The organism is Saccharibacillus kuerlensis DSM 22868 (assembly GCF_000378145.1).
In the GTDB taxonomy this organism is placed as follows: Bacteria; Bacillota; Bacilli; order Paenibacillales; family Paenibacillaceae; genus Saccharibacillus; species Saccharibacillus kuerlensis.
Genome location: NZ_KB899304.1, coordinates 1 through 49,015 on the forward strand (window position 1 = coordinate 1; position 49,015 = coordinate 49,015).

Annotated in this window: 42 protein-coding genes and 1 pseudogene; 30 read left to right on the forward strand and 13 right to left on the reverse strand. The window is 50.4% G+C overall.

Annotated elements, in window-relative coordinates; genetic code table 11:
• Positions 1–234: 234 nt before the first annotated feature.
• Both F456_RS0118555 and F456_RS0118560 read right to left on the reverse strand, forming a co-directional pair.
• Complete coding sequence (locus F456_RS0118555) at positions 235–1,299, reverse strand: hemolysin family protein (protein ID WP_018978554.1); 1,065 nt, start codon at positions 1,297–1,299, stop codon at positions 235–237.
• Between the two features lie 103 nt (positions 1,300–1,402).
• Complete coding sequence (locus F456_RS0118560) at positions 1,403–2,704, reverse strand: hemolysin family protein (protein ID WP_026293979.1); 1,302 nt, start codon at positions 2,702–2,704, stop codon at positions 1,403–1,405.
• Positions 2,705–3,070: 366 nt separating this feature from the next.
• Between F456_RS0118560 and F456_RS0118565 the strand changes: the two genes are divergently transcribed.
• The 11 genes and pseudogenes from F456_RS0118565 to F456_RS0118615 all read left to right on the forward strand — a co-directional run bounded on the left by F456_RS0118565 (position 3,071) and on the right by F456_RS0118615 (position 12,811).
• On the forward strand, positions 3,071–4,021 hold the full coding sequence (locus F456_RS0118565; RefSeq protein WP_018978556.1) for a sulfurtransferase: 951 nt from the start codon (positions 3,071–3,073) through the stop codon (positions 4,019–4,021).
• Positions 4,022–4,408: 387 nt separating this feature from the next.
• Positions 4,409–4,861 carry a zinc metalloprotease gene (locus F456_RS24430; RefSeq protein WP_157060137.1) on the forward strand — a complete coding sequence of 151 codons (453 nt, stop codon included), beginning with the start codon at positions 4,409–4,411 and terminating at the stop codon, positions 4,859–4,861.
• 3 nt (positions 4,862–4,864) lie between these two features.
• Entirely contained in the window at positions 4,865–5,539 is a 675-nt protein-coding gene (locus tag F456_RS0118575; protein ID WP_018978558.1) for a hypothetical protein, read from the forward strand.
• 58 nt (positions 5,540–5,597) lie between these two features.
• Positions 5,598–5,705: pseudogene (locus F456_RS24930) on the forward strand (sulfurtransferase); the annotation flags it as partial.
• A gap of 706 nt (positions 5,706–6,411) precedes the next feature.
• Positions 6,412–7,413: a LacI family DNA-binding transcriptional regulator gene (locus tag F456_RS0118585; RefSeq protein ID WP_018978560.1), complete on the forward strand. Its 1,002-nt coding sequence runs from the start codon at positions 6,412–6,414 to the stop codon at positions 7,411–7,413.
• A 93-nt stretch (positions 7,414–7,506) separates the two neighbouring features.
• A complete protein-coding gene (gene rbsK / locus F456_RS0118590) occupies positions 7,507–8,409 on the forward strand; it encodes a ribokinase (protein WP_018978561.1) in 903 nt (300 codons plus the stop codon).
• Positions 8,406–8,813 carry a D-ribose pyranase gene (rbsD, locus tag F456_RS0118595; RefSeq protein WP_018978562.1) on the forward strand — a complete coding sequence of 136 codons (408 nt, stop codon included), beginning with the start codon at positions 8,406–8,408 and terminating at the stop codon, positions 8,811–8,813. The genes rbsK and rbsD overlap by 4 nt, the downstream gene beginning before the upstream one ends.
• A gap of 11 nt (positions 8,814–8,824) precedes the next feature.
• A complete protein-coding gene (locus F456_RS0118600) occupies positions 8,825–10,306 on the forward strand; it encodes a sugar ABC transporter ATP-binding protein (RefSeq protein WP_018978563.1) in 1,482 nt (493 codons plus the stop codon).
• 1 nt (position 10,307) lies between these two features.
• Entirely contained in the window at positions 10,308–11,279 is a 972-nt protein-coding gene (gene rbsC / locus F456_RS0118605) for a ribose ABC transporter permease RbsC (RefSeq protein WP_018978564.1), read from the forward strand.
• Positions 11,280–11,299: 20 nt separating this feature from the next.
• Complete coding sequence (gene rbsB / locus F456_RS0118610; protein WP_018978565.1) at positions 11,300–12,232, forward strand: ribose ABC transporter substrate-binding protein RbsB; 933 nt, start codon at positions 11,300–11,302, stop codon at positions 12,230–12,232.
• 216 nt (positions 12,233–12,448) lie between these two features.
• Entirely contained in the window at positions 12,449–12,811 is a 363-nt protein-coding gene (locus F456_RS0118615) for a hypothetical protein (protein ID WP_018978566.1), read from the forward strand.
• 571 nt (positions 12,812–13,382) lie between these two features.
• On the opposite strand, the gene F456_RS0118620 is transcribed toward F456_RS0118615, so the two are convergent.
• On the reverse strand, positions 13,383–13,895 hold the full coding sequence (locus F456_RS0118620; protein ID WP_040925385.1) for an HPP family protein: 513 nt from the start codon (positions 13,893–13,895) through the stop codon (positions 13,383–13,385).
• A gap of 216 nt (positions 13,896–14,111) precedes the next feature.
• On the opposite strand from F456_RS0118620, the gene F456_RS0118625 reads away from it, so the two are divergent.
• The 3 genes from F456_RS0118625 to F456_RS0118635 all read left to right on the forward strand — a co-directional run bounded on the left by F456_RS0118625 (position 14,112) and on the right by F456_RS0118635 (position 16,615).
• Positions 14,112–15,068, forward strand: a complete 957-nt coding sequence (locus F456_RS0118625; RefSeq protein ID WP_018978568.1) for a GntR family transcriptional regulator — start codon at positions 14,112–14,114, stop codon at positions 15,066–15,068.
• Positions 15,069–15,154: 86 nt separating this feature from the next.
• Positions 15,155–16,078 carry a glycoside hydrolase family 43 protein gene (locus tag F456_RS0118630; protein WP_018978569.1) on the forward strand — a complete coding sequence of 308 codons (924 nt, stop codon included), beginning with the start codon at positions 15,155–15,157 and terminating at the stop codon, positions 16,076–16,078.
• A 99-nt stretch (positions 16,079–16,177) separates the two neighbouring features.
• Positions 16,178–16,615, forward strand: coding sequence for a DUF488 domain-containing protein (locus tag F456_RS0118635; protein ID WP_018978570.1), 438 nt, complete (start codon positions 16,178–16,180; stop codon positions 16,613–16,615).
• 20 nt (positions 16,616–16,635) lie between these two features.
• Here the strand turns inward: F456_RS0118635 and F456_RS0118640 are convergent, their stop codons facing one another.
• On the reverse strand, positions 16,636–17,271 hold the full coding sequence (locus F456_RS0118640) for a hypothetical protein (protein WP_018978571.1): 636 nt from the start codon (positions 17,269–17,271) through the stop codon (positions 16,636–16,638).
• Between the two features lie 346 nt (positions 17,272–17,617).
• Between F456_RS0118640 and F456_RS0118645 the strand changes: the two genes are divergently transcribed.
• Positions 17,618–18,160, forward strand: a complete 543-nt coding sequence (locus F456_RS0118645) for a DUF1697 domain-containing protein (protein WP_018978572.1) — start codon at positions 17,618–17,620, stop codon at positions 18,158–18,160.
• A 101-nt stretch (positions 18,161–18,261) separates the two neighbouring features.
• On the opposite strand, the gene F456_RS0118650 is transcribed toward F456_RS0118645, so the two are convergent.
• Positions 18,262–20,316 carry an iron ABC transporter permease gene (locus tag F456_RS0118650; RefSeq protein ID WP_018978573.1) on the reverse strand — a complete coding sequence of 685 codons (2,055 nt, stop codon included), beginning with the start codon at positions 20,314–20,316 and terminating at the stop codon, positions 18,262–18,264.
• Positions 20,313–21,320 carry an ABC transporter substrate-binding protein gene (locus tag F456_RS0118655; protein ID WP_026293981.1) on the reverse strand — a complete coding sequence of 336 codons (1,008 nt, stop codon included), beginning with the start codon at positions 21,318–21,320 and terminating at the stop codon, positions 20,313–20,315. Before F456_RS0118655 ends, F456_RS0118650 begins: the two co-directional genes overlap by 4 nt.
• A 299-nt stretch (positions 21,321–21,619) precedes the next feature.
• Between F456_RS0118655 and F456_RS0118660 the strand changes: the two genes are divergently transcribed.
• On the forward strand, positions 21,620–22,354 hold the full coding sequence (locus F456_RS0118660) for an MORN repeat-containing protein (protein ID WP_018978575.1): 735 nt from the start codon (positions 21,620–21,622) through the stop codon (positions 22,352–22,354).
• 151 nt (positions 22,355–22,505) lie between these two features.
• On the opposite strand, the gene F456_RS0118665 is transcribed toward F456_RS0118660, so the two are convergent.
• Positions 22,506–23,378: a carbonic anhydrase gene (locus tag F456_RS0118665; RefSeq protein ID WP_040925384.1), complete on the reverse strand. Its 873-nt coding sequence runs from the start codon at positions 23,376–23,378 to the stop codon at positions 22,506–22,508.
• A gap of 460 nt (positions 23,379–23,838) precedes the next feature.
• Between F456_RS0118665 and F456_RS0118670 the strand changes: the two genes are divergently transcribed.
• Positions 23,839–24,090 carry a hypothetical protein gene (locus tag F456_RS0118670; protein WP_018978577.1) on the forward strand — a complete coding sequence of 84 codons (252 nt, stop codon included), beginning with the start codon at positions 23,839–23,841 and terminating at the stop codon, positions 24,088–24,090.
• Positions 24,091–24,358: 268 nt separating this feature from the next.
• Here the strand turns inward: F456_RS0118670 and F456_RS0118685 are convergent, their stop codons facing one another.
• Both F456_RS0118685 and F456_RS0118690 read right to left on the reverse strand, forming a co-directional pair.
• Positions 24,359–25,381 (reverse strand): sensor domain-containing diguanylate cyclase, encoded by a 1,023-nt coding sequence (locus tag F456_RS0118685; RefSeq protein WP_018978580.1) that lies wholly within the window; start codon positions 25,379–25,381, stop codon positions 24,359–24,361.
• A gap of 26 nt (positions 25,382–25,407) precedes the next feature.
• Positions 25,408–26,214, reverse strand: coding sequence for an alpha/beta fold hydrolase (locus tag F456_RS0118690; RefSeq protein ID WP_026293982.1), 807 nt, complete (start codon positions 26,212–26,214; stop codon positions 25,408–25,410).
• 382 nt (positions 26,215–26,596) lie between these two features.
• Here F456_RS0118690 and F456_RS0118695 point away from each other — a divergent pair, with 382 nt between their 5' ends.
• The 3 genes from F456_RS0118695 (at position 26,597) to F456_RS0118705 (ending at position 30,143) form a co-directional block, all read left to right on the forward strand.
• Entirely contained in the window at positions 26,597–27,604 is a 1,008-nt protein-coding gene (locus tag F456_RS0118695) for a BMP family lipoprotein (protein ID WP_018978582.1), read from the forward strand.
• 21 nt (positions 27,605–27,625) lie between these two features.
• Complete coding sequence (locus tag F456_RS0118700) at positions 27,626–29,293, forward strand: methyl-accepting chemotaxis protein (RefSeq protein ID WP_018978583.1); 1,668 nt, start codon at positions 27,626–27,628, stop codon at positions 29,291–29,293.
• A gap of 289 nt (positions 29,294–29,582) precedes the next feature.
• The gene (locus F456_RS0118705; RefSeq protein WP_018978584.1) at positions 29,583–30,143 is read left to right on the forward strand and encodes an NADPH-dependent FMN reductase; all 561 of its coding nucleotides are present in this window, start codon (positions 29,583–29,585) and stop codon (positions 30,141–30,143) included.
• Between the two features lie 151 nt (positions 30,144–30,294).
• On the opposite strand, the gene F456_RS0118710 is transcribed toward F456_RS0118705, so the two are convergent.
• Positions 30,295–31,050 (reverse strand): TerC family protein, encoded by a 756-nt coding sequence (locus F456_RS0118710; protein WP_018978585.1) that lies wholly within the window; start codon positions 31,048–31,050, stop codon positions 30,295–30,297.
• A 261-nt stretch (positions 31,051–31,311) separates the two neighbouring features.
• Here F456_RS0118710 and F456_RS23775 point away from each other — a divergent pair, with 261 nt between their 5' ends.
• Together F456_RS23775 and F456_RS0118720 are read left to right on the forward strand one after the other, a co-directional pair.
• Complete coding sequence (locus F456_RS23775) at positions 31,312–32,121, forward strand: alpha/beta fold hydrolase (protein WP_018978586.1); 810 nt, start codon at positions 31,312–31,314, stop codon at positions 32,119–32,121.
• Positions 32,122–32,301: 180 nt separating this feature from the next.
• Positions 32,302–33,042: an MORN repeat-containing protein gene (locus tag F456_RS0118720; protein WP_018978587.1), complete on the forward strand. Its 741-nt coding sequence runs from the start codon at positions 32,302–32,304 to the stop codon at positions 33,040–33,042.
• Positions 33,043–33,295: 253 nt separating this feature from the next.
• Here F456_RS0118720 and F456_RS0118725 read toward each other — a convergent pair whose 3' ends face one another.
• Both F456_RS0118725 and F456_RS0118735 read right to left on the reverse strand, forming a co-directional pair.
• Positions 33,296–33,925 (reverse strand): YfbR-like 5'-deoxynucleotidase, encoded by a 630-nt coding sequence (locus tag F456_RS0118725; protein WP_018978588.1) that lies wholly within the window; start codon positions 33,923–33,925, stop codon positions 33,296–33,298.
• A gap of 367 nt (positions 33,926–34,292) precedes the next feature.
• The gene (locus F456_RS0118735; protein ID WP_018978590.1) at positions 34,293–35,624 is read right to left on the reverse strand and encodes an APC family permease; all 1,332 of its coding nucleotides are present in this window, start codon (positions 35,622–35,624) and stop codon (positions 34,293–34,295) included.
• Between the two features lie 352 nt (positions 35,625–35,976).
• Here F456_RS0118735 and F456_RS0118740 point away from each other — a divergent pair, with 352 nt between their 5' ends.
• The 6 genes from F456_RS0118740 to F456_RS0118765 all read left to right on the forward strand — a co-directional run bounded on the left by F456_RS0118740 (position 35,977) and on the right by F456_RS0118765 (position 45,502).
• Positions 35,977–37,335: an extracellular solute-binding protein gene (locus F456_RS0118740; protein WP_018978591.1), complete on the forward strand. Its 1,359-nt coding sequence runs from the start codon at positions 35,977–35,979 to the stop codon at positions 37,333–37,335.
• 81 nt (positions 37,336–37,416) lie between these two features.
• Positions 37,417–38,310 carry a carbohydrate ABC transporter permease gene (locus F456_RS0118745; RefSeq protein ID WP_018978592.1) on the forward strand — a complete coding sequence of 298 codons (894 nt, stop codon included), beginning with the start codon at positions 37,417–37,419 and terminating at the stop codon, positions 38,308–38,310.
• 101 nt (positions 38,311–38,411) lie between these two features.
• Complete coding sequence (locus F456_RS0118750) at positions 38,412–39,293, forward strand: carbohydrate ABC transporter permease (RefSeq protein ID WP_018978593.1); 882 nt, start codon at positions 38,412–38,414, stop codon at positions 39,291–39,293.
• 9 nt (positions 39,294–39,302) lie between these two features.
• Positions 39,303–41,099, forward strand: coding sequence for a cache domain-containing sensor histidine kinase (locus tag F456_RS0118755; RefSeq protein ID WP_018978594.1), 1,797 nt, complete (start codon positions 39,303–39,305; stop codon positions 41,097–41,099).
• A 121-nt stretch (positions 41,100–41,220) separates the two neighbouring features.
• Positions 41,221–42,393 (forward strand): response regulator, encoded by a 1,173-nt coding sequence (locus tag F456_RS0118760; RefSeq protein ID WP_018978595.1) that lies wholly within the window; start codon positions 41,221–41,223, stop codon positions 42,391–42,393.
• A 133-nt stretch (positions 42,394–42,526) separates the two neighbouring features.
• A complete protein-coding gene (locus tag F456_RS0118765; protein WP_018978596.1) occupies positions 42,527–45,502 on the forward strand; it encodes an S-layer homology domain-containing protein in 2,976 nt (991 codons plus the stop codon).
• Positions 45,503–45,628: 126 nt separating this feature from the next.
• Here F456_RS0118765 and F456_RS0118770 read toward each other — a convergent pair whose 3' ends face one another.
• Positions 45,629–46,366, reverse strand: a complete 738-nt coding sequence (locus tag F456_RS0118770) for a cyclase family protein (protein WP_018978597.1) — start codon at positions 46,364–46,366, stop codon at positions 45,629–45,631.
• A 281-nt stretch (positions 46,367–46,647) separates the two neighbouring features.
• Here F456_RS0118770 and F456_RS0118775 point away from each other — a divergent pair, with 281 nt between their 5' ends.
• Together F456_RS0118775 and F456_RS0118780 are read left to right on the forward strand one after the other, a co-directional pair.
• Positions 46,648–47,097: a hypothetical protein gene (locus F456_RS0118775; RefSeq protein WP_018978598.1), complete on the forward strand. Its 450-nt coding sequence runs from the start codon at positions 46,648–46,650 to the stop codon at positions 47,095–47,097.
• A 126-nt stretch (positions 47,098–47,223) separates the two neighbouring features.
• Positions 47,224–48,492: a M20/M25/M40 family metallo-hydrolase gene (locus F456_RS0118780; protein ID WP_018978599.1), complete on the forward strand. Its 1,269-nt coding sequence runs from the start codon at positions 47,224–47,226 to the stop codon at positions 48,490–48,492.
• The last annotated feature ends 523 nt before the right edge of the window (positions 48,493–49,015 follow it).

The following is a 49,015-nucleotide window of genomic DNA, read 5'->3' on the forward strand; positions in this document are numbered from 1 at the left end:
ACGACTTTCGCTCATTAAATCTAATCCTTTCTGCAATTACTTCTCCGGCTTGGTTTTCTTTTCGATCTGCATATGAAAAAGACTCCGGTTCCCGCCAGTTCAGCGAAAACCGAAGTCTCTATCCAACATAATTTTAACGATTGTTGCGATTGTTGCGATTGTTGCGATTGTTGCGATTGTTGCGATTGTTGCGATTGTTGCGATTGTTGCGATTGTTGCAAGAACGGTTGGCCGTTACATAACGACGGAAGGCAGTCTTACGCCGTCTGCCTCGTCACGGATATCGCCGACGATTTCTTCCAAGATGTCTTCCATCGTCACAAGCCCGATTGTGCGGCCGGACGTATCGGCTACAGAAGCAATATGAACACGATTCTGCTGCATACTGAGCATCACTTCGCGCAGCGTTGCGGTCTCCACGAACTGTGGCAACTTATGCAGGAACCTTTCGATTCGGCCGTCCCGACCCGCCGCTATGGCGGTCAGTACTTCTTTGCTGTGGACAAAGCCGATAAAGGCATCCGGGTTACCGTTCGTTACCGGATAACGGGTATACTCGTGTTCGCTCAGCTTCTCGACGAGTTCGTCCTGCGGGACTTCTTTTGCAATTTTGACGATTTTGTCTGCTGGGATCATGATCTCACGCAGAAGTCGGTCATCAAAAGCAAAAATGTTATTCAGATAAGCCTGTTCGGTCTTGTTGATCTCGCCGCTTTCGTAACTTTGTTCGACAAGCCATTTCAGCTCTTCCTCCGAATGCACCGATTCGTGACCGGCCGGCTTAATGCCGAACAGACGCAGCAGCGCCGCCGCGGAACCGTTAAGCAGACGGATAAATGGAGCGGTCATTCGGCCGAAGCGGTACAGCCACGGGGCGAGCATCAGCGTCATTTTTTCCGCAAACTGGATCGCCAGCGTCTTCGGAGCAAGTTCTCCGATGACAACGTGCAGGAAGGTCACGAGCGCAAGCGCGATTGCATACGAAAGTACGGTTGCTATAGTATCCGGTACGTTAAAGTGATTAAATACCGGATGCAGCATTTTTTCGACGGTCGGTTCCCCAAGCGCGCCGAGTACAAGTGCGGTAATCGTAATGCCAAGCTGGCAGGCGGACAGGTAGTAGTCCAGATCCTGGGCGACTTTCTTCGCCATGACCGCTTTCTTGTTGCCGTCTGCGACCAATTGGTCAAGTCTCGACATCCGAACTTTCAGTATTGCGAATTCCGCGCCAACGAAGAAGGCCGTAAGTCCGATAAATACGGCGACCAGAAACAGGTTTAATGCTATTGTTCCGTCCAATAAATTCCCTCGTACGAGGGATTCACCTCCATGATATGCATTATTATTTTGGTTTGCTGCTGTACGACTTTTGCTGCTGTGTAATCTTTACGCTGTGCCATCATTACTCGGTATAGCTAAGTTTTACATGTTTGATCTGTAGGTCGTCTTTTTCCGCAATCGTCCAGACGTGTCCGTTCTCGATCAGTTTTGCGCCTTCACTGGCTCCTGTACCTTGACGGTGCTGGATCCAGCCTCCGATCGTATCGGTGTCGCTGCGTTCGTCGAACTTGATGCCGAAGCGTTTCTCAAGTTCGTCAAGCAGCACACGTCCGCTGATTACATATTCACGGTCGCCCGTCTGTTGAATCTCGGCGATCTCATCCGCATCGAACTCGTCGCGAATTTCGCCGACAAGTTCTTCCATCACGTCTTCCATCGTGACGATGCCTGCCGTACCGCCATATTCATCGACAACGAGTGCGATATGCATGCGTTCCTGCTGCATTTTGAGCATCGTTTCCTGAATTGGCGTCGCCTCCGACACGATTGGAATACGACGGATAAATTCTTCCACCTTGCGAGCGCGTTTGGCGATAATATGCGGAAGCATCTTTTTCGCGTTAACGACTCCGATGATCCGGTCTTTGCTGCCTTCTTCGGTAACCGGATACCGGGTGTAATTGTTCTCATCGAGCACCGCAATCAGTTCTGCATAATCCATATCTTTGTCGATCGTGACCAGCTGTGTCCGCGGCACCATGATATCGCGCGCAACCCGCTCGTCGAACGAGAAGACATTTTCCATGTAAGACAGCTTCGTTTCATTGATTTCGCCGCCCTGATAGCTCTGTGTCATGATAATCTTCAGCTCATCCTCGGAGTAGACTTCTTCGTGACCGGCCGGCTTTACGCCAAAACCCCGAAGCAGCAGACGGGACGTTCCGTTAAGCGCCCAGATAAATGGGTACATGACGCGTCCGAACCAGTACAGGGGAGCGGCCAGAAGAAGCGTTACCTTTTCGGCAAACTGGATCGCCAGCGTCTTAGGAGCCATCTCGCCGACGACCACGTGCAGGAATGTCACCAAGAAAAAGGCGATGGCATAGGAAGCGACGGAAGAAGCCGAAGCCGAAACGTTGAGCCAGTCGAATACCGGATACAGAATCCGTTCGACCACGGGCTTGCCGATCGCGCCGAGTCCCAGTGCCGTTACAGTAATGCCAAGCTGACAGGCGGACAGGTAGTAATCCAGATCGCCAGCCACTTTCTTGGCGACGATGGCTTTCTTGTTGCCTTCCGTGATCAGCTGATCAAGCCGGGATGCGCGTACCTTAACGACCGCGAACTCCGATGCGACGAAGAATGCGGTAAGTGCTAGCAGTGCAGCCAAAATCAATAAATTGACGATTGTCATTAGGTCCAATAAGTTCCCTCGTACGAGGGATTCACCTCCAGTGAATTTTTAGCGTTTACGTGAAGCTTTGCCTCTCGGTTGCATATTCCGTATGAAAGAGACAGATCCAAGAAATGGTGATCAACAACGACGACGAATAATAGTCAAGCGCCTTCCCAAGTTTGCTGCCCCCTTCCCTAATGTATTACTTCTTACTATACCATAACCTTTCGTAACCGTGCAGCAACACGTTGGGCTTCACAAAATGCACAATATTTTTCGGCGGCTTGGACTGATTGGCTTTCGCAGGATGAAGGTGCTATTCTGTTAAAAAGTTTCGCCCGCACGGATTCGGTGGTATATCGTGCAGGGTGAACGTCGAGAGGAGAGATAACCATGCAAAATATCGTATCGAACAAATGGCTGTTGGCCCGCTTGTACGAGCCGGAACAGACAATCGTGGACTGCCGCTACACGCTGGGTCAGCCGGAGGCAGGCCGTCAAGCCTATGAGCAGGAGCATATTCCTGGCGCGATCTATATGGATTTGAAAGAAGATCTGTCCGCTCCGGCGGGCGATCACGGAGGCCGGCATCCGCTGCCGGATCCGGAAGAATTTGCGGCGCGACTCTCGAAGCTGGGGATTGGCAGCGAGACCCGTGTCGTCGCTTACGACGACGAAGGCGGCATGAACGCGGCCCGGTTGTGGTGGATGCTGCGCTGGATGGGACATGACAATGTGGCCGTGCTGGACGGCGGCTTCTCGCAGTGGAAAAAAGCAGGATTTCCGGTAAACGATACTCAAGCGGTACGTGTACCCGCGGCGTTCACGCCCAATGTACAGCCGCATCTGCTGACCGACGTGAACGAAGTGCAGCGGATCGTCGGCACGCTCAAAGCAGAACAAATTATGGAAGCCGTCGAAGAAGAAAGAACGGATGAACATGGCGAAACGCCGGTGCAGGATATCGAAATCCCTCCGGCGGTAAATCCAAAAGTCTTTTTCACTCCGGTGCTGATCGATTCTCGCGCGCATGACCGCTACCTTGGACAAAACGAGATGATGGACACGGTCGGCGGCCACATTCCTGGAGCGGTCAATTTCTTCTGGAAAGATCTGCTGAAGGAAGACGGCTCCTTTAAAAGCAAGGAAGAGCTGGAGAAGCACTTCGAAGGCATCGACAAGGAAGCGGAAATCGTGGTGTACTGCGGTTCCGGCGTAAGCGCCTGCCCGAATGTGCTGGCATTGGAACAGGCCGGATTCAAGAGTGTACGATTGTATGCGGGAAGCTGGAGCGACTGGATTTCGTATGAGGATAATCCGGTGGCGACGGGGGAAGAAGGGTAAGGTTGGGTTTGAAAAGGAAGCCCGCGGCGGACGCGGGCTTTTTTGTGCTGCGTATACTTCGGGAATGCACGGTGCAGGGAGTCCAAGCAGGTTGCTTTTGGGTATTCCAGTATGCCGAAAGCGAACAAGAGATTCTGATAAAAATTAAATATTTTAAATTTCGTAACAAAAAGATGATTGGTTAAGTTAATGAATATATATCCATTTTATTTAAAAAAAGGAACAACAATGGTTAATTACAGAAAAATTTTAAAGATTTTTATTCTTACCAGTTCTTTGTTTGTTTTTTCTTCTTCTCTAGCAATTGCTGATACAGGAACAGCTCACATCAAAAAAGGCTCGCTTTCTGGCGGAGCGAGTAACATGACGTATTGAGTAGATGATTCTGTGAACTCATTAGGTTTTAAAGGCTCTGTACAAAACGGTGTAAAGCAATGGGATAATGCTTCAACCGGCGTTTTCATAACTGAAGTAGTTAATTCTTCCACTGCGAGTATGAAAATTTATGCCGGAAAGGGAAATCTTCCGCCCGGCACGTACGGGGCAGCGACTTATTGGATGTTGAGTGGGCGCAATATAACCCCTGATGAAGTTACGAATGGTACAAATTTTCAGCAAGGTGTCATAAGGTTTGACCTAGATAATCAAAATGCAGCAGGTTTTGAAAATGTACACCGCTACAAAACTTCTGGACACGAAATTGGACACGTTTTAGGACTAAATCATTTTGAAGAGCCGCCTGGACATTCAGGAAATCATTGGATGAAGTCTGGGAAAATCGCTTTAGAACAATCTACTAGTGTTGATTTAGCACATTTAAGAACGAAATGGGGATGGTGACTTATGAATAAGCAGGTAATCTCAAAAATTGGTATAGTCGCTCTAGTCAGTATTACAGCCCTGAGCGGATGCACTTATAAAGAACATACAAATGAAAGTGAAAGTTCTTCTCTTAATTCGTCAAAAACAACTAAAAATGTTGAATTAGCACCCAAAGAAATTAAAACGAGCCGCATTTCTGCAGATCACAATATATTTGAAAACTATGAAGAGGCTCTTGCAGCTTCGGACGTTGTGGCAGAGGTGACAGCTACTGAACGTTCACAGAATTTTGTTGAGAATCTAGATGGATACCCGTCTGGTCATACGCGTACTGAAGTAGAATTGAATCAAGTATTCACAACTAAAAATGGCGAACAATTAAGTGGAAAACTTTCTATTTTGGAACCTACGTATACTGCGGAAGTGCAAGGTGAACTCATTCAATTTAGTTATGAAGATTATATTAAAATGGTGCCAGGTGAAAAATATGTAGTTTTTTTAGTTTGGAGGGAAAAAGATCAAGGATATTGGATTAATGCTCTTGAACAAGGAAAGTTTAGCCTGAATAACCCGAATACTCATGAATCATCTATTACATCAGACATAAGCAATGATCCTGAAAGTAGCCAGTATAAGAAATTAAAAGATGATGTCATTAGTCACTTGTATGGTGAAGAGAGTGGGGTTGTAAACTAGTAATTTCTATTGTGAATTGCAAAGTTGACGTAATGAAAAAGCTGTTGAAGGTAAACGCCTTGCGCTGAAACAGGCCGGGTTTAAGAGTGTAAGGCTGTATGCGGGAAGCTGGAGCGACTGGATTTCGTATGAAGATAATCCGGTGGCGACGGGGGAAGAGATATAAGATTGGTTGGAGTAGAGAAGCCCGCGTTGGATGCGGGCTTTTTTGTGCTGTTTAGACTTGGAGAATACACGGTGTTGGGTTCCAGAACGGCTGGCTTACAGTATTCTGATGTACTGGAAGTCAACAAGGGATCAATGCTGGGCTGGAGAAAATGTTTTCTGTGCGCAACGATAAATAAATGACCCAAAATACGTAGGGCGCGTAAAGTGGAAATAACTTTGAGGTAGCATATAGAGGTAAGGGGAACAAGAAGGAATGAGAATTTTTTTTGATTACTTGATTTCGAAAAACCCAACTTAATTATTTGTTGTTGCGTTCATGTATGTAATGGAAATTAAAGAAGGAGGCTTTATGAGAGATTTTTTACGCTCTAAGTCGTTTTGGATACCCACTGTTTTATTTGCAGGGTTTATTTTAGGGACTATATTGTATGTATTATTTAATAAAATTAAATCTTAATTTAGAAAAACTGATCGGTCATTTTCAATAAATATTTTTAGTCTGTGTGAATCCTGAAGTTTTAACTGGAACAGTCGAGATTTTTTCATGGTGAATGTTTAGAAAAATCTGCTCAACGAAGACGGCACGTACAAGAGTATTGAAGAGCTGGAGCAGCACTTCGCAGGCATCGATAAAGAAAGTATTGAAAGCGGTTTAAAACTATGATACTTTATGTGTAACCGGTTACTCATTCGAGGTGAAAAGCATGGTCACGATAAAAGATGTCGCAAAACACGCAGGCGTATCGGTCGCTACCGTATCGCGGGTACTCAACGAAATCGGTTATGTGCACGAAGATACGCGTCGTATGGTGGAAAAAGCGATTCAAGAGCTGGATTATACGCCTAACGAGGTGGCCCGTTCCCTGTACAAGCGCAAATCGAGATTGATCGGATTGCTGCTGCCGGATATTACGAACCCCTATTTCCCGCAGCTTGCCCGGGGCGTGGAAGACCGGATGCAGGAAAGCGGATTCCGTCTGATCTTCGGCAACAGCGACGAAAGCGAACAAAAAGAACGCGATTACATCCAGACTTTCGTGCAAAATAACGCGGTCGGCATTATCTCGTCCACCAATTTTCCGGGCATGGAATCGTATCGCCGTTTGAACATACCGGTCGTCTTTTTGGATCGGATCTCCAGCGACCGTCCGGCCGTGTACGCGGACGGTCGGGAAGGCGGCCGGATCGCTGCGCAGCAGATCATTGAGCGGGGCAGCCGCCGAGTCACCGTACTGCAAGGACCGGCGCATATCCGTCCGGCGCAGGATCGCTTTCAGGGAGCCGTCGAAGTGCTTCAAGATACGGGAGTTGCCTACGAAGTGATTCGGACTGCGTCGTTCGCGCTGAAGGAGGCGGAGGAAAAAGCGAAAGAGCTGTTCGCTGCGTTTCCCGATACGGACGGGGTAATCGCCAGCAACGATATGGCGGCGATCGCCGTACTGCACGAAGCGCTCCGATTAGGGAAAAAGGTACCGGAAGAGGTGCAAATTATCGGCTTTGACGATATTCCGCTGATCGGACTGTTGTCTCCGCCGCTGTCGACGATCCGCCAACCCGCTTACGATATGGGCTACAAAGCAGCAGAGTTGATGATCCGATTGATCGAAGGACAAACGGTGGAGCTGCGGAATATCCAGATGCCGGTCGAGTTTGTCGAACGGGGCAGTACGCGAAAAAAGCCGGAGAACGAATACGTTGACCGCTGACTTCCAGATTCGATACGGTCAACGTACGGGCGGTTTTATCCCTTTCATACGAAGCTTATCTAAGAACAATCCAGAAAAAAGGTGGGAATAAGCATGAGCGCATATACGAAAAAACAGCCGCGCGTCGTCGTGGTCGGAAGCTGTTCGATGGATCTGGTCGTAACGTCTTCTAGACGGCCGGGGGCCGGGGAAACGGTGCTTGGAGAAAGCTTCAAGACCGTACCGGGCGGAAAAGGAGCAAACCAGGCGGTAGCCGCGGCCCGACTGGGCGCTGACGTTTCTATGATCGGACGGGTTGGCGACGATTCGTTGGGGCAGACCATTTTGGACAACCTGAAGCAAAACGGTGTTTGTGTGAACAATGTGGAACCGGTTACACATTGTGAAAGCGGAACGGCGCATATCATTTTGGCGGAAGGCGATAACAGCATTATCGTCGTCGAAGCGGCCAACCGCCAGGTAACGCCTCAATACGTGGAAAAATCGCGCGCAGTAATCGAAGGGGCCGACATCGTACTGATTCAGCAGGAGATTCCGGCCGAGACCGTGCTGCTGGTCAGTCGCATTTGCAAGCAGTCCGGCGTTCCTTTGCTGCTGAATCCCGCGCCTGCTCGCCCCGTAGAAGCGGAAGTGATCGAAAACAGCGCCTATTTGACCCCAAACGAGCACGAAGCGAGCCTATTGTTCGACGGAGCGGAGCTCGGCGAAAGTTTGCGGAAGTATCCAAATCGCCTGATTGTGACGGAAGGAAGCCGCGGCGCTCGTTATTTCGACGGACAAGAAGAGGCAGTCGTGCCTTCTTATCCGGTCCAAGCCGTCGATACGACGGGGGCGGGAGATACGTTCAATGCGGCATTTGCGGTGGCTTTGGCCGAAGGAAAAAGCATCGCAGACAGCTTGCGTTTTGCCAACCGTGCAGCTTCGTTGTCCGTCACCCGCTTCGGCGCGCAGGGCGGCATGCCGACCCGCGAAGAAGTGGAGGAGGCGCTGGCATGAAAAAACACGGCATACTGAATAGTCATATATCCAAAGTCTTGTCTGATCTGGGGCATACCGATTATATCGTCATCGCCGATCTCGGCCTTCCGGTGCCGCCCGGCGTGCCTAAGATCGACCTGGCGTTGACCAACGGCGTTCCAGGTTTCGAGCAGGTGGTCGAAATTGTGGCCGCCGATATGGAGATCGAGAAAGTCATGATCGCGGAAGAAATGATCGGGCAAAACGAAGCGGCTTACGCTTTCATGCACCGGACTTTCGAGGCGGCGTCGATCGAATCATGCAGTCATGAAACGTTCAAAAAGCTGACCGCGGGAGCCAAAGCCATTATCCGTACCGGCGAAGCCAAGCCTTATGCCAACTGTATTTTATACGCCGGCGTTTGTTTCGGAAACGAAGAATAGGAGGAAGCGGCATGCATATCGAAATGCGGGGCATTCATAAAGCTTTCGGTACGAACCAGGTATTGAAAGGTGTCGATTTCGAACTTAGGGAAGGTGAAGTTCATGCGCTGATGGGCGAGAACGGCGCGGGCAAGTCAACGTTGATGAATATCTTGGTCGGGCTGCACGCGCTGGACGAAGGCAATATCGCGGTTGACGGAAAAGAAACGTACTTCGCGAATCCTGGCGAGGCCGAAAAGCGCGGCATCACGTTTATCCACCAAGAACTGAATATTTGGCCGGAAATGACCGTGCTTGAGAATCTGTTTATCGGCCGGGAACTGAACCTGCCGTACGGACTGCTGGATACGCGAAAAATGAAACGCCTTGCCCGTGAGCAGCTTCAGCGCTTGTCCGTCGACCTGCCGCTGAACAAGGAAGCCGGTGCTTGTTCAGTCGGACAGCAGCAGATGATCGAAATCGCCAAAGCGTTGATGACGGAAGCCAAAGTCATCATCATGGACGAACCGACAGCGGCATTGACCGAACGCGAGATCGTCAAGCTGTTCGAAGTCATTCGTTCGCTGAAAGCCGAAGGCGTGTCCATCGTATACATTTCACACCGAATGGAAGAGATCTTCACGATCTGCGACCGGATCACCGTGATGCGCGACGGCATTACGGTGGATACGAAAGATATCCCGGCGACGAACTTTGACGAAGTCGTGCGCAAGATGGTCGGACGCGAACTGACCGAGCGTTATCCGAAGCGGAATCCGAAGCCCGGCGACATCATATTGGAAGTAAAAAACGCGACGCGGCGCGGATTGTTCGAAAATGTCAGCTTCAACGTCCGGGCCGGGGAAGTCGTCGGCTTTTCGGGTCTGATGGGCGCGGGGCGCACGGAAATCATGCGGGCGATCTTCGGTCTGGACAAACTCGACGGCGGCGAGATCGTGCTGCGGGGCAAAAAGATCAACATCCGTCGCCCGGAAGACGCAGTGCGGCACGGAATCGGCTTCATTACCGAAGACCGCAAAGACGAAGGCCTTGTGCTCGACTTCTCGATTCGCGAAAACATGGCGCTGCCGAACCTGTTTAGTTTTACGTCCAAGGGCTTTATCTCATCGCGCAAAGAGCGCGAGTTCGTGGATACACTGGTCAAGCGATTGCAGGTCAAAACGCAGTCCGCCGAAACGCCGGCCAGCAGCCTGTCGGGAGGCAACCAACAAAAGGTCGTCATCGCCAAATGGATCGGCATCGGACCGAGCCTGCTCATTCTCGACGAACCGACGCGCGGCGTGGACGTGGGCGCCAAGCGTGAAATCTATCAGTTGATCAACGAGCTGACGGACCGGGGCGTGGCGATCATTATGGTGTCCTCCGAGCTTCCCGAGGTACTGGGCATGAGCGACCGAATCATCGTGGTGCATGAAGGCGGCATCAGCGGGGAACTTGCGGGCAGCGAAGCGACGCAGGAAAATATTATGACTTTAGCGACAGGGGGACAATAAGATGCAAAAATCAGCTTCCGCAGCCGATTCCGGCAAACGTTTCAAATTATCGGAGGTTACGCAAAAACTCGGTCCATTGCTCGGTTTTATCATTCTGGTCATGATCGTATCCATATTGAATCCGGCATTTTTGGAACCGCTTAACATTCTGAATCTGTTTCGGCAGGTGGCGATTAACGCGCTGATCGCGTTCGGCATGACCTTCGTTATTTTGACCGGCGGCATCGACCTTTCGGTCGGTTCGATCCTGGCGTTATCCAGCGCCTTCGTCGCGAATCTCATGCTGGCTGGCGTCGACCCGATTCTGGCGATTCTGATCGGCGGCATCGCCGGCGCGATCATGGGTGCGATCAACGGGATATTGATCACAAAAGGCAAAATGGCTCCGTTCATCGCGACGCTTGCCACGATGACCGTCTTCCGGGGCTTGACGCTCGTCTACACCAACGGCAATCCGATTACGGGCCTGGGCGACGATCTATCGTTCCAATTGTTCGGCCGCGGTTATTTCTTGGGGATTCCGGTTCCGGCCATCACCATGATGATCGTATTCGCGATCCTCTGGACCATTTTGCATAAAACGGCTTTCGGCCGCAAAACGTACGCGATCGGCGGCAACGAAAAAGCGGCCATCGTATCGGGCATCAAAGTACACCGCGTCAAGATCATGATCTACAGCTTGGCCGGCCTGCTGTCTGCGTTGGCGGGCGCCATCCTGATGTCCCGTCTGAATTCCGCGCAGCCTACGGCCGGACAATCGTACGAGCTGGATGCGATCGCGGCGGTCGTGTTGGGCGGAACCAGCCTGACGGGCGGACGCGGATGGATCGTCGGCACGCTGATCGGCGCGCTGATTATCGCCACGCTGAATAACGGTTTGAACCTGCTCGGCGTCTCCTCGTTCTTCCAGATGGTGGTCAAAGGCGTCGTGATCCTGATTGCCGTACTGATCGACCGCAAGCGGTCGGCTTAAAACAGAAAGAAGGTGACCTTATGAAAAAATTAATGACCGTACTCGCCGCTTTACTGGTTGTCCTGATGCTAGCCGGCTGCTCGATGCAGCCGCCGGCTTGGGCCAAAGCGAATCGTTCGGCCGACGCAGAAAACCTGAAAATCGGGTTGTCGATCTCGACCTTGAACAATCCGTTCTTCGTCTCGCTCAAAGACGGCGTAGAAGCGCAAGCACAGAAGCTGGGGATCGAAGTAATCGTCGTCGATGCGCAAAACGATTCGGCCAAGCAAAGCAACGACGTGGACGATCTGCTTCAACAGGGCATCAACGCGCTGCTGGTGAATCCGACCGACTCGGCCGCGATCTCTTCCGCGGTGCAGGCGGCCAACGTGCTGGATATTCCGGTTATCGCGCTCGACCGTTCCGCGGACCAGGGCGACGTGAAGGCGCTTGTCGCATCCGACAATGCCAAAGGCGGACAGATGGCGGCCGAGTACCTGGCGGAGCAGCTTGGCGAAGGGGCTAAGGTGATCGAGCTGCAGGGCGTGCCGGGAGCGTCCGCGACCCGCGAGCGGGGACGCGGCTTCCACGAGATTGCCGACAAGCGGCTCGACGTGATCGCCAGTCAAGCGGCCGATTTCGACCGCACCAAAGGATTGACCGTCATGGAAAACCTGCTGCAAGGCAATCCGGGCGTGCAGGCCGTATTCGCGCATAACGACGAAATGGCGCTCGGCGCGATCGAAGCCATCGAAAGCTCGGGCAAGGATATTCCGGTCGTCGGCTTCGACGGAAACGACGATGCGCTGACTTCGATCCAGAACGGCAAACTGACTGCGACCGTGGCCCAGCAGCCGGATCTGATCGGCCAACTGGCCGTGGACGCCGCGCGGGACGTGCTTCAAGGCAAGGAAGTGGAGGCCTCCATTCCGGCACCTTTGAAGCTCGTGACGAAAGAAGATTCGCAGCCTTAAAGCCGAAAACGACCTCGAAATCTGCATGAAAGCAGAGAGCGAGGTCGTTTTTTTGGGCATGATACCCATTCTGTACGCCTGTTATCAATTCGGAAAGATTTTTGCTCTGATGCACCCGATTCAAGGTATGACTGTTCAACAGAACAGTATTTATCAAGGAAGTGAGAGACCCGGCTGGATTATGGGAGGGGCTGCTTTGGTCATATCGATACTTTTGTGGAAAGCGATGCTGCAGTTTTTGAACGTATCATTCATAAAGAGTCTGCTCAAACTCCCTATGTTGCGCTGAAACAAAAGATTTTTATTGTTCTTCCGGACTCTTCTTCAACCAGCTATAAGATTCAAGATTTGATCCTTAACGAAGACGGAACTTCTAAGTACGAAGACAGCGTTCCCTATCCTCTTCAAGCTCAAGTTAGAGATGGAATTGTTTCTTTTACTATTCCTCCGCATTCACTAGCTAGTTATAGTTCGGATGCTACAGATTATGAACCTGGTGGTCTTATACGAGGATTCAAGTTGATGAGCGAGGAAAACGATGAGGTCTTTGCATTTGTCGTGCGGACCGATGCGAAGTGAGTGAAATTGTAAATCACAATCGTCGGTACTGGCTGGAGCGACTGGATTTCGTATAGCCAACGATAAATGTGGGCTGTTAGCGTATTGGCAAACCTGGCTCTCCACATAGAGAGTCGGGTTTCTTTGAATTATTCGCTTTTGGACCGAAGCATGAAATCCGAAGCTGGCCCTCATTTTAACGTATTGTATTCATGGTGCTTATCCGTGCATTCCGCGTATATCATGCCCTACTTAACGTGTATCGCGCTCTACTTGATGTGTAACGAATCCTCATATCGCTATTTGTTGATATTCGGCTTTTTTAACAATCTAACGAATCGTCATATCCTTATTGGCTGTGATTCAGTCGGTTTAAAGCCAATTCAGGTCAACTAGCGTGATGACGATTCGTTAGAATCGAAAAAAGCGAGCTGGAGGGCAAATAGCGTTGTCAGGATTCGTTAGAATCGCCGAGCTGCGCCTATTTTCTCGACAGCTCGACAGCTCGAAAGCCCACACTTTGTGCGGGCTTTTTTGTCTTGAAAATAAGTGAGATTTCGCAGATGCCTTAATCCGTTAAAGCATACCGTCCCTACAACCAAAAAGAAGGATATTTCCGCCGTTTGTCCAGATTGTTGATGACAAGCGCGGCGGCTACCAGAATAAGTGAACCGCTAAGAACCGGTGTGAGTAGAAATGACCAGCCGCTGCCTGCCAGCATGACAAGCACCGGGTTGGCTCCTGCAGGTGGATGAGTAGTTCGAGTCAGCATCATTAGAATAATCGCTAGACTAGTTGCCAAAGCCATAGACCAAAAATGCGTACCAAACAGATGGAACATGACTAAACCGGTTAGGGCAGAAAGGAAATGGCCTCCTATAATATTTCGTGGTTGTGATAGCGGAGACTCCCATAGGCCAAAAGCGAGTACGCAGCTTGCACCAAATGGAGCCATCAGCCAGAGCGCAGAGCTCCAATTACTCAGCAGAGTAAGCAGGCTGATCGTAATAAAACCTCCAATTCCTCCTACAATCATACTGTGAGCATCCACTTTAAGCGGGCTTCTACCTTGTCCTTTCATTTTTGCAAAGAATCCAGCGTTCATCTTGTCATTCAGCAGCTGAGTCATTCCCTCACTCCTTTTAAACTAATTTACTAGTAAACTAGTTATATAACGTTAGCGAAGCTTTGTCAATTATCCATTTTGTATTTCCTGCAGTATGTGTCCAATGCTTATTCAGTGCCAGTAACTATTACATTGAGGTCAAGCAAAGGCAAAGTTATAATATAACTATAGGACTATGAAAAGAGGCTAACTGTAATGGACAAAAAACAATTAGGATTAAGGATCGATTCAGATTGGACGTTCAACGTGAACACTCAAATCCGAGAACAGTTGAGGTGCAAGATGGCGGCAGGGGAACTTCAACTCGGGGATATGCTGCCATCGGCCAGTCAGTTGGCTGACGAACTGGGAGTAAACCGAAATACAATCAATCTTGTATATAATCAGCTGCGTGACGAGGGCTTTGTAACCATGAATAAAGGACGTGGAACGCAGATTACACAGAAAGCCGCACAGCTTCGGAAGGAATCTGCTGCACAGTTGAAACTTATTGAAGAAACCGTTCAACGGGCAAAAAACGAAGGGCATGATTTGCAGTCATTTTTTACGATGGGATTTAGTTACATGATGATGCAGCAGGAGTCCTCCTCAGCGTTCACGGCTAATATTCTTCTGATCGAGTGCAAGGGACATGACCACTTTTTTTACAGCCGTGCGATTGAACAAGCTGCCGGTGGGAATGTGAAAACGGTGTTTCTGGAAGACCTTCCCGAGGCATCGGGGATTCGCGACATTCTTCAAGGTATCGATGTCGTAGTGACAACGCTAAATCATGCCAGCGAGGTAAGACGTAAATTTTCGGCGTTCGACTGCAGGATCGTTGTAATCGGAGCAGATGCTAAGCCTTCGATACTGGTGGAGTTAGCCGGATTGGAACGAGGCACTCATGTCGCCTTTGCATGCCTAGGCAAAACAGGAGGAGAATGGATGGCAGAACGGGTCAAAGAAGCAGGAATCCACCACCTGAGTATGGAGACGATTGGATGGAAAGAAGAAGATCACAGCCAAACCTCTTTAGATCAAGTAGATCGGATCTATGCCTCTGATGCAGTATTTCAGGAGTTATATAAGTTGGCTCCCGATAAAGTCACGATGTATCCAATGAAGCTTGAGCAAAGCAGTGAGAATTTATTGCAAAATATGATCTTGTAACAAGCTGTGACTTTGCATGAGGGTCTTTACGTTATAGGAATCGGGATTACGCTTTATCTTTATAAAAAGGCGAGGAGTGAGTAAATTTGCTGAAAGAATATGCCGGGTATCTGTTGGTCCACTTTATCGGAGAAGGGCCGGATGGCGAACAAGTTTATTTTTCATACAGCGAAGACGGCCTGCATTTTCGCGACTTGAACGGAGGAGAGCCTGTCTTGAGATCGGGTTTGGGCGAAAAAGGCATTCGAGATCCTTTTCTTGTCCGTTCGCCGAAAGAAGGCAAGTTTTACCTCATCGCCACCGATCTGCGGATTGGCAGCGGACGCAGCTGGCTGTCCGCCGTAGAGGAAGGCAGCAGAGATATCATTGTCTGGGAATCGTCCAATCTGACGAACTGGTCTGCGCCGTGGTCAGTAACCTGCGAAGTGCCGGACGCAGGCTGCGTCTGGGCGCCGGAAGCCGTGTACGACGAGGAGACGGACGATTTTCTGGTGTTCTGGGCGTCCGCGACACGGGAGCCGCACGAACAGAAGCGCAAACATAAGATTTACAGTTCCCGAACCCGGGATTTCCGCAGCTTTACAACGCCGGAAAAGTACATCGAGCGAGACAACGACATTATCGATACGACAATCATCAAGAGTGAGGATGCATATTACCGGTATTCAAAAGACGAAACAACCAAAAGCATTCGGGTTGAACGCGGCAGCAGCTTGAGCAAGGATGCTTTCGTTGATATGGACGCGCCATCCCTGGAATCGATTCTAGGACTGGAAGGTCCCCAGATTTACAAATTCAATGACCGGGAAGAATGGTGCCTGATCGTGGACCGCTTTGCAGAGGGAAAAGGCTATCTTCCTCTGCTGACATCCAATTTGGATAAGGGGAAGTTCCGCTTCGTCAAGGAAGGCGAATTCAATCTGGGCCGGACGCAAAAGCGCCATGGCAGTGTGCTGAACATCACGAATGTAGAAGCAGCACGCTTGCTGGAAACTTACGGAATCGATTGAGTTACTTAGTGGGGGCATCTGCATGAATGTCCTGGCGCCGGGAGAAGAAGTTTAAGCGTTTCATAGTAGGGATGCATATGCAGAAAGGAAGGAATCGCATTGACCGCTCCACATACACCGTCCGGAAAATTATATACGTCAAATCTCCCGGGACTGAAAAAGCTGAAAACGCAGGCCGCCCGGCTGCTGATTACGAGGGCGGGAGCAGAGATCTCGAATGTCGAGCCTGTCCGAGCGCTATCTCCTTCGCCCGAGCTGTTCTATACGTATCTGGACGAATGGAGGGACCGTCCGGACAAAAGCTGGTGGCCCGAGTACGAGAGGCGTTTTGGGCGGGAATTAGAAAGTCAGGAGAAGCTGACCGCTTTGCGAGACGTGTATAAAAGGCTTCTGAAAGGACAAGATGTGGTGCTGATCTGCTTCTGTAAAGATCACCGTTACTGTCATCGCAGACTGGTTGGAGAATTTTTCTCGGAGTATGGCGTACAAGCCGAAGAATTGAACCCGGTTACGGTAGAGCAGATCGATTTATTCTAAATAGAGTGCTTTAACGGCGGCTAACTTTTATCAATAGAAGACTCAATAAGCCTTTTAAAATCTTCGACGTTCATATTCTGTATCTTGTCTTGAAAACTGGCTGTTCCGTTATCCGTATTCGCCTCGTAATATATCTGATTATTTTCATTAATCGCAAATCTTCCTTGATACACGCCTCTTGTAACAAAAGCTTCTTCGGAAACGACAGGCCCTTCGTACTTAATCATAAACAAAATAAAGCGGTTGCTGTCCTGGGCAGGCTGCATATGAAAAGAAGCAACATCTAAAAGATCAATCCTGGTATTTAAATAACTGCGATCTCCGCTGATCACATCTGTCACGGCTGCAGAAGAGAGAATGAATTCAGCTCCTTCGTAGTCGAATTTCTCGGTTTTTCCATCCAGTACGACTTCTGCGATAAGTTGAGAGGAGTTTGCCAACGATTCCAAAGTAGAGAAGTGTTCGGCCAGCTCCATTGTCGAATCCCCTGCTGCATCCTGAGACTCATCTTGGGCGGCATAGTCCATGAGCGCTTCGGAAGAAGTATTTTTGGGACCTTGAACTTCAGTTCTGTTGACCGAAGGATTCTGATCGGAGCAGCCCAATACGGATAAGCTCAACAACATGACGCTTCCGGCTGCAAGGATTTTTTTCATGTGTATGGGTCTCCTTTTCGATAGCTTTAAGGGTGGTTAGTATTGTTGTGCTGTTGTCTGGATCAGGATAGGTTTAACGCCGACCGAGCTGTCTTTCAGAAGCTGTTAGAGCAAGAGTTATCCTTCTAACGATGTAACAACATAAAAAGTTTGCTGTTTAGGCGTATTCAGACGTTAAAGTATAATATGAATAACGATGGAAAGTTCGAGAGTGTTATTTTGCTAGGAACAATCCGAGTTAAACTAACCGCCGTCATGCTCCGAACCAAATATGACTGGAAAATCGACGAGGTTCGTTGGACAATGCTGTGAAGAACGCAATACTTTATTCAGGGGAGGAAATGCTTTGATCTACGTCGCACTGCTGCGGGGAATCAATGTCGGCGGCAATAACAAAGTTGACATGAAGACGCTCAAAACCACATTCGAACGTGCAGGCATGAAGAACGTCAAAACGTACATCAACTCCGGCAACATTGTATTCGTGAACGATAGTCTTCCCCAGATCGAATTGTCAGGCGTGCTGGAAGCTGCGATCGAAGCCGACTTTGGACTGCGTATCCGTGTCCTCGTCCGCAGCTTGGAGGAGATGGAGACAATCGCTGGAATGCTGCCGGACGAATGGAGCAACGACGGGCAGATGAAAAGCGATGTTTTCTTTCTGTGGGACGAGGTGGAGGAAGCTGCCGTCCCTTCGGCTCTTCCGCTGACTCCGGGAATCGGAACGCTGCTGTTCGCACCGCATGCGGTGCTGTTCGCAGTGGATCGCGCCGACGCCGGACGCAGCGGAATGAACAAGCTGATCGGCAGCAAGCTGTATGCGCAGATGACCGTCCGTAATGTGAATACGACGCGGAAGATCTTGAAGCTGATGCGAGAGCTGTTGTGAACTCATACCGAAGCTGATACGCCGAAAAACCCAATCTCGGAAGAAAGGGTTTCTCGATCATAGAAATCTTCAGCCTGCCTGGGATACAGCGCAGGCTTTATTTATTTTGCCGGTCCCCGCCAATTGGAGCGGTACATCAGATACAGGAAATAGGGTGTGCCGATCAGGGAAATCAGCAGACCGGAAGGAATCTCAGTTGGTGCCATGACCGTTCGGCCGATCGTGTCAGCCAAAACCAGCATGACGGCACCAGCCAGCCCGGAAAGGAAGATGGAGCGGCGCAGATGCGGACCGGTTAGGATGCGGACCATATGCGGTGCAATCAGTCCGATGAAGCCGACCGTACCGACACAGGCGACCGCGCCGGCAGCCAGCAGTACGCCGGCTGTCATTGCGAGCAAACGGGTGCGTCGTACCGACAGGCCAAGTCCGGCTGCGCTCTGGTCGTCAAACACGAGCAGTTCGAAGCGCCGGGCCAGCCGCCACGCCAGCGGCAGCAGCACGACGAGGAATGCGGCGATGATCTTCACATCGTCCCAACTGCGAGCGTAGGTGCTGCCCGTCAGCCAGATATACCCGCTGCTGCCGTAGATCGCGCCGCGTACGATTAGCACCTGAATACCCGCGCCCGCAGCAGCGGATACGGCGATGCCGAGTAGGATCACGACGGACGGATTCAGTCCTTTGCGCCAAGCCAGAGAGAAGACGATAACAGCGGCCAATCCGGCGCCGACAATCGCAGCCAGCGGCAGCATATAAATCGGCTGTCCCGGCCAGGCGATAAGTACCAGCATGGCGCCGAATCCCGCGCCCGAAGATACGCCGACAATCGACGCATCGGCCAGCGGATTGCGTACCGCCATCTGAATCAGCACGCCGCTGATCGCCATCGCCATGCCGGCACCGGCTGCGACAAGCGTGCGCGGAATACGCAGCTCGATCATTGCCGAGTAGGCGCCGTCCGGCGTGAACAGGCTGGGCAGCAGGTCGGCCAGCGGAATGCGCATGCCGCCGAACATCGTGCTCAGGAGCACGAGCAGAACGGCCAGCACGCTGAACAGAATCGCCAGACGGCGATAAGACCAACGCTGTGTCCGCACCCCCGTGCTCATCGAGGAAGAAGCTCCCGTGCCGCTCATTTTCATTCGGGTCAGCACAAGCCAGATCAGCCATGGAGCGCCGATAATCGCCATAACAGCACCGGTGGGCAGCTGCATACTGGAATTGTGAACCATCTTGGCCAGTACGTCCGCGCCGATCAGCAGCGCCGCGCCCCAGATGAAGGCAGCCGGAAGCAGCCAGCCGTTCTTGCGCAGTCCGCTGAGTCGAACAAGATGGGGAGCGACTAGACCGACAAAGCCGATCGGACCGACTACGCTGACGATAATGGCAGCCAGCAGCACCGATATTAGCAGGCCGGCCGCCCGGGCGCCGCCTACACGCTGACCGAGCGAAGAAGCGGTGGATTCATCAAGTTCCAGCATGTCCCACTGCCGGGACAGCAGCAGCGCACCCAGCATCAATCCGGCAACCCAGGGCCAGGCGTACTGAACGCCGCTCCAGTCGTTCTGCACCAGCGAACCGGCGCCCCACAGAAATAGCGTCTGGGTCTTCATGGAGAAGAAAATATGCAGAGCGCTCGTGAACGAACCGAGCACCATGGAGATAATCAGGCCGGACAGCGCGAGGCGAACCGGATTGGAGCGGCGTCCGCCGCCCATGAAATAAGCGGCCGCTGCCGCGAACATTCCACCCATCGCCGCGAAGAGGAACGGCGACTTGGCGAGTACGCCGGGGAACAGTACCGAGCCCAGCACAACGACAAAATAAGCGCCGGCATTGACGCCAAGCGTATCCGAAGCGGCCAGCGGATTGCGGGTAATCGTCTGCAGCAGTGCGCCGGCCACAGCCAGTGCGCCTCCAGCGCACAAACCGATCATCGTACGCGGCATGCGGAGGTCCCAGATCATATTATGTTCAAGCGTATCTTGTCTGGCCGTCAGAGCTTCGATCACCGTATGCAGCGGAATATCGGCTTCGCCGTAGCACAAACTTATAAAAAAAAGCACGATGAGAGCAGCAAGGCCGCCCCCATAGATGCTTAATGTACGCCAGTTATAAACCGAACGGGCAGCCCGGAGCCGGATCGTACTCATTTCACGATAGCTCCGACAACGCCGTCAACGAGCACTTTCGACGATACCGGACCGCCGAATGTCCAGAGCGTGCTGTCGAGCGGATAAACCCGTTTTTCTTTGACAAAGTTCAGGCCGTTCCATACCGTATTGTCCGCCATGGCCGTTCCGAAGATTTCATCGTCCGGCTGCGTAATATAGAGGAAGTTGGTGTCCTGAACTTCTTTCAGAGCTTCAATGCCTACCGTCGAAAATCCGTAAGATTCCATCTTCTCCGGCTGCCAGTCGTTGATCAATCCGACTTTGGCGAGCGTACCTGCAACGACGGAATTATCCGAGAACATCCGCAGGGTAGCTGCATTCTGCGAGGTAAAGGCTTGAGTCAGCGCATAGTGGAAATCAGATTTGCCTGCAGCTTCGAGTTTCTGCTTGGCGTCGGCGTAATGCTGGTCCAGATCGGACAGCACTTTCTTCGCCTGATCTTCCCTGCCTACGGCACCTGCAATTCGATTGAATGTTTCTTCCATCCGTTCATAGCTGTAGCCGTCGCCGCTGTAGAGATCGAACTGGATCGTCGGTGCAATATTTTGAAGCTGCTTGTAGAGCTTGTTATCTTCGGTTGCGTTGGCAATGATCAGATCGGGCTTCAAGGAAGCGATCGTCTCGAGGTTCGGTTCGCCGCGCATTCCTACATCGGTCACGCCGTCGTCCAGCGCGGCTTCGGAAGTGATGTACTGCTTATACTGGACATTATCGGCATTGCCGACCGGCTGCACTCCGAGCGCGATCAAGTTTTCCGTATACGTCCATTCCAACGATACGACGCGTTCGGCCGGCTTATCGAGCGTCACATCTTCGCCGTCGTGTTTGATCGTAATCGGACCGGCTGCCTGGGCTTCGCTACCCGTATTTGCTTGAGTTGAAGGTACAGTTGCAGCGGTGGATGATCCTGCGGAAGAACCGCACCCCGCGAGCGTCATCGTAAAAGCGGACAAGAGCAGCATGTGTTTCCAACCTTTTTTGATCAATGAAGTTCTCCCCTTATTATGTATGATGAAAACAATATGATAATGATAATCGTTATCATTTAATGATTATGCGTCAGATTTTTATTTTTGTCAACGGAAGTTGTGAGGGCGAATTTTGATTTATAGCGAATCCTTCAAGGAATAGGTTTCCTGCTCCATATTACACAAGCAGACGCTGGCACCCAAAATATATTTAAAAATATGATAAAAGGTGAGGGGAATGGAGTAACGACTGCGTCTAATCCCTAGACTGCAGCAGCGGTACACCATTATAAATGATAAAGGGGATTCCAGTTATGAAAAAACGTTCTGTTCTTCTGTTGGCATTGGCAATCGGACTTCCGTTCGGCGGAGTCGCAAGCTATACCGATTCTCCTGTTCATGCGGCGGAGAGCAAGCAGGCTCTGTCACTTGCAGGAGGAGCGACTTATTACGGACAGGTCAAGAACGGTCTGCCTGATGGAAGAGGCACAATCAAATGGCCGGGTGGCAAGACTTACTCGGGAAGTTTTGTGAACGGCAAACGATCGGGAACAGGAAAGTACATCAACGATTACTTGGATAACCGTTCAAAATATCGGATCAAACAGGTGTACACCGGTTCTTGGAGCAACGATCGGATGAATGGAGCAGGAACCTGGACGGAGAAGCGTTCCCAGAGCAATGGACATGTCGTCTCAAATGAAATCCAGACCGGTACATTTAAAAATAATACGCTGGCGAGCGGTTACGATGTTCTTCATGCCGAAGCGGATCCGGAATACAGCTTCACTTATCGGACGGACGGTATGAACTTCAATATTCTTGGACATAATAAAAATTTGGTTTCGTTATGGAAACAAGGGAGTCTTTTCAATGTGACTTACCAGAAGGGAGCCGTATCGCGCAATTATTCGATCTTCCCAGAAGATTCCGCCAAGTTGGAGCGTGAACGTCAATCATCGCTTAAGTACCTGCAGAGCATTACGGGACAAGTGACGCCGCATTTGAAAAAGTTCGAACAGCTCTCCAAACAGGTGCCTCTCAAATAGAGAAATAGAAAGAGAGTATAGAAAGAAATATAAAAGACGGCCGAATTGGGAATTTTCCCGTTCGGCCGTCTTTTTGTTTATACGCACCAGGACGATGGCTGATTAAAAACAGAGGACCTTTTTCAAGAGGACCTTTTTCAAAAGAAATGAATCAGTTGTCTCCGCTCAATTCCCGGTCTCCAAGTTCTTGAATAGGTCGATGATTGTCAGGGAAAAGTTTGGCGAAGAGGTCGATCTGGGCTTGCGACAGTTCGATTGGCTCTTCAAGTACACTCCAGTTCACATGCTCCGTGCAGGGAGGCGTAGTGAGGGAGCCGTCGTAATGCACGGAATGCAGATCCTGCGGCAGGAGAGCATTTAGGTCGATCGGCGAATCCAACGGAACCGCTTCTTCGCTCTCCTCTTCAGGGAGGTGAGACCACAGATACTTGTAGGCGGAATTCTCTTCACCCGGATTGATCAACACGCCGACAACGGCTTTTTCGCCTTTTTCATTCTCATGTACGAAATGGAGCTCCATTTCCGCATTCTTACCGTCAACCTGATGCTCGCTCGGATGGTGGAAATGGAACTGCAGCAGCTTATACTTTTCGCCGTCCAACGTCATATAGTGATCGCCGCCGGTTACGTTGACCTGGATCGTGTGACCATTGTTAATAACGGAAGCATCGGACAGTTTGCCGTAATGCGGTTCGATGGGCTTGCTTTCACCCGAGCGTACGATTTGGGTGTGGTCGATGTTGACCGGCGATTGGGAAGCTCCGGTTGCACATACGCCAAATTCGTCCTCCAGCTCTGCCCAGTGATCGGGACCCGTCTCCTCATCGTAAGACCAGTGAGGGGCTGCGGCATGGGAAGCTTCTGCTTTGCCCGATGAAGTTGAACCTGAAGCAGCAGGAGCTGCAGCAGAATCTGCGGAGTTTTCGGAAACGTCGGCAGGTGCGGCTGTATTTTGTCCGCAGGCCGATAGGACGAGCATAGCGGCAAGCGCCGCAGTAAAGCCTATAGTTTTGCGTGTCATCATTAACCTTCTTTCTCTGAAATAATAAGCAGCAAAACCTATTTTAACACTAGGGAATGATAAAAAACCATGTTTTATTATATAAAAATAAACACAGTACATTTTTATATATGAATAGTATCATAAAAAGATGTTCACTCTTCAAGCGTCCAATGATGAATATCTCTTTAAGCGCAGTTGTAAAAGGGTCGGATTAGTTATAGAGCAAGTGAATTTACAGGATCAGTTAGCAAAAAGGAGCATAGGGCCGGACTTTTACGCCTCGGTCCGCTGAGTTACTCTGGGCTTTGCTAGGGCATATATGACCTGCGAGAGGCCTACTGAGCCATGTTGGGCATAGGCCTGCTTTCCCGTATAATGATAAACATTACGTCGGATGTTACGTTGCTCTTGCAGCTGTTGCTCATACAGATCGTACACATTTCTGACGTTGGACATCAAATTACGGAGAGGATGAAGACAATTGAGTTATACGGAAGTACTGGAACGTAAAAGCGAACTTTTGAAGAAGACGGTCGAGAACTGGATTTTGAAAGAGAATCGCGACGGACTGAACCGTCAGGAAGCCCATATTTACCGGAATATGCTCAAAGAACTTCATCAGAACGAACAGGAATTGAACACGGTGCGCGGAGAAGATATTGAGAAGCAGTCTGATTCTGATGAAGCAGAAGAGCGCGTGTCCGTCAGTCAGACATCGGCGCAGAGCGTATAATTTAAGAACATGGATTGAAGGATAAACAGCAGCTGGAAAGAACGCAGAAAAAGCCGCTTGTCTTCGCATCATGCGAAGGCAAGCGGCTTTTTCTGCGCGGATTCAATCCGAAATGATCCAAAATGATCCAAAATACAAAGAAGAGATACCCACTGGATGTCTCTTCAAAATTCGTTATTACAGTTCTTGTCCAGTTTCATATGAAGAATCAGAAACAGGTTTCCCTGATTGTCCGCCGCTGCAATACGCAGACTGCGGTTCATTAGTTTCAAGCCTCCTGATCAAAATTTTGATCTTCGATTCCTCCGCTTTCGGTAAGCTCTTCCGCATGCGAGACTCGGTTCCGGCCCTCGTGTTTGGAACGGTACAGGGCAAGGTCGGCTCGCTCCAGAAGAGACTCTTCTGTGGAATCCGGCAGGGAGGTAGCAATGCCAATGCTGACGGTTATCCGGTGCGGTCCCAGAGGTGTGTTTTCGATTGTCACGCGAATACGTTCTGCCGCTTCACTGGCTTCGGTGCGTCCGAAAGCGGGGAGCAGCACAACGAATTCTTCGCCGCCAAAACGGGCACAAATACTGTGCGGGCCTGCTGTTTGACGAAGCAATCGTGCCAGTTCGATCAGTACGAAATCACCGACGGGATGACCGTATGTGTCGTTGATGTTCTTGAAAAAGTCGATATCGACAATCAGCAAGGACAGATGTTCGCCGCTGCTTCGGCAGGCAAGCAGTTCGCCGCGCAGACAATCCTGGAAAAAGCGGCGATTGTGCAGTCCGGTCAGTGGGTCTGTCGAAGCCAACGTTTCCAGAGTGCGATTCATCTCCAACAGAGCTTTCTGTTTAAGCTCGTATTCCGCATGCAGTTTTTCCAACTGTTTGTTCATTTCATTTGTGGCTTCGTACAATTTCTCAATCTCATTCTTGCTGCGCAGCGCATCTTTCTCGTATTCCAGCCGCTTGCGCATAACAAGCGCCATACAGTCGATTACTACTTCCCCTTCCAGCTCCCGGCGAACGCCGTTCAGCAGGACGGGAACACTTTGGTTATCCGCTGTGCGAAAAGCAAAGTACATTTCGTCTACACGTTTATGCATGTGGATGTGCGGATAGAAATACGTATGAAAAAACATTTTGTTGATTGAGGACATAACAGATTCGATATGTTTTCCAACCAGCTGTTCAGTCTCTTCGAGACCGAGCATATCCAAAAAGGTACGATTGACCGACTGGACAAATCCTGCTTCCGAGATCGAGAAATATCCGCCGGGCACACGGTCCAGTTGAGTATTCATGAGGTAACTGCCTTTCTTCCGGGCTTTCAGAGACCGGTTAGATATTGATCAATCCGTTCGAACGTTTCATCCGGCTGGCTTAGTTGAGGATAATGTCCCTTGGCTGTCATCTGGTTCAATGTACTGCGCTGAAGATGTTGGTGCAAATAATCGCCGACCTCGAGAGGCGCGATACTGTCTTCGGCACATTGCAGAATAAGCGAAGGAACATTGACGTCGGATAATATGCCGCGGCAGTCGCAGTAGAACGTCACTTCAGCAAATTGGCGCGCGATGCGCGGATCGCGCGAAGCAAACTGCTGCTCCAATTCCTCGACAAGTTCCTTACGCTCCGAATTCTGCATAGCTACAGGAGCCATATAACTGGCCCAGCCGCTAAAGTTAAGCTGCATCATCTCCAGCAGTTCATCGATATCCTCGCGGTCGAATCCACCGTAATATTCCGGCAGGTCGTTCAGGTAACGGGGCGAGGGACCGACCATGACAAGACGGCTGAAGAATTCCGGGTTACGGATAGAAGCAATTGCGCCAATCATGCTGCTCACTGAGTGTCCAACGAATATGGAATCTTTTAACTCCAACTCTTCCATAACGTCCAGCAGATCATCAGCATACCCCTGCAGGGTGCCATATTTAATCGGATCGTATTGATCCAGCTGCGATTTCCCCGAACCAACATAGTCAAACAATACGACGCGATAACGGTCGGCAAAACGTGGAGCCACGAGCTTCCACATTTCCTGATCGCAGCCGAATCCATGGCCAAAGACGATCGTGCGGCTTCCACTGCCAAGTATCGTAACATGATTGCGCTCCAGAATATTCATCGTCATTTGCCTCCATGATTTTAAGTTTGCAGATACAATTGTAGGTTTGGAGAATGGTCATTTCATAAATGTAAGGCTAATAATTCTATATAATGTCCCATAAACGGGTTTTAAGCTTTAAGCGACTTTCTGCTTATTATAGCGAACAATGTCGAATTATAGACAAAAAAACTTGGGATTGGCATATGAAATTCAAGAAATCTTTTTGGAGATACCTTTTTATTGAAAAATGATTAAATTTGCCGAAAAAGTATCAATAACCGTTTTTATGTTTTTTGGAACGCTAATCTTTACACAATTAAACAAAAATCATAGTCTTGCTCTAATAAGTTAACGGGAAACGGGCGATAAAAGTAATAGATGTTAGACGAAAAGATGGAGGTAGAACATGCGAAAAGAAAAGAAGGCCAAGCGGCTGATCTGGATTCCCGCACTGGCTTCACTGCTGATCCTGGGAGCATGCGGCTCGCAGCAATCTTCGACGGCTGCAGCTGAAGGTCCTGCGGAGATCGGAGTCGTACTGTCTGATGTGGGACTTGGTGACCAATCGTACAGTGATGCGGCGTTTCGAGGCTTGGTAAAAGCTCGGGATGCGGAGAATGTATTGTTCGACTATAGGGAGATTGGGCAGACCGGCACTTATGACGAAGCGTTCAAGCAGCTTATCGAGGGCAATAACGAATTGATTATCGGGCTCGGTTATATGGTCAAAGAAAGTCTTGAAGCGGCTGCCAAAGAGCATCCGGACCAGCAATTTTTGATCGTCGACGATACATCGGAGCTGCCTAATGTCGCTTCCATTACCTTCAAGGAGGAAGAAGGCAGTTATCTTGCAGGAGCTTTGGCAGCGATGACATCCGAGAGCGGACATGTTGGTTTCGTAGGAGGCATGGAGTCGGATTTGTTGAAAAAATTCCAAGCTGGCTATGAGCAGGGCGTAAAGGCAATCAATCCGGAAGCCGATGTCAAAACGGTATACGCTGGCGACTTCGGCAAGCCTGAATTGGGCGCATCAATCACCGAATCCATGATAGAGAATGACAATATCGATGTTGTGTACACAGCTGCGGGTCTTACCGGCGTAGGCGCCCTGCAGGAAGCGGAAAAGCGGGGCAAATATGCGATTGGCGTAGACAGTGACCAATTTTTCATTGCCGAGAACGCGGTCATATCTTCCATGGTCAAAAATGTGGACAATGCAATTTACAGCGCGGTTAAAACCTTCAATGACAATGACGGCAAGTTTCCTGAAAAGGACATGGTGTTCGGTCTGAAAGGAGAAGGCGTAGGTCTTGCTCCGATTCGCATCGTGAACTTGACTCCCGAGCAGCAGACACGTATAGACGGGCTGACTCAAGATCTGATCTCGGGCAAGATTACTATTCAGCTTCCCTAAAACCGGACGGAGGTAAAACGAATGAAATTACAGGGCAAACTGCTCCTTAACGCCATGATCTCGCTTGCGGCTTCGCTGGCGTTGGTCGGCTATATTATTTTCCAACTGCTTCAGATCAATTCACAAAACCAAACGATTGTTCCGGATATGCTGAATGTACAGCAGCTCAGCGCCGATCTGGGTGGACTGAGTCAATCGCTGGACAGCTACTCTTTCTCGATGACCGAGAGCAACAAGGCAGAAGTAGCCGGTCATCTGGAAACGGTCAAGGCAACGCTTGGTCTGCTGACGAACAGCCAAGAAACGAGTCTCGATACGGAAGAGCAGCGTCGATGGTTGACTTCAATTGATGCCAAATTCAATGAGCTATCCGAAGAATCGCTGCAGGCGCTGAACAGTCAGGACAGCCCGGAAGCGAAGCGTCAAGCGGCACGTATTCAAGGGATTCAGAACGATGCTTATCGACTCGATATTCTGACGAAAAAGCATTATGAGGCTTATACGTCGGATTTGACAACAAGCATTACCTTGACTTGGCAGATCGCTCTGGCCGGCGCAGTGCTGCTGTTGATCGCACTCGGCTGGTTCAATGTGAATTTTGCACGGAGACTGGCACGGAGAACCCGGACCATGAAAGATGCGGCCGTACGGATCGCGGACGGAGATCTCAGTCTGCATCTTAAGAAGTCCAAAGGGCGGGATGAACTGGATGAGCTGAACAATGCCTTTGCCGTAATGGTCGACAACTTGCGCGGAATCGTGCGTTCGATTGAGAACAGCGGAGGAGTATTGGATCGGGTTACCGGAGAACTGGACGAGCAGAACGATAAAATGCAGGAAATCGTCTCCCAAGTGGCGACTTCAACCGAAGAGCTTGCGATCGGCAGTCAGCGCATTGCCGAAGATTTGGGTCATACGGTAGAGGTTGTCGACGGTATGCAGCGTAACTTCGAACTCAATTTGTCCGAAACGGTGCAATCTTCTTCCGCTACGGAAGAGGCGCTCCGATTTGTCGAGCATGGTGAATCCGTTATGCGGGAACAGCTCCGGATTACGAGTGTCAATCGTTCTGCGATGGCCGGAGTCGAGCAGACAGTGCGTGAGCTGGAGGCAAGTGCAGAACGTATTGCCACAATGACGGAGCAGGTGGCACAAATTGCCAAGCAGACGACGATGCTTTCGCTTAATGCTTCGATTGAAGCGGCACGTGCCGGAGAGGCCGGAAAAGGCTTTGCTGTTGTCGCAGGCGAAGTGAACAAGCTGGCGGATCAATCCGATTCCGCCGCTCGCGAAATTTTTGCCGCGGTTGAAGAAATATCGAGCGCCATGACCCGGGTCAAAGGTTCGGTTGAACAGAGTTTGGACCTATTCCGGGAACAGGAAGAAGCTTCCACTGTCACGGAGGAATCGTTCGCTTCGATCAGCGCGCAGGTTCGCCAGATTGCCGGCAGTGTCGGCAAGCTGACTGAAGATATGGAACAATCCCGCCGACTGAGCGTGGACGTTCAATCCGCGATCGAGAGTATCAGTGCTGTGACCGAGCAATCCGCAGCAGGCAGCGAAGAAATTACCGCTTCCACCGAAGAACAGAAACGGTCGTTCGAGGAAATCAGCGGCAAGGTCAAGGAACTGCTTCAAGTTCGTGAAGAAATGCAGCGCGAACTGGGACGATTTAAGCTGGATGCCTAGATGAATTCAAGAATTGACTCGGATAGCAACAAGGAGCCAATCATCCAAAAACGGACAAGCCATTCTTAATGGTTTGTCCGTTTTTTTTGTCTATCAAATACTTCTATAAAAAAGTAAGTGAAAGGTATTGTCGGAGTGATAATACTATGTTATGATTCGTTCATAACAAAAAGTTAGTTAATTTAAAAATTAAACTTAAAAGAAAAGAGTGTTTACCATCTGGAAATTCACGTCGGCCTTTCCTTATTTCAAGTTCTCAAAAACACTTAAATTTCAGGAGGAATTTATGATGAAAAAGCTTAATATCGGAATTATTCTTGGAAGTACTCGCGAAGGGCGTCTTAGCCCTCAGGTCGGTGAATGGGTCCTGCGCATTGCCGAAGAGCGCGGAGATGCCAATTACGAAATTGTCGATATTGCGGACTATAAGCTGCCGCTGCTCGGCGAAGCCGATGCTTCGGAACAGGCGGCCGCATGGAATACAAAGTTAGCTGAATTGGACGGATTTGTATTCATCGTTCAAGAGTATAACCACAGCATTTCCGCTTCACTGAAAAACGCATTAGATTATGCCCGTGAAGCCTGGAACAATAAATCTGCCGGGATCGTCAGTTACGGTTCGGTAGGCGGAGCACGCGCGGCAGAACATCTGCGCGGCATTATGGGCGAACTGTCCATTGCCGATGTCCGTGTTCATCCCGCGCTGTCATTGTTCACCGACTTCGAGAACGGCTCGGTATTCAAGCCGGCGGATCTGCACTTGGTGAACCTGAACGGTATGCTCGATCAGGTGCTGGCTTGGGGCGGGGCGCTCAAGACGCTTCGAGAACCGGCTGCCGCCGTATTATAACTGTGCGATCAGCAGGCCCGGTCCGTCATTGGATCGGGCTTTTTATTTGCTTCACTGTGAATCTGACTTTCCTGATACGAAAAAACCCGCTTCTCTGTATGGAGAAAGCGGGTTTTTTCGTTTTGCAGTATTGCTGCCATCTATACCGGTTTTACTGCACAGCGTTTTTGCGCCCGCGAATCCGGTTGATTAAGAAAGTGATTGCGAATACGGCAACCAGAATGATAAAGAACATTTCATGGCTCATCTCGTAAATCTTAGCTGTGCTGAGAATCATTTTAACACCGATAATAAAGATCAGAACAAAAGCCGCATTTTCAAGCTCTGGAACTTTGTCCATAAGCTTCAGAATAACGGTGGCAACCAGACGCATCATCAGAATGCCCAGCAGTCCGCCTGCAATCAGAATCCATGGATTTGGAGAAATGGCGAATGCGGCAAGAATGGAGTCGATCGAGAACGCGATATCCATCATTTCGACCGTAATAATTGTACGGACGAACAGGCTGAGACCAGTCTTGGCAAGCAGCTTCTGCAGTCCCGAATCTTCTTCGCCGTCTTCGCCATCTCCGCCGCTTCCTCTCGCTTTATCCCAGAAGTGCTTAATAGCAATCCAGAGCAGGTAGGCGGCACCAATATATTTGACCCATGCAATCTGAACGAGATAAATCCCGACCCCGATTGCGATAATCCGAAAGACATAAGCTCCCCATAATCCGTACAATAGCGCTTTTCGGCGCTGCTTTTCCGGAAGTTTGTTAACGATTGCGGCGAGAACAAGCGCGTTATCCGCCGACAACAAACCTTCGATAATAATCAGCGATAAAATAAATCCCCAGCCTTCAAGCGTACCGAACGCTTCAAGGAAGGTGCTCATTTCAAACAAATGGCTGTAGCCCATTTCCATTCGGTTACAATCCTTTCTGTATATATGTTATTAATTACACTTGCACTTTTGTAATACGAGGACTATACCATGAAGTTTCATGGATTTCAAAAAAACTTTTTGTTGAAGAAAGAAGCTCTAATTCCTTTCCTGTCGAAGCAAAATAAATGAATTCCAGCTTTGTGGACAACAAAGGAAGAAACAGATTCGATTCGCGGAGGAGCGGAGAAGGGTAACGGGTAGAAAGGCAATTAACAGGCTTAGAAGGGCGGCGGATCATAAATGAACCGAACGGCAATTCATACGATCGGCGGCACAAAATTCAATGTATCGGTGGAGGGGAAGGGCAGTCCGCTGATTCTTCTGCACGGTGCGTACTGCAATCTCGGCGTTTGGGATGAACATGTCGAGCTGCTGTCACGTAGTTTCACTGTTATCCGCTACGATCAGCGAGGATACGGACGGAGCGATGCCGTTACTGGGCCGTTTTCCCATTACCTCGATCTAAAAGCAATCCTTGATCATTTTGGGCTGCGCCGTGTTTCTATCGTCGGTTCCTGCAGCGGTGGAGGGATTGCTATCGATTTTGCGCTCGCTTATCCCGATTATGTCGAGCAGCTTGTACTGATCTCGCCTTCACTGAACGGAACGGCTCCGCCGCTTCGGCTGATCTGGGAGCGTATGAGCGACGCTTGGCGCGTCAAGCACATAGGAATCGAACGAGCCAGCGCCCGTTTTTTTCGCAGTCGCTACTGGAGACACACGGTGCCCCGGGGCCGAAGAGCACGTGCTCGTCTAAAGGAGATGTATCTGGCAAACGCCGTGCATTATCGCTCGCGTATGACGATGCAGCGTCCGCTTCTTCCCCTTGCCCGCAAACGGCTGCATGAGCTGGAGTGTCCGGTGTTGATTGTGGAGGGAGAATGGGATTCGCTTTTCAATCGGCAGATCTGCCGCTATTTGCGCAGCCAAATTCTGCACGCTTCGCTAATCCGTATGGAAGGCTGTGGACACTTTCCGCAGTTGGAACAGCCCCTCGAATTTTCGGCGATTGCATTGAGTGCACTGAAGGCGTCGACCTCCCGGCGTTAACACAATGGTCTGGACTGTCCTTCTTTTTGATAGGAGAAGACAAGGCAAATTTAAGGCAATGTGACCGGAAACGTTATAATGAAGCCCATTTTTGCCGATAGAAATCAGAGTGAGAGTAAATGAGGAGAACTTCAGGTTCTTGAGATTGACTCAGTTTCTGATGAAGGGAATGTTCCAAGTATGAAAAACAAGTTTATTCTTCCGCTTGTCCTGGCGCTGGCCGTCCCGCTTGGCGTATTCGGAACGACGGGAGTCGGAAGTTCTGCGGCGGAAGCCGCTTCGGCAAAAGAATGGGTGCAACTTTCTCCCCGTGCGACCTACTATGGTGAAGTGTCGAAAGGAAAGCCCAACGGACGGGGAACCATCAAATGGGGGAACAACAAGCAGTACTCCGGCACGTTCGTGAACGGCAAGCGCAGCGGCAAAGGTAAATATGTAAATACTTATCTTAATGATAAGACCGGGCTTCTGCACAAAGTCGTTTATAACGGCAGATGGAGCGGGGATATGATGAATGGGAACGGGACACGGACCGAGAAAGTTGTCGCTCTGGACGGGACCGTAGTATCAAACGGAATTCAGACAGGTACATTCAAAGCGAATGTTCTGAGCCGGGGCTATGATGTTGTACATGCGCTGGCCGATCCGGATTACAGCTTCTCGTATCGCGCTCCCAACTATCGTCTTAACATATTGGGCAGCAACATCAGCCTGCTTGAAGATTGGAAGACAGGAACATTGTTCGAAGTGGAATACCGCAAAGGCTCAATCAGCAAAAATTATTCAATCTTCCAAGGACGAACGGCGGAAGAGGAGAAAAAGCGGCTCGCTTCCTTACGATATTTGCGGAGTGTTACAAGTGAAATAACACCGATTCTGTGGCAGTTCAGAGCCATCTCGAAGCAGCTCGATTTAAAGTAGCATGCAGCAGTCGAATGACAGCTGTAATCGCAGTTGAATGAAAACTCTAATCTGGATATGCCGTTTTCCTTGGGGAAAGCGGCTTTTGTCATGCGATCTTATCCATAAAAGATCCGGAAAAAACAAAAAATTCCCTAGACCATGTCCGGGAATGGCTTCTTCTGATACAGGTTTGTGCAGATACGGATTACAGATGCAGAGTGCGGAGGTACAGGGGGGCGTGCGGGATACAGATGCAGGTGCGCCAGGCGCCTTATTGGGCCAGCGCTTCCTCTGTAATCCGTTTGATATCGACCGGTGACAGCGTCTCTTCGTTTACCATTTCCGGCAGAATATGATCCAGGAAATAGTCAACGCAGGTCAGCTTGATCCGTTTGATCTTAACCAGCGCGTTACGGTACATAACGACAAATTCTTTTTCCGTATTGCCTTTTTGCAGTTCAGCGAACGCTTCGTATACTTGGTCCATCTTGTCTGCAACTTCCAGGATTAATCCTTCAAGGGAGTCATCCTTGCCTTCGCGCAGCTGTCTCCGGAAAGTCGGTTTGAATTCCTCCGGGATATTTTCCTCGATAAAATGAGCGATCATGCCTTCCTCAACCTGCTGGATCAGCTGACGAAGCTCCGGCGATGAATGTTTGACCGGCGTTTTGATGTCTCCGATAAAAATTTCTCCGTAATCGTGGCTGCTTGTGATCTCGTAAAGCTTTTTCCAGTCGATCACGGCTCCGTTCTGTTCCTCAATATCAGCCAACGTCTTGGCATACTGTACCACTTTCCAGGAGTGCGCGGCCACGCTGTGTTGCTCAAATTTGAATTTGCCCGGGCAGCGGATGATGCGTTCCAACCCGTCGAGCGAGCGGAAGTAGCGATGAATTCCCATGTCTTTTCCTTCTTTCTCGGATGTAAGTAATTGAAAGTATAGAGTCGGGCACCCTCAGTATAACGATGTCATGTTCGGGGAAGGTCAACGCAGCGTCAAGCGGCAGTCAAAGATGCTGAATAAAATGGAGAAATAAAGCCGTTGAATGTAATTGAGGAATAAAAAAGCTCTGTCCGATTCGGCGTGTGTACAGGGCCGGAAATTCGAACAGAGCTTTTTGACAAATCAAAATTGTTGTTAGAAGTACAATTGGAAGCAGGAAGCAGGAAGCAGGAAGCAGGAAGCAGGAAGCAGGAAGCAGGAAGCAGGAAGCAGGAAGCAGGAAGCAGGAAGCAGGAAGCATGGTAGGCCGGATGAAGTTGAAGCTCTAAGAGTGAGCTCCGCGACGTTTCATATAATAGAACACGGGAAGTCCGATCAGTGTAATGCCTATGCCGATCAACGAGCGTCCCGGACTGTCGAGCAGTGTGCTGACGAGAATATACAGCCCGCCTGCAATACCGATGATTGGCGTAATCGGATACAGCGGTACCCGGTAGCGTCCCGGTTCCGTACCGATTTTGCGGCGGAGGATGAAGACACCGAATACACCGGCGGTGAAGAAGATCCACAGCACGAACACAAGCAGATCGGTGAGTGTATTGAAAGTACCCGAGAAAATATAGACGATCGCGAGCGCGGCTTGGAACATCAGCGCGTTCGCCGGTGTGCCGAAGCGCGGATGTATACGGCTCAAGAAAGCCGAGAAAGGCGCGATACCGCGCTCTCCCATTGCTTGAGGCACACGTGCGGCGGTCATGAGATAACCGTTCATCGCACCCAGTACCGACACGATGATGCCTGCCGTAATGAAGGCGCCGCCCCCGCTGCCGAGCAGCGCTTCTGCCGCATCCGCTCCGGGTGTAGGTGACGACATGATCTGATCGACCGGCAGGGTGTAAAAAATAGCGAGATTGAACAGAACATAGACGACAATGACAAAAGAAACGCCGATCAGAATGACTCTAGGGAGCGTCTTGGCCGGATTTTTCATTTCTCCAGCCATATTCGTGACACCGATCCAACCGTCGTACGCCCATAGTGTGCCGAGAATAGCTGCGCCGAAACCTGCCGCTCCCGCCGTTATTCCGGATACGCCGGCAAAGCCAGGCTGACTGCCGGACAGCAGGCCGAATGCCACAATGCCGATGACAGGGATCAGTTTGCCGGCCGTAGCCAGCAGTTGGATGATTCCGCCGTATTTCGTCGAAATGACATTCATCAGCAAAATGAACAGCAGGATGCCAACAGCGAGCAGTTTCTGCTGCGTGCCGTTCATCGGCAGGAAGTAACCGGAGTAAGAAGCAAAAGCGATTGCCAGCGCTGCCACTGACGCGGGATAGGCGATAACCGACTGCACCCAGCCAAGCAGAAAGCCGACAGCTTCGCCGTACAGATCTTCAAGGTAAGCGTACAGCCCGCCCGCTCTCGGAATGGCTGCGGCTATTTCCGCAATGGAAAGTGCGGAAGCAAGTGTAATGACGCCTCCGGCGATCCAGGCGAGGATGCTCATCCAGGGCGAACCCGCATTGGACAGCACGATCCCTGGCTTCAGAAAAATACCGGATCCGATGATCATCCCGACTACAATCGCCATCGCTTCAAGGAAGGTGATGGATTTTTTTAATTCGGAAGAAGCAGTTGAAGAAGGGTTGGACAAGACGTTCACATTTCCTTTCATATTTCGGTTAACGAATTTCTCTAAATGGCCTAAGCCCGACTGTTAAATCGGAAAACGGTCGGTTTCACCCTTTAAACCGTCAAAGTCCTATTTGCGCATGTATCCTTATTGTTGCGGATTTGCGGTGGAAGCAGGACGGCGACCCGATACATTTTAACACTTTTTTATTAAAACGAACATGACGTGTTATGAATATTTAAATGCACATGATCCATAGGCCCTCGAAAAAACAAACATCACCCCTAAATAATTTCCATTGTTTGCGTTTACAATACATTCCATAATAGCCGTAGCAAGAAGAATCCAACCATAACGAAGGGGAGGAAATACCTTGACACAGAGAAAAATGAAGTGGTTCGGACTGGCGATGACGAGCATTTTGGCAGTGAGCCTCAGTGCATGTGGAGGAGGCGGATCGGCAGCAACCAACGCCAGCGGAGGCGGAGCGTCGGCTGAACCGACAGGCGGAGACGGCTCCAAGTCTGCGGAAAATGTCACGATCACGTTCCAGAACATCTTCCCGGACGCAAGTGATCCAAAGAACAAAATGCTGAAGAAAATTGTGGCCCAGTACGAGAGCGAGAATCAGAACGTCAAGATCGAGCTGGATACGCTGAATACGGATCAGCAGAAGCTTAAGCTGAAGACGCAGGCCGCTTCGAAGGAAGTGCCGGATATTACGGTGGTCAATCCGGCTGCGCAGATGCAGCCGTTCGTCGACGCGGATCTCTTCGCTCCGCTGAACGACATGGTGGAAGAGAACGGTTTGAAAGACACATTCCAGTCAGGACTTCTCGATTACTACACGTTCGATGGCAATCTGTATGCACTGCCGGACGGCAACAATATCGGGGTTGTTTACTACAATAAGAAGCTGATGGAAGAAGGCGGCGTAGAAGTGCCGACGACTTTTGAAGAAATGATCGAAGCGGTCAAGACGCTGAAATCCAAAGGCATTCAGCCAATGGTTATCGGCGAAAAAGACAGTTGGACCGGCTCGTTCCTGTTCATGAACATTCTGCTGAGAACGAACGACGGGCCAGGCTTCCTGCAGGACGTGATGGACGGCAAGAAGACGTTCGAAGATCCGGCTTATGTGGAAGCGATTGCGGCTTTCCAAGAGCTGGTGCAGGCAGGCGCATTCCAGGACGGTGCAACATCGTTCGATTACAATGCGGGCGAGAATCTGTTCAAGACCGGAAAAGCAGCCATGTATTATATGGGCAGCTGGGCAACAGGTGGTATCGAGACTGCGGAAGTAAGCAAAGACGGCAACGTCGGCGTTTTCCAGTTCCCGACCGTAAACGGCAAGGGAGATCCGGATGAATTCATGCTGGCTCCTGGCAGCGCGTTCGCTATCTCCAAAGACAGCGAACATCTGGAAGAAACAAAAGATTTCCTCAATTACTTCATGCTGAAATTCCCTCAGGAAGCGTTTGACGTTAAGGGCGCGGTAGGGATTGCCCAGAACGTAGAGGGCGACTTCAAAGCCGCCGGATATTCCGATATGGCGATGGATGTACTGGATCTGTTCGAAAAGGTTAAAGGTGGAGACTTGGCATTCGATAACACAATGAACCCGGGCACGACACAGGCACACTTGTCAGGAACCCAGAGTCTCTTCGTAGAGCAGAAAGATCCTGCCGCCGTTGCCAAAGAGCAGCAGGCCGCCTATGAAGACAACAAATAACGACGGCATGCCGAACGGAAGCAGAAGGGGACCCACGGTCCCTTTCTGCTCGTCGGTGCCGCCTAAGGAGGCAGATCCCGCATGAATGTGCTAAAAGTATCCCGCTGGACCATTGCGGCATTCATCCTGCCGTGTCTGATCGTCTATGTCGGTCTTGTATTTATTCCGATCCTCGTGTCGCTGTACAGCGGCCTGCTCGATTGGAACGGTATTGGTCAGTCCACGTTTGTAGGCTTCGACAACTATGTCCGAATGCTGACGAACGATTCGGTCTTCTGGCCGTCGCTGCGCCGGACGTTTACTCTCGCCGGCTTCTCAATGCTCGTTCAGGTGCCGGTCGCACTGCTGGTGGCTATTCTGATTACCCGCTTTGTACGCCGGCCGAACTTCCTGGTATCCAGCTATTTTTTGCCGGTCATACTGTCGGTTGCCATTATCGGACAGCTGTGGAAAACGATCTATAACCCGGCTTCTATGGGCGGTATGATTAACGGGATTTTGACCAGCATTGGGCTGGAATCGTGGACGCATTCGTGGCTGACGGAGCCGAATGTAGCCATTTACGCTATTATCCTCGTGTCGCTGTGGCAGTATCTCGGCTATCATATTCTGATTCAGTTTACGGGAATTCAGAACATTCCGGATGAGATTTACGAAGCGGCGAAGATCGACGGAGCGGACGGGTTCAAGGCTGACCGTTATATTACGCTGCCTATGGTGCTGCCGATTCTCAAAATTTCGATTGTGCTGTCGTTTATCGGATCGCTCCAATCGTTCGACCTGATCATGGTCATGACGGGCGGCGGACCGGCGCATGCTACGGAAGTGCTGGCGAGCCATATGTACAACATGTCCTTCCTTACAATGAAATACGGGTACGGCAGCGCGATTGCCAACGTACTGATTACGATCTGTCTGATTACGACAGTCCTGATCAACTTCTTATTTAATCGGGTGGACAAGCGATATTCTTAATCTTCTATCTTCTACTTTTCGCACTTCACTTTCCTGTTTTCCGGTCTTCGTGTCTGTCTTCCCGGCCATTACCCAATTATTGCAGAAAGGGGGCTTCGCCCATGAGTCAGTATGCAAGCTCCGCGGGCTCGCAGCCCGTAGTCAAGGTTCGCAGCCGGCGTCTCTCTCTGAAAACGATTCTGGCATTTGTCCTCTTCGGTCTTCTGCTGCTCACGCAGCTCTACCCGCTGCTGTGGCTGCTGATCTATTCGCTTAAGACCAACGAGGAGATTCTGTCAGGCAGTTTCTTCTCTCTACCGGCCCAGTGGCAGTGGAACAACTACCAAGGAGCGATCGAGGGAGGCAGCTACTTCCGTTATCTCGGAAACAGTCTGTTTGTCACCGTAACGACCATGGTTGGCGTTATTCTGCTGTCTTCACTGGCGGCGTTTGCCATTACCCGTTTTCGCTGGAAGTACGGTCAGCTGGTGATGCTGCTGTTCCTGCTCGGCATGATGATCCCCATGCAGGGTACCCTGCTGCCACTGATGATCATTTTCAAAAACTTGAACATTTTGAACACGCATCTGGCCTTGATTCTGCCGTACATGGCTTTCCAAATGCCGATCGCGGTCTTTATCCTCAGCGGATTTCTGCGAACCATTCCGCACGAAATCGAAGAATCCGCGATTATGGATGGGGCGGGACCGTTCCGTATTTTCCGCAGTGTCATTTTGCCGGTATCGATTCCGCCGATGATGACCGTCTGCATCCTGACTTTCATCAATGTCTGGAACGAATACATTTTGGCCGCAACCTTTATTTCGTCGGAACATTTGAAGACTCTGCCATTCGGCGTATACAGTTTCGTCAGCCAGTATTCCGTCAATTACGGATCGATCGGCGCCTTTCTCGTACTCGCTGCACTGCCGGTAATCGTGGTCTACTTCCTGCTCGCAGAAAAAATTACTAAAGGCATGGTGGCAGGTGCGGTTAAGGGTTAAGATGAGGTTATGAGACGCGTACAGAAACGACTAAACACGATTTACGGCCGGCTGTTTCCTGTATTCCTATTCAGTCTTCTCGGTCTTCTGCTGATCGTCAGTCTGGTCTATTATCAGCGGGCGACCGAGCAGGTTCGGGAGCAGGTCGGAACCCTGGCCGAAAAAAATATGTCCCAGACCGTCGCTTTGTTCGATCAGCTGCTGGACGGCTATGACAGTCTAACGAAGACGCTCGGCAGCAACGGGGAGCTGATGCGGCTGCTCCGGCGTCCGCTTGCGAACTACGGAACGATTGCCGAGATCCAAGCGGAGCGGCGCATCACGGATATTCTCGGTGCGATTTTCTATTCGCGCGACGATATTGTGGGCATTCATATCCTAGCGAGCAGTGGAAAAGTATACAGCTTCGAGCGTTCGACCGGCGCAGTGGTGCAAAGTGATCCGGATCAGCCGTGGTTTGCCGAACTGAAGCGTTCCGAAGGCGATATCAGGTGGCTTGGCGTGTATCCGAAATCGCTGATGAGCGGCTGGACGGATCAGCCCGTTTTTGCATTTGGACGCCAGCTGTTCGAACTGGAAGGGCTAGAGTCGGTCGGCTATGTACTGATTGAAGTGGAATCCAGTGCGATCACATCGGCCGTATCGAACGCCAGTCTCGGACAGAGCAGCCAAGTGGCGATCCGTAATGAAGCCGGACATCATGTGATTCGTACCGGGGAAGATGAGCAGGCCTGGTCGTCCGTACCCGAGAACTGGCCTGAGCACCTTGAGGCGGGAGAGATTCGCGCTTACGAAGGCAGAGATTGGCTGCTGACGGCAGCCCAGGTCGAGAAAACAGGCTGGACCATCCTGCGCGCCGCACCGCAGAGCGATCTTAAGCTGGAACTGCGCGAGACGCAGCAGTTTCTGCTGACGGTCGTCGCCGCGCTGATCTTCGCAGCGACTCTGCTGTCGACCATTGTCTCACGCTCGTTCTCGCTGCCGTTCAAGCGGCTTGTCCAGCAGATGAAGCAGGTGGAGACCGGGAATTTCAAAGGTCAGGTGCATATTCAATCCTATGAGGAAATCAACGTGTTGGTCGGCTCATTTAATCGTATGGTACGCGAGATGGACGGATTGGTCGAAGAGATCAAGCAGGCGTCTATCAGCGAGAAGAATGCCCAGCTCCAGGCGCTCCAGTCTCAGATCAATCCGCACTTTCTGTTCAACACGCTGGACATGATCTACTGGATGTTGGACGAACGGGAGGACGATCGGCTTGAAGGCGTCATTCTGGCACTGTCCAAAATGTTCCGTTACAGCAGCGATTGGGAAGAAGGAGCGCGTGTACGTCTACGGCTGGAATTGGAGCAGCTCAAGTCGTATTTGACGATCATCGAGACCCGGCTCGGTCGGCGGGTATTGACTCAAATCGATGTGGAAGAACGCTGGATGGACGCACCCGTACCGAAGATGATTTTGCAGCCGATTGTCGAGAACGCTGTCAAGTATGGACTTGAACCGCTGAGGGAAGGAGGGACGCTGCACATTTATTCGGAAGCGGATTCAGAGCGGCTGCACATTATCGTCGAAGACAACGGAGCGGGAATCGACGACTGGTCGCTGCTGCGGCTGCGAAGACTGCTGGAATATCTTCCGCCCGCGGATTCACATGCCGGAAACGAACGTACCGGTATTGGTCTATTGAACGTGCAGCGGCGTATTCGTCTAATGTATGGCGAAGCATACGGACTTACAATCGACAGCACACCGGGGAACGGAACGAAGGTGCGCGTAACCTTTCCGCTGCCTGATGAGGAGGATTAGTAGCTTGTCTCAATCAGATGAACGGTTTCGCCTATCTGAATATCACCTAAACCGTGTACATTTCAGCCAAACTCAATCCTACTATTTAAGCGAGGCAAGCTACTAGGGAGGAGAATCAGGAATGAATATACTCGTCGTGGACGATGAGCCGATTATTCGCAGCGGCATTCAGCGGACGATTCAGCGGGCTTTTCCCCAGCATCGCGTCGTACTTGCCGAGGGACCGGAAGAAGCGGCAGCGCGCTTGAAGAGCGAGCTGATTGATTTGGTGCTGACCGATGTCCTGATGCCGGGTATGAGCGGATTGGAGCTTATGGAAGTATCCCGTACCCTGCATCCGGACGCTAAGTGGGTCGTGATATCCGCATATTCCGAATTCGAGTATGCAAAAAAAGCGGTACGTCTGGGCGCTCGGGACTACCTGCTCAAACCGATCGGCAAAGATATTTTGGTCGAGCTGATCAAAAAAATGGGCGAGGAAATTGCGGAACGCAATGTACGAGCCAGAGAAAGCGAGCTGTTGAAGCAGAATCTGCGGTTTCTCCGTGAAGCCGTCTTCGCCAGATGGGCATCGGGTCTTGATCTGGGCGGTATCGACCTGGCTTCATTTACTGAATCGTACCCGGATTTCCATCTGATGATGGTGCATGTGGAAAGCGATTCCGATACGAAACTGGAGCATTTTATCGTAGAAAATGTCATGAACGAGCTGATCAGTTCTTACGGTCGGGGGTTCGTGGCAAGCGTGGATGCCAAAAGTCTGCTCGGCCTTGTCCGAATTGAGCGGGATGGCGGTCCGGCAGCGCTGAACGAACAGCTGCGCAGCTGCCTCAAGCGCTATCTTAAAAAGCCGTTCCAACTGCTGCTGTCCGGCCGGATCGAAGATCCTTCACAGGTGCCCGACGAGGTGCGTCGTATGCGTGAGTCGTCGGAATATCAGGTATACAATCATTATGCGAGCGGCGGAGAGCAGGCCGTGGAAGTCGCGCTGCAGTACATAAGGGCTCGCTATGCCTCCGAACTTTCGCTTGAAAAAGTTGCTTCAATCGTTTATTTGAATCCGGCTTACTTCAGCCAACTGTTCAAACAGAAGACCGGTCAGGGCTTCAAAGATTACGTAACACAGATCAGGCTGGAAAGAGCGATGGAGATATTGGGAGAGTCCGAGCTGAAGGTAGGAGATATCGCCGAACGGGTCGGCTATCCGGATGTCCGGCATTTTTCACAGGTGTTTCGGAAAAAGATCGGCTGCACACCGTCGGAGTATCGGGAGCAGACAAAGGCCCAATGTTAAAGTCAGAAAAGAGGAAGCTAATAAGCTTTCTCTTTTTTTATTTATTTTGGATATTTATGTTATATGATAAGCGTAAATGGATAAGTAAAGGGTGGACGACAAAAAACCTTATGCTGGAAGGGGAAGTGAACGAGTGGAAAAGAAAGCGGGTACTTCGCTGCTTCGTCGCATGTCTATGGTTTTGTTGGGATTGATATTGGTGGCCTCAACGGCGATATGGCCGGTTGGGGTTAATCGTGCGTCGGCAGCGCCTGTCGAAGGACAATGGCTGAGCCGTAGTATGTCGGAGTACGGCAATCTTCGCGATGTAGCTTATGGGAACGGAGCATGGATAGCTGTCGGCGATGGTGGCACGATACTTAGATCGACGGATACCGTGAATTGGGAAGATCTTGGAGGCATTCGAAACGGTCAAGGAGAAGTGGAAACAAGACGCTTCAACGGAGTAAAATACTTAAACGGTTTATGGATTGTCGTCGGAGATTCCGCTATGATCTACACGTCTACAGACGGACAAATATGGACGAGTAGAAACGGCGGAAGCACCTTACCTGCTTTGAACTCGGTAAGTTTGGGACAAGGAGAAGCTGGTGAAAATGTTTACTTAGCAGTAGGAGAAGAGAATGCACAATATACCTCTTCAAATGGAACTGCTTGGAACTTGGAAGCAGGTTCTTCGATCCCTTCCGTTACGGATGTCACTTACGGAAATGGACAATTTGCAGCAGTTTCGACAGTGGATTCTGTAGAACCTCCTACGGTTTCGACATTGGTTTATGGACAAACCTGGAACTCTTCCCCTCTGCCAGGTGCTCCAGCAGCCATCACTTTTGCAGCTGACGAATTTATCGTTCCTAGCCGCTCTGATAATGCGCTGTATTCTTCCAGTGACGGCAGTACTTGGGCTGCTCAAACTCTAAGTGATCTTAGCGTCGGTATCACTTTTAGAGATGCTGCTTACGACCAGGGCAGTGGCAGTCTTATGCTGCTGGGAAACAGTTCGCTTGGCAATATTGCAGCAGTGAGAGATAGCCAAGGTGCATGGGTTGAGGAACTCATTAATGACGGAACAACGGTTGAGCTGCGCTCAGTCGCAGTAAATGGAACGTCCGCTGTAGCAGTAGGGGATGGCGGCAGTTTGTTTGTCAGAGGAGCGACGGTAGATTCCGACAATACACTCTCTTCGCTTACACTGTCTGGAGCAACATTGAACACGCCTTTCTCTTCTGACAATTTCGAATATACAGCGACTGCGGCTAGTGGCACAACTGCAGTCAATGTAACGACAGTAACGAGCAGCGTATATGCGAGCGTTACGGTTAATGGTAGAGAGGCAGCCGATAACCAACCTGTTGAAGTGACTTTATCAGGCCCGGGAACAACTACACCAGTTGATATTACCGTCACTCCACAGGTAGGTGACCCACAGCAGTATACGATTTCGATTTTCCGTGAAGCCGAAGGGCCAAATGCATTCCTGGAAACCCTATCTATTGATCCAGGAACGCTGACACCAGATTTTATTCCTACAGAAACGAGCTACACAGCAACAGTATCTAATACAGTCTATAATCTGCAAGTTACAGCAGATCCATTCGATCCGAATGCGGTTGTAACGATTGAAGGAAATACGGTTACAGGTGGGGAAGCTCAAAATGTATCATTGAATTATGGTGAGAATGAAATCACTATTGTGGTTCGTGCGAATGAAGAGACTACTCAAACTTACAGAATTCTCGTCACTCGTCAGTCTAGGCCGGTAGATCCAGCACCAGGGCCAGGACCAGGGCCGGGACCATTCATTCCGAATCCATCACCTGTAACACCGGCACCGGTGACGCCAACAACACCGGCGCCAACAACACCAGTACCAACGACACCAACAACGCCGGGTAATGATTTTGATGACATTGCAACCGGCACAACGTCGCAGGTAAATGGACAAACGGTATTTACGGCAAGAATCGATACAGCTCGTCTTGCGGCCTTGCTGACTGGTGAAACGAGTCAAATAATCGTCCTTCCGGTAACAGCGGAAGCTGATCGTGTTGTTGCAACAATGACCGGTGAAGCTGCTGCTCTGCTGACTTCCAGCAGTGCTACACTTCGGGTCGAGACAGCGCTCGGCAACTACATCCTGCCTTCTTCGCAGCTGCAGCTGAGCTCGGCCGCGAACACGCTTGGTGTAGCGGAGGGCTCAAGCGAATTGACCGTAAATATCACTATTGAAGAAAGCAGCACGGCTGTACAAAACAACTTGTCACAGGCGGCAGCAGCCGCTGGCTTTACAGCCGTCTCGGAACCTGTAGACTTTACGATTTCTGCAGCAGCTGGCGATCGTACAGCCGAAATCAATGAATTTTCGGAATATGTTCAACGTGAACTTCCGATTCCGGCCGACACCAATTCAAGCCAAGTTACAACAGGTGTCGTCATTGAACCGGATGGTACAGTACGCCATGTGCCGACAGCCGTAGTTCAGGTAAATGATGCTTCTTATGCACAGGTCAGCAGCTTGACGAACAGCAGTTACGCGCTGATTTCAAATCTGAAAGAGTTCCCGGATGTAGCGGGCAAGTGGTCGCAAGATCCGGTGAACGACATGGCTTCCAGATTGGTTGTCAATGGAGTCGGAGACAACCGCTTCAATCCGGAAGGTGCGGTCACACGCGCCGAATTCTCGGCGATTCTGGTACGCGCACTGGGACTTCCGAGCAGCGGACAAACGACTGCATTCAGTGATGTGACCTCTGGCGAGTGGTACGCGGAAGCTGCTGCCACAGCCAACCGTTATAATCTCATTAAGGGTTATCCGGACGGTACGTTCCGTCCGAATGCTACCATTACTCGTCAGGAAGCATTTGCAATCATGGAGCGTGCGACCACTATCGTTCCTCTGCGTGTTCTCGAGAATGGAAGCGAGCTGAGCAGCTACCGTGACCGTGAAGATGTGGCAGATTGGGCGAGAAGATCTACCGAGATCCTGCTTGAAGCAGGACTTGTGAAAGGCAGCGGCGGACTGATTCGTCCGGATGCCACACTGTCGCGCGCCGAATCGGCCACTTTCGCACAGCGTCTGCTTCAACAAGGAGCTTTGATCAACCAATAAAACAAGAAACATGCACTTTGTATAATCGTTCATGCTGCAGCCGATCTTCGGATCGACTGCAGCTTTTTTATGTCCAATCATTTCATAGAAAATTTTAACTTTTATAGTTAATTTTCCTCCTAAATCTTAAGGCAGAATTGCAAACGATCGCACAGGGAATCCCGACGCTTTTTCCGCTTTGGGTACGATATTGAAAATGACCGAGCCTTTCGGCGGGACGAGATCGAGGTTTTTCAGCAGTTCGACTTGGTAAGCATCCTGTTCCAATACATAATATTCGCCGAGCAGCGCGCCATTTTTGGTGTAATCTGCGGCTGAGTCCGTATCGAACGTCTCATGTCCGACAGCCTTAATGCCGCGCTGCCCAAACAGAAATTCCAGTGCTTCGATCGACCAGCCCGGAGCATGATTGTTTCCGTCAGTATCTTTGTTTTCAAACTTCTCTTGGCTTGGCCAGCGCTTGCTCCAATCAGTCCTAAGGGCTACAAAGCTGCCGGATTCGATTGGTCCATGCTGCGCTTCGAAATCTTCAATGTCTTTTATAGAAAACGAATAGTCAGCGTCCGCCGCTGCTTCTTGTGATTTGTCAATCACGACCAACGGAAGTACCAGTTCTTTGAGATCCAATTCGTCCAAAAAACGGGTATTTCGTACGAAATGGATGGGGGCGTCAAGATGTGTGCCATATTGGCCGGGAAAGCTGAAGCGTTGAGCGAAAAAGCCGTCGTCATGTGTAAACAGCGTATCGAATTCGGCTGGTGCAAAAGCGGCAAAGTGCGGTGAATCCGGTCCAAATGTATGAGTCAGGTCGATCCATTGTTTTTGTTTTAGCAGCTTGAGAGCATTTAACAGTTCGTTGGTCATGTAAACCCACCTCTTTTTTCCTTTTTTAATTGTTGATTATAGGTCCAAACGTTTCGAGTAAGCAAGCGCCTTCGAGTATTTTGGAAGCATACGCTTTACTTAGCCTTAATTTTCAAAAGCATTTTATCGGTTTCGCTCTTCCTTTTACTATGCTAATATGGAAATTAATACTCCTTTGAAATCGGACAAGTCCGAGCGTTTGCAGGGGCGTTAGAGGGGTTATACATAAGAGTTTACGAAATTGAAAAGGAACAGACGACAAGGAAGGGAAGAAAAGATTGATGGAATTCAACAAAACGACACGCGCCGTCATGGCAATCGGGCTGGTCGCGATTCTGCTGCTTCTGCCGCTAAGAATGGAGATCGGAAATTCTGGTATCTATTATGCGGCAGTAGCTTTGGTTGCGATCTGGGCCGGATTCAAGATGACTGCCGGACAGCGAAGCGACGAACGCTTTTACCGGAGATGGGAGAAAAAGAAGCAGCGAGGCAAGCTTGGTATCGTCGCCATGGAATCACTCAAATCGTTGATTGTACTGATCGCAATCGTCGCTTTTGGACAGCTGGTTGTGAACGGTTATGGAGTTGAATCGCTGATTGGTCAGATGACGACGGGCATGCGAACGCTGATTGCGGCTCTGCTGATCGGTTTCAGCATCGTACTCGGATTTTCCAATTTGCATGAAAAGAACAGAAAGTTTGAGCGGCTGCGGACGAAGATGGAACGTTAGAGTCAGGCGAGCGGAACGCAATCCGCTCGCCTGTTTGTTTTTCTCTTCCTTATCATTTTGCGCCTCTCTATGCCCGCTTGTTATGATAAAGGCAGTAAAGTTGTTCATTCGAGGAGGAGTTCCGATATGTCCCAAGCAGCCCGACCACAAAAAGCAGCCGTATCCGAAAAAGTTATGCAGGTATTCGACAAGCTGACGGCAGAGAAGTCGGTTCAACGTGCACTCGATTTCCTGAAAGCCGACAATGACCGTACTACTGAAGAGCAGATCGAGCTGACCGAGATCGAAGCGCCAACCTTTGAGGAAGAGAAAAAGGGCAAGGCGTTCGCGCGCAAGCTGGCGGAATTCGGCATTGGGAATGTCGCTGTCGACGAAGTGGGCAATGTATTTGGTTTGCGTCCCGGCACCGGCGGCGGGCCTAAACTGGTCCTCTGCGCGCATCTGGATACGGTCTTTCCACGCGGTACCGATGTCAAGGTTCGACGAGACGGCAGCCGGGTCTATGCGCCGGGCATTTCCGATGATGGCCGCGGCCTGGCATCCGTCTTGACGCTTGTTCGCGCACTCCATGCAGCCGACTTGAAGACCGAGGGAGATCTGATTATTGGCGCCACTGTAGGCGAAGAAGGGCTCGGCGATCTGCGCGGTGTGAAAGCATTGTTTGCCAGTCGCAGCGATATCGACGGATTTATCTCAATTGAGCCGGGTACGCCGGATCGGATTACTTATCTCGGAGCAGGCAGCAGACGATACAGAATCACATTTGAAGGACCGGGCGGGCACAGTTTTGGCAATTTTGGCACACCGAGTCCCATTCATGCGTTGGGCCGTGCCATTACCAAGATTGCAGATCTGAAAGTTCCTTATGATCCGAAGACAACGTTCAACGTCGGTCTGATCGGCGGGGGAACGTCGGTCAATACGATTGCAGAGACGGCGGAAACGGTTATCGATATGCGATCGACTTCGCAGGAGGAACTGCTGCGTCTCGAAAGCCAAGTGCTTGGAGTGATTCGCGAGGCCGCTGAAGAAGAGAACCGCCGCTGGAGAAGGGATGGAGCGATCCGAGTACGAACGGAGCGTGTAGGCGATCGGCCGGCGGGTACACAAGATCCGGGCAGCATTATTGTGCAGACTGCGGCCGGAGCGGGATTAGCGATGGGATTTCGTCCAATTCTCGAGAGCGCGAGCAGTACCGATTCCAATGTTCCGATTCACTTGGGCATTCCGGCCGTCACATTGGGAGGCGGCGGAGATTTCGGCGGTGCGCATACGCTGAATGAATATTACGATCCGACAGATGCGCATCTTGGTGTGCAGAAAATTTTGCTGACTGTGCTGGGGCTGAGCGGGCTTGCAGGGGTGACAGAACCGCTGCTTCCGAAGAGAGGCTGAGCAGGACAGGAGCGGTTCATTCTCCAGCTTGGGACTTTGGTATAACGTTCAGTGAGGGTTGGGATAGAACGACGGATAGGACATACTTGGGGGTTAAAAGAAAGCTACGTAAACTCATCAACTTTTTTAAATAAAAGATTCTTTCACGCCCAGGTCCGGTTTTTCGATTTAAATGAAGCCGTTAAACGTAAAATACGAAGTCGATTATTGGTTCACGTACACGCCGTAATGGGACGTGTCCCATAAGAAATGATGAATAAGATACGTCTAATAAGAAATGACTAATAAAATTCGATCAATAAGACTCAACGCAAAATCCAATAAGTGCTTATATACTAGGCCTGTTGATTAGCTATTTTCTGGAAATGAAATCTGGTTACTGAAGTAAAAAATCCATTCGACAGGAAGACAATTGAGCTTAAATAATCGATCGAATTCGGCCAAAGATAATCGAGCCGAAAGATGGACAGTTCGGTTGCCTTGCTCGAACCAAAATTTCAATAATACGTACACGAATAACGCC

Bases quoted from the DNA above. Each gene is read 5' to 3' on its own strand.
- F456_RS0118700 (WP_018978583.1), top strand. From the start codon at position 27,626: ATGAAATTACAGGGCAAACTGCTCCTTAACGCCATGATCTCGCTTGCG.
- F456_RS0118695 (WP_018978582.1), top strand. From the start codon at position 26,597: ATGCGAAAAGAAAAGAAGGCCAAGCGGCTGATCTGGATTCCCGCACTG.
- F456_RS0118585 (WP_018978560.1), top strand. From the start codon at position 6,412: ATGGTCACGATAAAAGATGTCGCAAAACACGCAGGCGTATCGGTCGCT.
- F456_RS23775 (WP_018978586.1), top strand. From the start codon at position 31,312: ATGAACCGAACGGCAATTCATACGATCGGCGGCACAAAATTCAATGTA.
- F456_RS0118685 (WP_018978580.1), bottom strand. From the start codon at position 25,381: ATGAATACTCAACTGGACCGTGTGCCCGGCGGATATTTCTCGATCTCG.
- rbsC (WP_018978564.1), top strand. From the start codon at position 10,308: ATGCAAAAATCAGCTTCCGCAGCCGATTCCGGCAAACGTTTCAAATTA.
- F456_RS0118625 (WP_018978568.1), top strand. From the start codon at position 14,112: ATGGACAAAAAACAATTAGGATTAAGGATCGATTCAGATTGGACGTTC.
- F456_RS0118775 (WP_018978598.1), top strand. From the start codon at position 46,648: ATGGAATTCAACAAAACGACACGCGCCGTCATGGCAATCGGGCTGGTC.
- F456_RS0118750 (WP_018978593.1), top strand. From the start codon at position 38,412: ATGAGTCAGTATGCAAGCTCCGCGGGCTCGCAGCCCGTAGTCAAGGTT.
- F456_RS0118710 (WP_018978585.1), bottom strand. From the start codon at position 31,050: ATGGAAATGGGCTACAGCCATTTGTTTGAAATGAGCACCTTCCTTGAA.
- F456_RS0118745 (WP_018978592.1), top strand. From the start codon at position 37,417: ATGAATGTGCTAAAAGTATCCCGCTGGACCATTGCGGCATTCATCCTG.
- F456_RS0118640 (WP_018978571.1), bottom strand. From the start codon at position 17,271: ATGAAAAAAATCCTTGCAGCCGGAAGCGTCATGTTGTTGAGCTTATCC.
- F456_RS0118565 (WP_018978556.1), top strand. From the start codon at position 3,071: ATGCAAAATATCGTATCGAACAAATGGCTGTTGGCCCGCTTGTACGAG.
- F456_RS0118780 (WP_018978599.1), top strand. From the start codon at position 47,224: ATGTCCCAAGCAGCCCGACCACAAAAAGCAGCCGTATCCGAAAAAGTT.
- F456_RS0118705 (WP_018978584.1), top strand. From the start codon at position 29,583: ATGAAAAAGCTTAATATCGGAATTATTCTTGGAAGTACTCGCGAAGGG.
- F456_RS0118720 (WP_018978587.1), top strand. From the start codon at position 32,302: ATGAAAAACAAGTTTATTCTTCCGCTTGTCCTGGCGCTGGCCGTCCCG.
- F456_RS0118760 (WP_018978595.1), top strand. From the start codon at position 41,221: ATGAATATACTCGTCGTGGACGATGAGCCGATTATTCGCAGCGGCATT.
- F456_RS0118725 (WP_018978588.1), bottom strand. From the start codon at position 33,925: ATGGGAATTCATCGCTACTTCCGCTCGCTCGACGGGTTGGAACGCATC.
- F456_RS0118600 (WP_018978563.1), top strand. From the start codon at position 8,825: ATGCATATCGAAATGCGGGGCATTCATAAAGCTTTCGGTACGAACCAG.
- F456_RS0118770 (WP_018978597.1), bottom strand. From the start codon at position 46,366: ATGACCAACGAACTGTTAAATGCTCTCAAGCTGCTAAAACAAAAACAA.
- F456_RS0118660 (WP_018978575.1), top strand. From the start codon at position 21,620: ATGAAAAAACGTTCTGTTCTTCTGTTGGCATTGGCAATCGGACTTCCG.
- F456_RS0118690 (WP_026293982.1), bottom strand. From the start codon at position 26,214: ATGACGATGAATATTCTGGAGCGCAATCATGTTACGATACTTGGCAGT.
- rbsK (WP_018978561.1), top strand. From the start codon at position 7,507: ATGAGCGCATATACGAAAAAACAGCCGCGCGTCGTCGTGGTCGGAAGC.
- F456_RS0118665 (WP_040925384.1), bottom strand. From the start codon at position 23,378: ATGATGACACGCAAAACTATAGGCTTTACTGCGGCGCTTGCCGCTATG.
- rbsB (WP_018978565.1), top strand. From the start codon at position 11,300: ATGAAAAAATTAATGACCGTACTCGCCGCTTTACTGGTTGTCCTGATG.
- F456_RS0118650 (WP_018978573.1), bottom strand. From the start codon at position 20,316: ATGAGTACGATCCGGCTCCGGGCTGCCCGTTCGGTTTATAACTGGCGT.
- F456_RS0118755 (WP_018978594.1), top strand. From the start codon at position 39,303: ATGAGACGCGTACAGAAACGACTAAACACGATTTACGGCCGGCTGTTT.
- F456_RS0118620 (WP_040925385.1), bottom strand. From the start codon at position 13,895: ATGAACGCTGGATTCTTTGCAAAAATGAAAGGACAAGGTAGAAGCCCG.
- F456_RS0118575 (WP_018978558.1), top strand. From the start codon at position 4,865: ATGAATAAGCAGGTAATCTCAAAAATTGGTATAGTCGCTCTAGTCAGT.
- rbsD (WP_018978562.1), top strand. From the start codon at position 8,406: ATGAAAAAACACGGCATACTGAATAGTCATATATCCAAAGTCTTGTCT.